At 33.2% G+C, this 57671-nt stretch carries 52 protein-coding genes (1 of these 52 running past the window's edge); 47 read left to right on the forward strand and 5 right to left on the reverse strand.

Features of this window, described 5'->3' with window-relative positions:
- Window positions 1-210: 210 nt before the first annotated feature.
- From SBL16_RS10560 to SBL16_RS10630, 15 genes are all read left to right on the forward strand, one after another.
- Window positions 211-1722, forward strand: a complete 1512-nt coding sequence (locus SBL16_RS10560) for an NAD(P)H-binding protein (RefSeq protein ID WP_107611402.1) — start codon at window positions 211-213, stop codon at window positions 1720-1722.
- Window positions 1723-2142: 420 nt separating this feature from the next.
- On the forward strand, window positions 2143-2937 hold the full coding sequence (locus SBL16_RS10565; protein ID WP_107611403.1) for a VOC family protein: 795 nt from the start codon (window positions 2143-2145) through the stop codon (window positions 2935-2937).
- Window positions 2938-2941: 4 nt separating this feature from the next.
- Window positions 2942-3421: a CHAP domain-containing protein gene (locus SBL16_RS10570; RefSeq protein WP_107611404.1), complete on the forward strand. Its 480-nt coding sequence runs from the start codon at window positions 2942-2944 to the stop codon at window positions 3419-3421.
- Window positions 3422-3536: 115 nt separating this feature from the next.
- The gene (gene lspA / locus SBL16_RS10575; protein WP_107611405.1) at window positions 3537-4013 is read left to right on the forward strand and encodes a signal peptidase II; all 477 of its coding nucleotides are present in this window, start codon (window positions 3537-3539) and stop codon (window positions 4011-4013) included.
- Between the two features lie 11 nt (window positions 4014-4024).
- Window positions 4025-4942, forward strand: coding sequence for an RluA family pseudouridine synthase (locus tag SBL16_RS10580; RefSeq protein WP_107611406.1), 918 nt, complete (start codon window positions 4025-4027; stop codon window positions 4940-4942).
- Window positions 4943-5388: 446 nt separating this feature from the next.
- Window positions 5389-5916 carry a bifunctional pyr operon transcriptional regulator/uracil phosphoribosyltransferase PyrR gene (gene pyrR, locus SBL16_RS10585; protein WP_317954018.1) on the forward strand — a complete coding sequence of 176 codons (528 nt, stop codon included), beginning with the start codon at window positions 5389-5391 and terminating at the stop codon, window positions 5914-5916.
- A gap of 231 nt (window positions 5917-6147) precedes the next feature.
- Window positions 6148-7458: a uracil-xanthine permease family protein gene (locus tag SBL16_RS10590; RefSeq protein ID WP_107611408.1), complete on the forward strand. Its 1311-nt coding sequence runs from the start codon at window positions 6148-6150 to the stop codon at window positions 7456-7458.
- Window positions 7459-7490: 32 nt separating this feature from the next.
- Window positions 7491-8384 (forward strand): aspartate carbamoyltransferase catalytic subunit, encoded by an 894-nt coding sequence (locus tag SBL16_RS10595; RefSeq protein WP_107611409.1) that lies wholly within the window; start codon window positions 7491-7493, stop codon window positions 8382-8384.
- Between the two features lie 3 nt (window positions 8385-8387).
- Window positions 8388-9662: a dihydroorotase gene (locus SBL16_RS10600; RefSeq protein ID WP_107611410.1), complete on the forward strand. Its 1275-nt coding sequence runs from the start codon at window positions 8388-8390 to the stop codon at window positions 9660-9662.
- Entirely contained in the window at window positions 9663-10763 is a 1101-nt protein-coding gene (locus SBL16_RS10605) for a carbamoyl phosphate synthase small subunit (protein WP_107611411.1), read from the forward strand.
- Window positions 10756-13929, forward strand: a complete 3174-nt coding sequence (gene carB / locus SBL16_RS10610) for a carbamoyl-phosphate synthase large subunit (protein WP_107611412.1) — start codon at window positions 10756-10758, stop codon at window positions 13927-13929. Before SBL16_RS10605 ends, carB begins: the two co-directional genes overlap by 8 nt.
- 96 nt (window positions 13930-14025) lie before the next feature.
- Entirely contained in the window at window positions 14026-14718 is a 693-nt protein-coding gene (gene pyrF, locus SBL16_RS10615; protein WP_011275995.1) for an orotidine-5'-phosphate decarboxylase, read from the forward strand.
- Between the two features lies 1 nt (window position 14719).
- Window positions 14720-15328, forward strand: a complete 609-nt coding sequence (pyrE, locus tag SBL16_RS10620) for an orotate phosphoribosyltransferase (protein ID WP_037536306.1) — start codon at window positions 14720-14722, stop codon at window positions 15326-15328.
- A 30-nt stretch (window positions 15329-15358) separates the two neighbouring features.
- Window positions 15359-15586, forward strand: coding sequence for a hypothetical protein (locus SBL16_RS10625; protein ID WP_233641622.1), 228 nt, complete (start codon window positions 15359-15361; stop codon window positions 15584-15586).
- Between the two features lie 336 nt (window positions 15587-15922).
- On the forward strand, window positions 15923-16327 hold the full coding sequence (locus SBL16_RS10630) for a VOC family protein (protein WP_107611414.1): 405 nt from the start codon (window positions 15923-15925) through the stop codon (window positions 16325-16327).
- A 77-nt stretch (window positions 16328-16404) separates the two neighbouring features.
- Here SBL16_RS10630 and SBL16_RS10635 read toward each other — a convergent pair whose 3' ends face one another.
- Window positions 16405-18102: an NFACT family protein gene (locus SBL16_RS10635; RefSeq protein ID WP_053017060.1), complete on the reverse strand. Its 1698-nt coding sequence runs from the start codon at window positions 18100-18102 to the stop codon at window positions 16405-16407.
- A gap of 158 nt (window positions 18103-18260) precedes the next feature.
- Here SBL16_RS10635 and gmk point away from each other — a divergent pair, with 158 nt between their 5' ends.
- The 4 genes from gmk (at window position 18261) to priA (ending at window position 22866) form a co-directional block, all read left to right on the forward strand.
- Entirely contained in the window at window positions 18261-18884 is a 624-nt protein-coding gene (gene gmk / locus SBL16_RS10640) for a guanylate kinase (protein ID WP_016930696.1), read from the forward strand.
- On the forward strand, window positions 18884-19096 hold the full coding sequence (rpoZ, locus tag SBL16_RS10645; RefSeq protein WP_107611415.1) for a DNA-directed RNA polymerase subunit omega: 213 nt from the start codon (window positions 18884-18886) through the stop codon (window positions 19094-19096). The genes gmk and rpoZ overlap by 1 nt, the downstream gene beginning before the upstream one ends.
- 162 nt (window positions 19097-19258) lie before the next feature.
- Window positions 19259-20458: a bifunctional phosphopantothenoylcysteine decarboxylase/phosphopantothenate--cysteine ligase CoaBC gene (coaBC, locus tag SBL16_RS10650; RefSeq protein WP_107611416.1), complete on the forward strand. Its 1200-nt coding sequence runs from the start codon at window positions 19259-19261 to the stop codon at window positions 20456-20458.
- Window positions 20458-22866, forward strand: a complete 2409-nt coding sequence (gene priA, locus SBL16_RS10655) for a primosomal protein N' (RefSeq protein ID WP_107611417.1) — start codon at window positions 20458-20460, stop codon at window positions 22864-22866. Before coaBC ends, priA begins: the two co-directional genes overlap by 1 nt.
- Window positions 22867-22928: 62 nt before the next feature.
- On the opposite strand, the gene SBL16_RS10660 is transcribed toward priA, so the two are convergent.
- The gene (locus SBL16_RS10660; protein ID WP_037537906.1) at window positions 22929-23132 is read right to left on the reverse strand and encodes a TM2 domain-containing protein; all 204 of its coding nucleotides are present in this window, start codon (window positions 23130-23132) and stop codon (window positions 22929-22931) included.
- A 177-nt stretch (window positions 23133-23309) separates the two neighbouring features.
- Here SBL16_RS10660 and SBL16_RS10665 point away from each other — a divergent pair, with 177 nt between their 5' ends.
- From SBL16_RS10665 to SBL16_RS10705, 9 genes are all read left to right on the forward strand, one after another.
- Window positions 23310-23798, forward strand: coding sequence for a peptide deformylase (locus SBL16_RS10665; RefSeq protein WP_037537904.1), 489 nt, complete (start codon window positions 23310-23312; stop codon window positions 23796-23798).
- Window positions 23791-24723 carry a methionyl-tRNA formyltransferase gene (gene fmt, locus SBL16_RS10670; RefSeq protein WP_107611450.1) on the forward strand — a complete coding sequence of 311 codons (933 nt, stop codon included), beginning with the start codon at window positions 23791-23793 and terminating at the stop codon, window positions 24721-24723. Before SBL16_RS10665 ends, fmt begins: the two co-directional genes overlap by 8 nt.
- Window positions 24720-26027 (forward strand): 16S rRNA (cytosine(967)-C(5))-methyltransferase RsmB, encoded by a 1308-nt coding sequence (rsmB, locus tag SBL16_RS10675; RefSeq protein WP_107611418.1) that lies wholly within the window; start codon window positions 24720-24722, stop codon window positions 26025-26027. The genes fmt and rsmB overlap by 4 nt, the downstream gene beginning before the upstream one ends.
- Before the next feature lies 1 nt (window position 26028).
- Window positions 26029-27123, forward strand: a complete 1095-nt coding sequence (rlmN, locus tag SBL16_RS10680; RefSeq protein ID WP_107611419.1) for a 23S rRNA (adenine(2503)-C(2))-methyltransferase RlmN — start codon at window positions 26029-26031, stop codon at window positions 27121-27123.
- Between the two features lie 5 nt (window positions 27124-27128).
- Window positions 27129-27872 carry a Stp1/IreP family PP2C-type Ser/Thr phosphatase gene (locus SBL16_RS10685; protein WP_107611420.1) on the forward strand — a complete coding sequence of 248 codons (744 nt, stop codon included), beginning with the start codon at window positions 27129-27131 and terminating at the stop codon, window positions 27870-27872.
- Complete coding sequence (pknB, locus tag SBL16_RS10690; protein ID WP_317954032.1) at window positions 27869-29896, forward strand: Stk1 family PASTA domain-containing Ser/Thr kinase; 2028 nt, start codon at window positions 27869-27871, stop codon at window positions 29894-29896. Before SBL16_RS10685 ends, pknB begins: the two co-directional genes overlap by 4 nt.
- Before the next feature lie 194 nt (window positions 29897-30090).
- Window positions 30091-30966: a ribosome small subunit-dependent GTPase A gene (gene rsgA / locus SBL16_RS10695; protein WP_107611422.1), complete on the forward strand. Its 876-nt coding sequence runs from the start codon at window positions 30091-30093 to the stop codon at window positions 30964-30966.
- Window positions 30966-31616, forward strand: a complete 651-nt coding sequence (rpe, locus tag SBL16_RS10700) for a ribulose-phosphate 3-epimerase (RefSeq protein ID WP_317954034.1) — start codon at window positions 30966-30968, stop codon at window positions 31614-31616. Before rsgA ends, rpe begins: the two co-directional genes overlap by 1 nt.
- A gap of 1 nt (window position 31617) precedes the next feature.
- Window positions 31618-32259 carry a thiamine diphosphokinase gene (locus SBL16_RS10705; RefSeq protein WP_107611424.1) on the forward strand — a complete coding sequence of 214 codons (642 nt, stop codon included), beginning with the start codon at window positions 31618-31620 and terminating at the stop codon, window positions 32257-32259.
- 61 nt (window positions 32260-32320) lie between these two features.
- Here the strand turns inward: SBL16_RS10705 and rpmB are convergent, their stop codons facing one another.
- A complete protein-coding gene (gene rpmB / locus SBL16_RS10710; RefSeq protein WP_011275976.1) occupies window positions 32321-32509 on the reverse strand; it encodes a 50S ribosomal protein L28 in 189 nt (62 codons plus the stop codon).
- 282 nt (window positions 32510-32791) lie between these two features.
- Here rpmB and SBL16_RS10715 point away from each other — a divergent pair, with 282 nt between their 5' ends.
- The 18 genes from SBL16_RS10715 (at window position 32792) to rplS (ending at window position 51675) form a co-directional block, all read left to right on the forward strand.
- Window positions 32792-33160, forward strand: coding sequence for an Asp23/Gls24 family envelope stress response protein (locus SBL16_RS10715; protein ID WP_011275975.1), 369 nt, complete (start codon window positions 32792-32794; stop codon window positions 33158-33160).
- A 20-nt stretch (window positions 33161-33180) separates the two neighbouring features.
- Window positions 33181-34839 carry a fatty acid kinase catalytic subunit FakA gene (gene fakA / locus SBL16_RS10720; protein ID WP_107611425.1) on the forward strand — a complete coding sequence of 553 codons (1659 nt, stop codon included), beginning with the start codon at window positions 33181-33183 and terminating at the stop codon, window positions 34837-34839.
- Between the two features lie 184 nt (window positions 34840-35023).
- Window positions 35024-35827, forward strand: a complete 804-nt coding sequence (locus SBL16_RS10725) for a thermonuclease family protein (RefSeq protein ID WP_107611426.1) — start codon at window positions 35024-35026, stop codon at window positions 35825-35827.
- 154 nt (window positions 35828-35981) lie between these two features.
- A complete protein-coding gene (gene recG / locus SBL16_RS10730; protein ID WP_107611427.1) occupies window positions 35982-38033 on the forward strand; it encodes an ATP-dependent DNA helicase RecG in 2052 nt (683 codons plus the stop codon).
- Between the two features lie 135 nt (window positions 38034-38168).
- Entirely contained in the window at window positions 38169-38729 is a 561-nt protein-coding gene (gene fapR / locus SBL16_RS10735; protein ID WP_107611428.1) for a transcription factor FapR, read from the forward strand.
- Between the two features lies 1 nt (window position 38730).
- On the forward strand, window positions 38731-39717 hold the full coding sequence (gene plsX / locus SBL16_RS10740) for a phosphate acyltransferase PlsX (RefSeq protein WP_107611429.1): 987 nt from the start codon (window positions 38731-38733) through the stop codon (window positions 39715-39717).
- Window positions 39710-40639: an ACP S-malonyltransferase gene (fabD, locus tag SBL16_RS10745; RefSeq protein ID WP_107611430.1), complete on the forward strand. Its 930-nt coding sequence runs from the start codon at window positions 39710-39712 to the stop codon at window positions 40637-40639. Before plsX ends, fabD begins: the two co-directional genes overlap by 8 nt.
- Window positions 40629-41366, forward strand: coding sequence for a 3-oxoacyl-[acyl-carrier-protein] reductase (gene fabG / locus SBL16_RS10750; protein ID WP_011275968.1), 738 nt, complete (start codon window positions 40629-40631; stop codon window positions 41364-41366). The genes fabD and fabG overlap by 11 nt, the downstream gene beginning before the upstream one ends.
- A gap of 112 nt (window positions 41367-41478) precedes the next feature.
- Window positions 41479-41712: an acyl carrier protein gene (locus tag SBL16_RS10755; protein ID WP_001830184.1), complete on the forward strand. Its 234-nt coding sequence runs from the start codon at window positions 41479-41481 to the stop codon at window positions 41710-41712.
- Between the two features lie 69 nt (window positions 41713-41781).
- Window positions 41782-42534, forward strand: a complete 753-nt coding sequence (gene rnc / locus SBL16_RS10760) for a ribonuclease III (RefSeq protein ID WP_390897054.1) — start codon at window positions 41782-41784, stop codon at window positions 42532-42534.
- A gap of 84 nt (window positions 42535-42618) precedes the next feature.
- Window positions 42619-46188, forward strand: coding sequence for a chromosome segregation protein SMC (gene smc / locus SBL16_RS10765; RefSeq protein WP_107611432.1), 3570 nt, complete (start codon window positions 42619-42621; stop codon window positions 46186-46188).
- Window positions 46185-47408, forward strand: a complete 1224-nt coding sequence (gene ftsY, locus SBL16_RS10770) for a signal recognition particle-docking protein FtsY (RefSeq protein ID WP_037557992.1) — start codon at window positions 46185-46187, stop codon at window positions 47406-47408. Before smc ends, ftsY begins: the two co-directional genes overlap by 4 nt.
- A complete protein-coding gene (locus SBL16_RS10775) occupies window positions 47395-47727 on the forward strand; it encodes a putative DNA-binding protein (RefSeq protein ID WP_037537868.1) in 333 nt (110 codons plus the stop codon). Before ftsY ends, SBL16_RS10775 begins: the two co-directional genes overlap by 14 nt.
- A gap of 25 nt (window positions 47728-47752) precedes the next feature.
- Window positions 47753-49123 carry a signal recognition particle protein gene (gene ffh / locus SBL16_RS10780; RefSeq protein WP_107611433.1) on the forward strand — a complete coding sequence of 457 codons (1371 nt, stop codon included), beginning with the start codon at window positions 47753-47755 and terminating at the stop codon, window positions 49121-49123.
- Between the two features lie 462 nt (window positions 49124-49585).
- Window positions 49586-49861: a 30S ribosomal protein S16 gene (rpsP, locus tag SBL16_RS10785; RefSeq protein WP_011275962.1), complete on the forward strand. Its 276-nt coding sequence runs from the start codon at window positions 49586-49588 to the stop codon at window positions 49859-49861.
- A 118-nt stretch (window positions 49862-49979) separates the two neighbouring features.
- Entirely contained in the window at window positions 49980-50483 is a 504-nt protein-coding gene (rimM, locus tag SBL16_RS10790; protein ID WP_107611434.1) for a ribosome maturation factor RimM, read from the forward strand.
- Window positions 50483-51220: a tRNA (guanosine(37)-N1)-methyltransferase TrmD gene (trmD, locus tag SBL16_RS10795; RefSeq protein ID WP_107611435.1), complete on the forward strand. Its 738-nt coding sequence runs from the start codon at window positions 50483-50485 to the stop codon at window positions 51218-51220. Before rimM ends, trmD begins: the two co-directional genes overlap by 1 nt.
- A gap of 104 nt (window positions 51221-51324) precedes the next feature.
- Window positions 51325-51675: a 50S ribosomal protein L19 gene (gene rplS / locus SBL16_RS10800; protein ID WP_317954051.1), complete on the forward strand. Its 351-nt coding sequence runs from the start codon at window positions 51325-51327 to the stop codon at window positions 51673-51675.
- Between the two features lie 156 nt (window positions 51676-51831).
- Here rplS and SBL16_RS10805 read toward each other — a convergent pair whose 3' ends face one another.
- Together SBL16_RS10805 and SBL16_RS10810 are read right to left on the reverse strand one after the other, a co-directional pair.
- Window positions 51832-54441 carry a YfhO family protein gene (locus tag SBL16_RS10805; protein WP_107638618.1) on the reverse strand — a complete coding sequence of 870 codons (2610 nt, stop codon included), beginning with the start codon at window positions 54439-54441 and terminating at the stop codon, window positions 51832-51834.
- A gap of 1 nt (window position 54442) precedes the next feature.
- Window positions 54443-57037, reverse strand: coding sequence for a YfhO family protein (locus SBL16_RS10810; RefSeq protein WP_107611437.1), 2595 nt, complete (start codon window positions 57035-57037; stop codon window positions 54443-54445).
- A gap of 237 nt (window positions 57038-57274) precedes the next feature.
- Here SBL16_RS10810 and ylqF point away from each other — a divergent pair, with 237 nt between their 5' ends.
- Window positions 57275-57671 carry the 5' portion of a ribosome biogenesis GTPase YlqF gene (ylqF, locus tag SBL16_RS10815; protein ID WP_107611438.1) on the forward strand. It continues 488 nt past the right edge of the window, so the window shows 397 of its 885 coding nt (coding positions 1-397); its start codon is at window positions 57275-57277; the stop codon falls past the right edge of the window.

Here is a 57671-nt window from a genome sequence, read left to right on the forward strand (position 1 = left end):
TCTCTCTACAACTATAAAAAATAGCTGTGAAAAAATCTATCGTCATAGATTTCTTCACAGCTAATCTTAGTATGTTTGTATTTACATTTATAATTTATAAGTAAAAATAATGACGATATGCAATGTTTCACTTTTTAATAAAAGGCTATTTAAATAGATATATTAATTAAATCAAGATTATTCGACTATTTAATAATTAGGGGTGAAATCATGAGTAAAATCTTATTAACAGGTGCATCTGGTTATATTGGAGGACATTTAAAAGATCAATTAAAAATGCATCATGATATTATAGCAATTTCAAGAAATACTAGTAACAAAGAAAATGAAGAGAATGTTACTTGGAAAGCTGCTGATTTATTTGATTTAGATGAGATAACAGAAGTAATGGAAGGAGTAGATACTGCAATTTACCTTGTCCATTCTATGATGCCAAACGCCAAGTTAACGCAAGCAAACTTTGAAGATATGGATGCTTTATTAGCAGATAATTTTGCGAGAGCTGCAAAGAAACAAGGCGTTAAACATATTGTATTTATGAGTGGTTTAATTCCAAATGAAGATAAACTATCTGCTCATTTACGTAGTCGTTTGGAATGTGAAAAAATTCTAGGTGCTTATGGTATACCTGTAAGTACATTAAGAGCTGGTTTAATTATTGGGGCTAAGGGAAGTTCTTATCCTATTTTAAAACGTTTAGTTGAACGATTGCCTGGTATGGTATTACCTACTTGGGCATACAATATGATAGCACCAGTTTCAATTAATGATGTAATTAATAAACTGGCATTACTAGTAGAGCGAACACCACAACATAATGAGGCTTTTGACATTACAGGACCCGAAATTATGAATTATAAAGAATTAATACAACGTACAGCATTAGTGCTAAATAAGCGATTACCAATCGTTGATTTACCAATTATACCTATTTGGGTAAGTAGATATTGGGTACAACTCATTTCACAAGTACCTAAAGAAATGGTTTACCCACTTATGAATAGTTTAGTTCATGATATGATTCCGCAACCAGAGCGCACGCATCCTGATATTTCTATTGGAGAGATGACGTATGAAGAAAGTGTGCAACAAGCGCTAGATGAAGAAAATGAAATAAATGAAAATCAAAACAAATCAAAAAAATCATCTAGTTCTAATAGTAAAGAACAAATTAAAGATGTTAGAGCAATATCACGCTTTAGAATTCCAGAAAATTATTCAATGGAAGATGTCTCAAAAACATATGCGAAGTTTATAAATAATATTACGTTACATTTAATTAATGGAACTATAAATGAAAATGAATTTAATATTAGTTTGCCATTTACTAATCAATTTATTTTAAAAATGGAACGTGATATGCAAGATTCTTCTAAAGATATGATTGTTTATAAAATCGTAGGTGGTAATTTAGCATTATCTAATAATGGTGGTAATGCTAGATTTGAATTTAGACGCATCTTGGATTCAAATGAAGCTATTATTGCATTACAAGAATATGAACCGACGTTACCTTGGTCTGTTTATAAGTTTACACAGGCTAATATCCATAAATCTGTAATGGAATTATTTGTTAATCATATGAATAATCTTGCAGATAAAGATAAAGATAAAGAAGCGACAACACAAAGTGATCAATTGTTTAGTACAATCGCGATGACTGCAGGAGCAGTTATAGGTGCATATGTTGGATCAAAAATTTATCATTTGATTAAAGCCTAAATGACGAAAAATTAGTATTAATTTTAAGCTAAATAAAATACACGACTAATAACTTCATAATTAGTGAGAAAAGACAATTTCTATGAATTATTATAGAAATTGCCTTTTCTTTTTTATGTTTGAATTAAGATGTGTAGCTTTATTAAACTTAAGTGCAACTGCACTTGTGTATGGCGTTCTTAAATAAATAACAAAACATAGTTGTGAAACTTTTAAGCAAGCATCTCGACTTAAGTGAAATAATGAACCCAATTTCTAAGACACTACTTTAGAAGTTAATAAATTGCAATATACATACAAAGACTGATAAAATTTTATATATTTTAAGATAAAATAGTAGGTATTATTTTCATTGAATTGTATTTTTCATCCAGTAAAAGAAGTAAGTTATATTTAGTCATGCAGTATTAGGAGGCCATAATGTTTCATTCAAAACATTCACATTTTGTAAATGGTATAACTTTAAATGTTAGAAATTTAGCAGACTTAAGACCATTTTATGAAACTATATTGGGATTTGAAGTTATTACAGAAACAAATCATTCTGTTCAGTACGAGATAGGTCAGTCAAATCATTTTTTAACATTAAATGAAGTTATAAATGGTAGGGAACCACTTTTATCTGAAGCAGGATTATTTTATGTAGGTATAATGCTTCCTAATATTACAGATTTAGCCGATTTACTTGTACAAATGACAGACTTTGAAATTCCGGTCAATGGTGGAGAACAAAGTGTTTGTACGTCCCTCTTTTTTGAAGATCCAGAGGGGAATGCGTACAAGTTTTATGTCGACCATGATATGGATTACTGGGGCTACGATAATGAAAATGTAAAGTTAGATATTGAAGCAATCAATGTTACACGTTTACTAACAAATGTATCAGAACAAACTTGGCAAGGGATTCCTAAAGGCACTAAAATAGGAAATTTATCACTTAAAACGATACATATGTCAGAGGTTGAATCTTATTATTTAAGATATTTTGGACTTGAACCATCTGCGTTTTTAGATAAGTTTTCACTCTATATGTCTTCAAATCAATACTATCATCATTTAGCTGTTAATCAATGGTTATCAAGTACTAAACGTGTGATGAATAACGTAACATATGGTCTTGCTTTAATTGATTATTATTATCCCGAAACAACGCATATTGATGTTAAAGGTCCAGATGGGCTTTGTTTTAGATTTAATTTTATAGAAGTAGTGTGATTTAATGAAGAAATATATACTTATAATGGTTTTAGGAAGTGCACTTTTCACTGGTGGAGCGATATATGATGGAATTGATAATCAAGATATGACGCAACCGACAATTCATTTTTGGGAAAAGAACCCAATGAAATTAAACTTATATGCTAAAGGCCAATGTACGTATTATGTGTTTGATAGAATTAGACAAGATGGCAATATGATTAGTAATAGATGGGGAGATGCCAAATATTGGGCTAATGAAGCAAGCAAAGAAGGATATAAAGTTAATGATAATCCAAGTGTTGGTTCAATCCTTCAATATCCAAAAGGTCAACATGGTCATGTTGCATATGTAGACAAAGTTAATCATGATGGCTCGTTAACCGTTTTTGATATGAATTATCGTAAACCATATGAAGTTACTAAGCGCACAGTTTACGAATACCAAGTAGATGAATTTAATTATATTCATCCTAAGAAAAATCAAAGTGAAAACGCATAATGAACTACAGTTACTAATATCATCATCTATTTGTAACTGTAGCTTTTTTTATATAGAGGAGTAAGCTATAATGTAGAGTGTTGTCAAAGTGTAGTGTGTGAATGGAGGCACGTGAATGAAAAAGAAATATTATATAACCATATCTTTAATAGTAGCAATCGCTATATTAATTATTGACCAAGTCACAAAACGGATTATTGCTACAGCAATGAATATTGGTGATTCATATGAAGTTATTCCTAATTTTTTAAATATAACATCACATAGAAACAATGGTGCAGCATGGGGAATTCTTAGTGGTAAAATGGGATTCTTTTATATTATTACGATAGTTATTCTCATCGTACTTGTACTATTTTATATTAAAGAAGCAAAGTATAATCTATTTATGCAAGTTGCAATAAGTTTACTATTTGCAGGTGCATTAGGTAACTTTATTGATCGATTAGTTAATGGTGAAGTAGTTGATTTTGTTGATACTAATATTTTTGGATATGATTTCCCAATATTTAATGTTGCGGATTCAAGTTTAACAATAGGTGTATTGTTCATAATCATTGCCTTACTTAAAGATGCGAATTCAAAAGAATAGGAGGCTATAATTTGAAAACACATGAATTTAAAATTGAAAACCAAGAACTTGTTGGACAGCGTATTGATAAATTATTACCTGAATTCAATAATGAATGGTCTAGAAGTCAAATTCAAGATTTGATTAAAGAAGATTTAGTTACAGTTAACGAAAAAGTGATTAAGTCTAATTACAAAGTTAAATTAAATGATCTTATTATCGTTACAGAGAAGGAAGTTGTCGAAGCCGATATTCAGCCAGAGAACCTAAATTTAAATATCTATTATGAAGATGAAGATGTAGCGATAGTTTATAAACCTAAAGGCATGGTAGTACATCCATCACCAGGTCATTATTCTGGTACATTAGTTAATGGCTTAATGTACCAAATTAAAGATTTATCTGGAATTAATGGTGAAATTCGCCCAGGTATAGTTCATCGTATTGATAAAGATACTTCAGGGTTATTAATGGTTGCCAAAAATGATATTGCTCATAGAGGGTTAGTGGAACAATTAATGGATAAATCCGTTAAAAGAAAATATACCGCTTTAGTACATGGAAATATTCCACATGATTATGGCACGATTGATGCGCCTATCGGACGTAACGAGAAAGATCGACAATCAATGGATGTCGTTGATAACGGTAAAGAAGCGGTTACACACTTTAATGTTTTAGAACATTTTAATGATTACACATTAATTGAATGTCAATTAGAGACAGGGCGTACGCACCAAATTCGTGTTCATATGAAATATATTGGTTTCCCACTTGTTGGTGATCCAAAGTATGGTCCACGGAAAACACTTGATATTGGTGGACAAGCATTACATGCAGGTGTTATAGGATTTGAACACCCTGTTACTCATGAATACATTGAACGTCAAGCAGAACTGCCTAAAGAATTTGAAACACTTTTAGAAGATATTCGCTTAAGAGATGCATAAGAAGAGAATAGTTTGGTAGCCCGCAAAGTTTCAACGCTTTGTGGGTATTTTTTCTAATTTCACATTTAATCAATGATTCTTTAATACGTATGTTTCGAAAAGTTAGACTAATTTTTTAGTATTTCTCAAATTCGATTAACTACAGTAAAAGTATTATTTATTTACAATTGATAATTTTAAAAATTGCATTGACTTATAGCTCAAAAAGTTTTAAGCTAGTAACAGTTCAAAAAAGAAATCGGTGTCTTTAAAAGAGAGTCCAGAGAGGCTTCAAAGACAATGAGTATAATTCTATATACTTTCTTAAAATAATTCAGCGAAATATATGAATTATTTTATTAGAATGGCTTTATCATGTAATGTATAACATTACATGTGTGTATATAAATTTGCCCTCATGTCTTTGAAAAAGGCATGAGGGTTTTTTAATTTTAAGAGGTGAGATAATGTCTGAGCAAATCATCATGGATGAAGCTACAATACAACGTACTGTAACGCGTATGGCACATGAAATTCTTGAATATAACAAAGGTACAGAAAATCTTGTGTTACTCGGAATTAAAACGAGAGGCGAATTTTTAGCAAGACGTATACAAGACAAAATCAATCAAATTGAACAAAAAACAGTTCCAACAGGTACAATTGATATTACACATTTTCGAGATGATATTGAAATTGCTAACAAGCAAATTACTCAAGATGCAATAGAAATTGATGCTGAAATTAACGATAAGGTAGTCGTCATCATTGATGATGTACTTTATACAGGAAGAACTGTTAGAGCTTCATTAGATGCAATTCTGCTTCATTCTCGACCGATTAAAATTGGCTTAGCCGCACTTGTAGATCGAGGACATCGAGAATTACCAATAAGAGCAGATTTTGTAGGGAAAAACATACCAACTTCTAAAGAAGAATCTGTTTTAGTGTATTTAAACGAAAAAGATTCACAGAATGCAGTAATAATTGAATAAAGACCTTTTAAATCAGTACGAGAGACTGAAAAAGGTAAAGTATTCAAAAGTGAGTGTAGGTTACGATGATAGAATAGTCAGTACTAATAACCATCTCACTATATTTGAATGCTTTGTCACGTAGATACGGATAACGATAAGTATGAGTGCTTATCTGTATGTTTACTACGATTTTTTAGTCTCTTTACATTTAAATGTAAAGAGACTTTTTTTATGAAAGGAAGAAAAAAGATGGAAAATGAACAAATGTTTGAACGCACCGTCAAACCGGTGTTAGACGTACAAGACAAACCTAAACCAACACAATGGGCGCTACTGAGTTTACAACATTTATTTGCAATGTTTGGTTCTACAGTATTAGTGCCATTCCTAACTGGCTTGCCAATATCAGCTGCTTTACTTGCATCTGGGATAGGAACATTGTTTTATATATTAATTACTAAGGCAAAGATTCCAGCATATTTAGGATCAAGTTTCGCATTTATCACACCAATTATTACTGGATTAAGTACACATAGCTTAGGAGACATGTTAGTAGCACTATTCGCTAGTGGCGTAATGTATGTCATCATCGGTATCCTAATCAAAATCAGTGGTACAGGATGGTTAATGCATTTACTTCCACCGGTAGTTGTAGGTCCAGTAATCATGGTAATTGGATTAAGTTTAGCACCAACGGCAGTTAATATGGCAATGTACGAGAACTCAGGAGATATGAAAGGGTACAATTTAAGCTATCTGGTTGTCGCGCTTATTACATTACTTGTAACAATAATTGTGCAAGGGTTCTTCAAAGGTTTCTTATCACTTATACCGGTACTTTTTGGTATCATTATTGGCTATATTGTTTCAATCTTTATGGGATTAGTTAACTTTTCGAATATTGCTAAAGCAAACTGGATTGATTTCCCACATATCTATTTACCATTCAAAGATTATGTGCCATCGATACACCTTGGTTTAATACTCGTTATGTTACCAATCGTTTTCGTAACCGTTAGTGAGCATATCGGTCACCAAATGGTTATCAACAAAATCGTAGGTAGAAACTTCTTCGAGGATCCAGGTTTACATCGCTCAATAATCGGAGATGGTGTTTCAACAATGTTCGCTAGTATTATTGGTGGTCCACCAAGCACAACATACGGTGAAAACATCGGTGTACTAGCAATAACAAAGATTTACAGTATCTATGTTATTGGCGGTGCAGCGGTTATAGCGATTGTCTTATCATTTATTGGTAAGTTCTCAGCGTTGATTTCTTCAATACCGACACCGGTAATGGGCGGCGTGTCCATCCTATTGTTCGGTATTATAGCAGCAAGTGGACTAAGAATGTTAGTTGAAAGTAACATTGATTTTGCAAGCAACCGCAACCTAGTAATCGCATCAGTCATCTTAGTAGTAGGTATAGGTAACTTACTCATCAATTTAAAAGGTTTAGGTGTAAACCTTCAAATCGAAGGTATGGCACTAGCAGCACTTTCAGGTATTATCTTAAATTTAATTTTGCCAAAAGAAAAACAGGATTCAAAAAACTAATTTAACAAGGATTATTTATCAGGAGGCGCCTTATGAATAACTTATTATCTATGGAACATTTATCTAACGAGGACATTTACGATTTAATTCAAACAGCTTGTGATTACAAATCAGGAAAGCAAACATTACCACAATTCGAAGGGAAGTTTGTTTCTAATTTATTCTTCGAAAATTCAACTCGAACAAAGTGTAGCTTTGAAGTAGCAGAACAAAAATTAGGACTTAAAGAAGTTAATTTTGAAACGAGTACTTCATCAGTACAAAAAGGCGAATCACTGTATGATACATGTAAAACACTTGAAAGTATAGGTGTTGATTTACTAGTAATCAGACATTCTCAAAATGCATACTATGAAGAATTAGAAAATCTTAATATTCCGATTGCTAATGCTGGAGATGGTAGTGGTCAACATCCTACACAAAGTCTGTTAGATATTATGACAATCTATGAGGAATATGGTTCATTTGAAGAATTAAACATTTTAATATGTGGTGATATTAAAAATTCACGTGTAGCGCGAAGTAATTTCATAAGTCTAACTTCATTAGGCGCAAATGTAATGTTCTCAAGTCCAGATGAATGGGTGGACGACTCATTAGATGCACCATATGTTCAAATTGATGATGTCATCGACCAAGTAGATATTGTTATGTTGTTACGTGTTCAACATGAACGTCATGGTATTACTGGAGAAGCTAATTTCGAGGCAAATGATTACCATGAACAATATGGTTTGACAATGGATAGATACAATAAGTTAAAAGATAAAGCAATCGTAATGCACCCTGCACCAGTTAACAGAGGAGTAGAAATCGATAGTGAATTAGTTGAAGCACCAAAGGCACGAATTTTTAAACAAATGACTAATGGCATGTATTTAAGAATGTCAGTAATCAATAAACTATTATCAGGAAAAGAGGCGTAAACATTGAAATTAATTAAAAATGCTCAAATTTTAGATAACGGTGAACTTAAACAAGCATCCATTTTAATAGATGGTCAGCACATCAAAGAAATTAACAATAACATTGAAGTAGATGAAAATGTTGAAGTAATTGATGCACAAGGTCATTTTGTAGCACCAGGTTTAATCGATGTTCATGTTCATTTACGTGAGCCTGGTGGGGAACATAAGGAGACAATTGAAACAGGTACAAAAGCTGCAGCACGTGGAGGATTCACAACTGTATGTCCAATGCCTAATACACGTCCAGTACCAGACTCAGTTGAACATATGGATCGATTACAACAATTAATTCAAGATAATGCGCAAGTCCGTGTATTACCATATGCTTCAATAACTGTGCGTCAAGCTGGAAAAGAACATGTTGACTTTGATGCATTAGCAAAGCAAGGTGCGTTTGCTTTCACTGACGACGGCGTTGGTGTGCAGGAATCAGCAATGATGTATGAAGCAATGCAACAAGCTGCAAAGGTCAACAAAGCAGTTGTAGCACATTGTGAAGATAATAGTTTAATTTATGGCGGTGCTATGCATCAAGGTAAACGTAGTGAAGAACTTGGTATACCTGGTATTCCAAATATTTGTGAAGCGGTACAAATAGCAAGAGATGTATTATTAGCTGAAGCAGCTAACTGTCATTATCATGTATGTCACGTATCGACAAAAGAAAGTGTCAGAGCTATTCGTGATGCTAAAGCAGCAGGTATTCATGTGACGGCTGAAGTTACACCACATCATTTACTGTTAACTGAAGATGATGTTCCAGGGGATAATGCAATCTATAAAATGAACCCTCCTTTAAGAAGTAAAGAAGATAGAGACGCATTATTAGAAGGATTATTAGATGGCACAATTGATTGTATCGCAACAGACCATGCACCACATGCTAAAGAAAAGAAAGCACAGCCAATGACTAAAGCACCATTTGGCATAGTAGGAAGTGAAACAGCTTTCCCATTACTTTACACGCATTTTGTAAAAAATGGTGACTGGTCATTACAACAATTAGTTGACTACCTAACAATTAAACCAGCACAAACATTTGATTTACCTTATGGCAAATTGGAAGAAGGTTGCTTTGCTGACTTAACGATTATCAATTTAGATGAAGAACGTGAAATCAAAGGTGAAGATTTCTTATCTAAAGCAGACAACACACCATTCATTGGTTACAAAGTTTATGGTAATCCAATTTTAACAATGGTAGAAGGCGAAGTTAAATTTAAGGAGGATAAATAAATGCTTGAGCGACGTTATCTTGTATTAGAGGATGGGACTTATTTTGAAGGGTATCAATTAGGATCTAATGATTTATCTGTGGGAGAAATCGTATTTAACACAGCGATGACTGGATACCAAGAGACGATATCAGACCCTTCATATACTGGTCAAATCATTACATTCACATACCCATTAATCGGTAATTACGGTATCAATAGAGATGACTTCGAGGCACTAACACCAACTTTGAATGGTGTAGTAGTGAAAGAAGCAAGCACACATCCTAGTAACTTTAGAAACCAAAAGACGTTACATGATGTGCTTGTTCAATACAAGATACCTGGCATTTCAGGTGTAGATACACGTAGCATCACACGTAAAATTAGACAACACGGTGTTTTAAAAGCTGGGTTTACTGATAACCGAGATGACATTGATTCATTAATTAACACATTAAAAAGTACTGAATTACCTCGCGATGAGGTGGAAACAGTATCTACTAAAACACCTTATGTTTCAACAGGTTCAGATTTGAGTGTAGTCTTATTAGACTTTGGTAAAAAACAAAATATTGTCAGAGAATTAAATATGCGTGGCTGTAACGTAACTGTAGTACCATATAACACCACTGCTGAAGAAATATTAGCCATGTCACCAGATGGTGTCATGTTATCAAATGGTCCTGGTGATCCAGATGTTGTAGAGGTTGCAATAGAAATGATTAAAGGTATTTTAGGTAAAATTCCATTCTTTGGAATTTGCTTAGGACATCAATTATTTGCATTATCTCAAGGTGCAACATCATTTAAAATGAAATTCGGTCATCGTGGCGCTAATCATCCCGTAAAAGACTTACGTAGTGGGAAAGTTGATATTACAAGTCAAAACCATGGTTATGCTATCGATAAAAATTCATTGGTAAATACTGACTTAGAAGTAACTCATATTGCACTTAATGATGGTACTGTTGAAGGATTAAGACATAAAAGCTTGCCAGCATTCTCTGTACAATATCATCCTGAAGCAAGACCAGGTCCAAGTGACTCAAATTATTTATTCGATGAATTTATGACTATGATGAAAGAATTTAAAGAAAAGGAGCAAACAGCAAATGCCTAAACGTGACGATATACAAACGATTCTAGTGATTGGATCAGGTCCAATTATCATCGGACAAGCTGCAGAATTTGATTACGCAGGTACACAAGCGTGTCTTGCCTTAAAAGAAGAAGGCTACCGTGTCATATTAGTAAATTCTAATCCAGCAACAATTATGACGGATAAAGAAATTGCAGATAAAGTTTATATCGAACCGTTAACACACGACTTTATTGCACGTATCATACGTAAAGAACAACCTGATGCATTGCTACCAACTTTAGGTGGTCAAACAGGATTAAATATGGCTATTCAATTACATGATAGTGGTGTATTAGAGGCTAATAATGTGAAATTACTTGGTACAGAATTAAAGTCAATTCAACAAGCAGAAGATAGAGAGCTATTTAGATCATTAATGAATGATTTGAATGTACCTGTTCCTGAAAGCGATATTGTGAATAATGTTGAACAAGCATTTGCATTCAAAGATGAAGTAGGTTATCCACTCATCGTTCGTCCAGCATTTACTATGGGCGGTACAGGTGGTGGCATATGCTACAATGATGAAGAATTAAAAGAAGTAGTGAGTAATGGATTGCATTACAGCCCAGCTACACAATGCTTAATTGAAAAGTCAATTGCTGGTTTCAAAGAAATCGAGTATGAAGTAATGCGCGATAAAAATGACAATGCTATTGTGGTTTGTAATATGGAGAATATAGATCCTGTAGGTATTCATACAGGTGACTCTATCGTAGTTGCGCCAAGTCAAACATTATCAGATGTTGAATATCAAATGTTACGTGATGTATCTTTAAAAGTAATTAGAGCATTAGGTATTGAAGGAGGATGTAATGTTCAACTTGCATTAGATCCACATTCATTTAATTACTACATTATTGAAGTGAATCCACGTGTATCTCGTTCATCAGCGCTTGCATCTAAAGCAACTGGATATCCAATAGCGAAATTAGCTGCGAAGATTGCAGTGGGCTTAACATTGGATGAAATGCTAAACCCAGTTACAGGCACATCATATGCAGCCTTTGAACCAACACTAGATTATGTTATTTCCAAAATTCCAAGATTCCCATTTGATAAATTTGAAAAGGGTGAACGTGAATTAGGTACTCAAATGAAAGCCACTGGTGAAGTAATGGCTATAGGACGTACATATGAAGAATCTTTATTAAAAGCGATACGTTCACTTGAATACGGTGTACATCATTTAGGTTTACCAAATGGAGAGAGTTTTGACTTAGATTATATTAAGGAACGCATCAGTCATCAAGATGATGAAAGACTCTTCTTTATAGGTGAAGCAATTAGACGTGGTACAACACTTAAAGAAATACACAATATGACGCAAATCGATTATTTCTTCTTAAATAAATTCCAAAATATCATTAATATTGAACATGAATTAAAAAATCACCCAGGAGATTTGGAATATCTTAAATATGCTAAAGATTATGGATTTAGTGATAGAGTAATAGCACATCGGTTCGGCATGACAGAATCAGAAGTATATCAATTACGCCAAGATAATAATATTAAACCAGTTTACAAAATGGTTGATACTTGTGCTGCAGAGTTTGAATCAACAACGCCATACTACTATGGCACATATGAAACTGAAAATGAGTCAATTGTAACTGATAAAGAGAAAATCTTAGTGCTTGGTTCAGGTCCTATTCGTATTGGACAAGGGGTAGAATTTGACTATGCTACTGTACACGCTGTATGGGCAATCCAAAATGCTGGGTATGAGGCAATTATCGTGAATAATAACCCTGAAACAGTATCTACTGACTTTTCAATTTCAGATAAGTTATACTTTGAGCCGCTAACTGAAGAAGATGTGATGAACATTATTAATTTAGAACAACCTAAAGGTGTTGTAGTTCAATTTGGTGGTCAAACAGCAATTAACTTAGCAGATAAACTAGCTAAACATGGTGTCAAAATATTAGGTACGTCTTTAGAAGATTTAAATCGTGCTGAGGATAGAAAAGAATTCGAAGCGTTATTGCATACGATTGATGTACCTCAACCTAAAGGTAAGACTGCAACTTCTCCAAGTGAGGCACTAACGAATGCACGTGAAATTGGTTATCCTGTAGTTGTAAGACCATCTTATGTGCTCGGTGGTCGCGCAATGGAAATTGTGAATAGCGATGCAGAATTAGAAAATTATATGGAGCAAGCTGTTAAAGCTAGCCCTGAGCACCCAGTGTTAGTTGATAGATACTTAACAGGTAAAGAGATAGAAGTCGATGCAATTTCAGATGGAGAAACAGTTATCATTCCAGGTATTATGGAACATATAGAACGTGCTGGTGTGCATAGTGGTGACTCTATAGCTGTATATCCGCCTCAAACGTTAAGTCAAGAAGATATCGATACGCTAGAGGATTATACTATCAAATTAGCAAAAGGGTTGAACATCGTTGGTCTAATTAATATTCAGTTTGTTATTGCACATGACGGTGTTTACGTATTAGAAGTAAACCCTCGTGCAAGTCGTACCGTACCTTTCTTAAGTAAAATTACCGATATTCAAATGGCACAACTAGCGATGCAAGCTATTATGGGTACTCGTCTTAAAGACTTAGGCTATAAACAAGGTGTACAACCTTATTCAGAGGGTGTGTTTGTTAAAGCACCAGTATTTAGTTTTAATAAACTAAAAAATGTTGATGTGACATTGGGACCAGAAATGAAATCTACCGGTGAAGTTATGGGTAAAAATTTAACTTTAGAAAAAGCACTTTACAAAGGATTAACAGGTAGTGGTGTAGAAGTTAAAGATCACGGTACTGTTCTTATGACAGTAAGTGATAAAGATAAAGATGAAATTGTTAAAATAGCACACCGTTTAAATGAAGTAGGCTATAAAATTTTAGCAACTCAAGGTACTGCGGAAAAATTAAAAGAAGACAACATTCCAGTTGAAGTTGTAGGCAAAATTGGTGGCGACGATGATTTACTAACACGTATACAAAATGGCGAAGTACAAATTGTCATTAATACGATGACTAAGGGTAAAGAAGTAGAAAGAGACGGGTTCCAAATTCGTCGTACAACAGTTGAGAATGGTGTGCCTTGTCTAACTTCATTAGATACGGCTAATGCTTTAACAAATGTAATTGAAAGTATGACATTTTCAATGAGAACTATGTAGATTTACAACTTGAGAACGACAAGGGCGTTATAAGTCAGTGGATATTTTTAAACTGATTATGGCGACCAAGTCGTTCATTTTCAAAGGAGCTATAATATGAAAGATTTACCTATCATAGCATTAGATTTCGAATCGGCAACTAAAGTTAATACATTCTTGGACCAATTTGATGAACCACTTTTCGTGAAAATTGGAATGGAACTTTTCTATCAAGCGGGCCCCGATTTGATTAAATCGATTAAATCTCGTGGCCATGACATATTCTTAGATTTGAAGCTACATGATATTCCAAACACAGTTGAAAAAGCAATGGAAGGCTTAGGAAAGTTAGATGTAGACTTAGTTAATGTGCATGCAGCTGGAGGTACAGACATGATGAAAGCTGCAGTAAGGGGTTTGCACAAATATAGTAATGATACAAAGATCATTGCTGTGACGCAATTAACATCTACAACAGAAGAAATGCTACGTAATGAACAAAACATTCAGACGACGATTGAAGAAGCAGTGTTAAACTATGCTACTTTAACACAACAAGCTGGTCTAGATGGTGTGGTTTGTTCTCCACTTGAAGCAGAATTGCTAACAAACAAATTAGGTTCTAATTTCTTAAAAGTCACACCAGGTATTAGACCACAAGGGGCTGCTGTAGATGATCAAAAACGTATTACTACACCTGAAGATGCTAAACAATTAGGGGCAACACATATCGTAGTTGGGCGACCAATAACCCAAAGCGAGAATCCTGTGGAAAGTTATCATACTATTAAAGAAAGTTGGTTAGGTTAATATGGCTAAAGAAATAGCAAAATCTTTGTTAGATATTGAAGCAGTAACATTATCTCCGAATGACTTATATACGTGGAGTTCAGGTATCAAATCTCCTATCTACTGTGATAACCGCGTAACATTAGGTTATCCTGAAGTGCGACGTGCCATTCGTGATGGTTTAAGTCAAATGATTATTGAACAATTTGGTGACGTAGATATTGTTTCTGGTACAGCCACAGCAGGTATTCCTCATGCCGCTTACATCTCTGAAAAGTTAAATTTACCTATGAATTATGTTCGTTCTAAAAGTAAAAGTCATGGTAAACAAAATCAAATTGAAGGAGCAGTAAGTAAAGGGAAGAAAGTGGTAGTAGTAGAAGATTTAATTTCTACAGGTGGATCTTCAATTACAGCAGTTGAAGCTTTAAAGGAAGCTGGTGCTGATGTTTTAGGTGTCGTTGCCATTTTCACTTATGGCTTAAAGAAGGCAGATGATATGTTTAATGAAATTAATGTTCCATTTTATACATTAAGTAATTATAATGAGTTAATTGAAGTGGCTCGTGAAGAAGGAAAAATTTCTGAGAATGATATACAGACTTTAGTTGAATGGAGAGATAACTTGTAATATGCTATGTCAAAAGGGGGATTGATTGTGATGACTGATAGTGAGGCCAACCGTTTCTATAACAATATGAAACATGTTAACGAATTCTTATATAGAGAAGAAGATTTTAAATCCCCGGATAACACAATGTCGATTGACAATAGTATTAGAGAAATGAGTGGAACTCAGCCAAAAGTGAGTATGGATTCATTTGTGCATACGAGTGATTTCTTTAAAAAAGCTAAAGAAACGTTAAGGCAAAAAGGTAAAATAGATTAAAAACGTGGTATATATGACAAATACTTTTTCATAAATAGTTAAAAAGTAGTCATATATTCCACGTTTTTGTTTATAAAAAGAAAATATAAAACAATAAATTAGCGAATAAAAATTTTAATTAATACCCATCCGATAAGTAAGACAATAAGCATAGATAAAATCGGTATAATAAGATGCATCATATTAGAAAGCCTCCAATTGAACTTTAGTTTAATTTTAACTTGAAAATAGTATAAGTCAAAAATTTAGATTAAAAGAATCAAATATTCAAATTTTTTCAAAATAATTAAAATTAGTCTAAAATAAGTATTAAAGATATAGAGAGGGGGAATTATTGTGGAAATGCCGAAAATAACAACATTTCTAATGTTTAATAATCAAGCAGAAGAAGCTATAAATTTATATACGAGTCTATTTGAAAACAGTGAAATTTTAACTATGGTGAAGTATGGTGAAGAGGGACCAGGCGTTCCTGGAACAGTACAACATTCTATATTTACGTTGAATGGAGAAGTATTTATGGCAATCGATGCTGATAATGGAGAAGATTTACCGATGAATCCATCCATTTCTTTATATATAACTGTTGATAATGCCATGGAAATGGAACGACTATTTAATGGTTTGAAGAAAGAAGGCGCTATATTGATGCCTAAAACTGCAATGCCACCATTCCGCGAATTCGCATGGGTGCAAGATAAATTTGGCGTTAGTTTTCAACTCGCGTTGCCTGAAAAATAAAAAATAGGATTAGAACCGAATGTATAAATGCATTTGGTTCTAATCCTATTATTTATTATATATTTTTTTTGTCATTCTTATTTGACTTTCATACTTTGAATTTTGTCATAATCTGGAGTTGCAAATAATGTTTTTTGATTGTCATAAGTTACAAACCCAGGTTTAGCGCCTGATGGTTTATGAACATTTCTTATTTCCGTATAGTCCACGGGAATTTGACCAGAATTACCCGCTTTTGAGAAATAACCAGCTAACATAGCTGCCTCTTTAATCGTTTCTTCACTTGGTGCATCATTCAAAATGACAACGTGTGAACCTGGAATATCTTTTGTATGGAACCATATATGGGTCTTTTGAGCTTTGCGATTAGTTAAATAATCATTTTGTTTATTATTTTTACCTACTAATATAGTATCGCCATCCGTAGAGATATATGTTTGAAGTTGAATTTTATCATGCTTCTTCTTTTTGATGTTTTTACGTTGCTTCATAAATCCCTGTTCTGCTAATTCATCGCGAATATCATCAATTTCATCAACTGTAATATGATCTAATTGTTGTTCAATATTTGCAAAATAGTCTATGTTTTCACGTGTTAAATGAATTTGATGATCTAATTCACGTTCACGTGTTTTCATACGATTATATTGCTTGTAGTAATATTGCGCATTAACTGATGGTGATTTAGTAGGATTCAAAGGTATCGTTATTTCCTCATTGGTGTAGTAATTTAATACAGTTACAGCGTCATCACCTTGATTAATACGATAAATATTAGCGGTAATTAATTCACCGTAAAGTTGTTGCTTATCTTTATCTTTAGCACTTTCATATTCATCAATTAGTTTACTTAATTTATGCTGATATTTTTGAGATTGTTGTTGCACAAATCGAACTAAATCATTTGCGCGTTGTTTAACGCGTTCTCTTTCACCACGTGCATCATAGTAGCGATCTAATAATTCATGTAAGGACGCATATTCAACCATGTCATCATGAAATTGATTTAATTTCATAAAATAAAAATCTTCTTTTCCAGTTTCATGATTTTTATGGAAAATAGGGACGGGTGTTTTCAATGTCTGGTTGATAACTTCGTCATATGCTTTAGGTAGCGTTTCCGTTGTCATAAATTGATAGCGATTAACGATTTCATTAGTAATGAGAGGACTAAAGCCTTCGAAAGTGTTTAATAATTGTTTCGCAATTTTACCACTATTGAAATCTATATATTTTAAAGCTTCTTCGCCTGTTATATTAAAAGGGTTCAATTTGTTTTGAGTAGGTGGCGCTTCATATTTGAATCCTGGCATAACAGTACGATATTGATTGGTATTAGGGGTTAAATGTTTAAACCCTTCAATTATTTTGTAATTGTCATCAACAAGTAACAAGTTACTATGTTTACCCATGATTTCTAAGATAACCGTGCGATAAATGGTATCACCAATTTCATCTTTACTTTCAATATCGATTTCAATACGACGGTCATTGCCAATCTGACGTATAGCTTTAATAATGCCACCTTCTAGATGCTTTCTAAAAACACGAGCAAACATTGGCGGTTCGAATGGATTATCATATTTTTTAGTCGTAATATGCATTCTTGAAAAACTAGGGTGTATGGATAGTAATAGTTGATGATTTTTGCGATTTTGACGTATAACCATAAGGATAGTGTCATTTTCAGGTTGGTTGATTTTATGAATTCGTCCTGATACTAAAAACTGTATTGATTCAACTATTTTTTTAGTGAATAAGCCATCATATGCCATAAATAATTTCCACCTTCAATTTAATCATTCAGTATATTGTAACATGGTAGAATGATAGCGTCATGATTTAAGTTTATGTTGCATACTCTATACAATTTTAACTACAATATGATATTATATTTAAATAATAGAAGAATAGCTTAGAGAGGTCGTAAGGCATGGATAATGAAAAAGGATTACTAATTGTTCTTTCAGGTCCTTCAGGAGTAGGCAAAGGAACTGTTCGCAAAGAGATATTTGATGATCCAACTACATCATATAAGTACTCTATTTCAATGACGACACGAAATATGCGTGAAGGTGAAGTTGATGGTGTAGATTACTTTTTTAAGACGAAAGAAGAATTTGAAGCTTTAATTCAGGAAGATCAATTTATTGAATATGCTGAATACGTTGGAAATTACTATGGTACACCTGTTCAATATGTTAAGGATACGATGGCTGCTGGACATGATGTGTTCTTAGAAATCGAAGTAGAGGGTGCCAAACAAGTAAGAAAGAAATTTCCAGATGCATTATTTATCTTCCTTGCACCACCTAGCTTAGATCATTTGAAAGAGCGTTTAGTTGGACGTGGCACTGAATCAGACGAGAAGATACAATCCAGAGTAAATGAAGCACGTAAAGAAGTAGAGATGATGAATCTTTATGACTATGTTGTGGTAAACGATGAAGTCCATTTAGCGAAAGAACGTATTCAATCAATTGTTGAAGCAGAACACTTAAAACGCGAACGTGTTGAAGCTATATATAGAAAAATGTTATTGGAGGCCAAAAAATAATGTTAAACCCACCATTGAACCAGTTACAATCTAAAATTAATTCTAAATATTTAATTGCTACGACTGCAGCTAAGCGTGCACGTGAATTAGATGAAAGACCTGAAACGGCTTTATTAAGTGGATATCATTCAGCTAAACCTGTTGGTGAAGCGTTAGAAGAAATTGCTAGCGGTAAAATTACACCAGTAGTTGCTGATGAGTTCACAATGTAGAAAATGAATTAAATATAATTTTTTGTATGCACATCTTATTGATTTAAGTATAACCACTTTTCAATAAGATGTGTCTTTTTAATTAAACGTTTAATTTGTGTATAATAAATTTAATATAAATTATGATTAATAATCGAGATAGTAAAAGGGAGAAATACGATTATGAAACACATTTTACTAGCTGTTACAGGTGGTATTGCAGCATATAAAGCAATAGATTTAGCGAGCAAATTAACACAAGCCGGTTACGATGTACGTGTGATGTTATCAGAACATGCTCAAGAATTTGTTACTCCACTCGCTTTCCAAGCTATTAGTAGAAATCCAGTATATACTAATACGTTTAAGGAAGAGAATCCACAAGAAATTCAACATATCGCACTAGGTGATTGGGCAGATGCGATTGTAGTTGCCCCAGCTACTGCCAATGTGATAGCTAAATTAAGTGTGGGAATAGCAGATGATATTCTGACATCAACCTTGATAGCTACTGAGACGCCAAAGTTTATTGCCCCAGCAATGAATGTACATATGTATGAGAACAACCGCACGCAACATAATATTAACGTTTTAATGGAAGATGGATATCACTTTATTGAACCTGGGGATGGTTATTTAGCATGTGGTTATGTTGCTAAAGGACGAATGGAAGAACCTTTGCAGATTGTCAAAGTTCTGAATGATTTTTTCAATTCTCAAAAGATAAAAGAAGAGAGTTCATTTAAAGGTAAACATGCTTTAGTGACAGCTGGACCAACAGTCGAGGTGATTGACCCAGTTCGTTTTGTATCAAATCGTTCTTCTGGAAAAATGGGTTACGCATTAGCTGAGGCATTAAGAAATAGAGGCGCACATGTTACATTAGTAACTGGACCAACACAACTAGCTGATCCGATTGGTGTAGATGTTGTTCATATTGAAAGTGCAGAGGAAATGTTTGAAGCGGTGACGACACGTTTTGATAAGCAAGATATAGTTATTAAAGCAGCAGCTGTTTCAGATTATACACCAATGGAAGTATTAGATCATAAAATGAAAAAGCAAGATGGCGATTTAGCTGTGACGTTTAAACGTACTAAAGATATTCTTAAATATTTAGGTGAACATAAAGGACAACAATACTTAGTTGGGTTCGCTGCTGAAACGCAAAATATAGAAGCATATGCACAAGATAAGTTAAAACGAAAAAATGCAGATGTCATTATTTCAAATAATGTAGGTGACAAGACGATTGGTTTTAAATCAGATGATAATGAATTGACAATGCATTTTAAAAATAAAGAAATGATTAATATTAAGAGAGGCAAAAAAGTTCAATTAGCTGAACAAATTTTAGATGAATTAGAAACTAGGTGGCAATAATGATTGCAAAGGTAATAGTAGATATTCCTTCTAAGAGCGTTGACTTCAAATTTGATTATCTTATACCTAAAAATTTAGAAGCGTTTATTCAAGTTGGCGTCAGAGTTGTAGTTCCATTTGGTCCTCGTACAATTCAAGGATACGTGATGAATATTGAAACCGAACCAAGTGATGATATTAATCTTGAAAAACTTAAAGAAATCAAAGAAGTCCAAGATATAAAACCTGAATTAACTTCTGAATTAATTCAATTAAGTGAATGGATTAGCCATTATCATGTATCAAAAAGTATCTCTGTATTAGAGGTCATGTTACCGAGTGCTATCAAAGCTAAATATACTAAAGTCTTTGAAGTTGTGAAACATAATGATATGGATGAGCAGTTGCTGAAATTTTTTGATTCCGACGGTCAATATAAGTATAAAGATGCTCAAAAAAATGACCATCTTCCTATTTTAAATAAACTCTTAAAGGCTGGGACTGTAAAAGAAGTAACCCTATTATCTCAAAACATTAAAAAGAAAACACAGAAAGCTGTACGTATTATAGATGGATATCATCCAGATGAAGTCCTTGCTAAACTTGAGAAAAAAATCAAACAATATGATGTATATGCTTACCTTCTCGATGAGCGCCATAAAACTGTCTTTTTAAAAGATATGGAAGAAATGGGTTTTTCTAAATCAAGTATTGATGGATTAGTTAAAAAAGGTTTCATCGAAAAATATAATGCTGAAGTAGAGCGTGATCCTTTTGCTAATCGAGTGTTTGAACAAGAAGAGAAACGAGAACTGACTTCAGAACAACGTATTGCTTATGAAAATATTAAAGAGAAAATTAATAATAGTGAACAACGAACATTCTTACTACATGGCGTGACAGGTTCAGGTAAAACTGAAGTCTACTTGCAAACAATTGAAGAAGTACTTAATAAAGGTAAAGAAGCAATGATGTTAGTCCCTGAAATTGCATTAACACCTCAAATGGTTTTACGATTTAAGCGTCGTTTTGGTGATGATGTAGCAGTATTACATTCTGGCTTATCTAATGGTGAACGGTATGATGAATGGCAAAAGATTAGAGATGGTAGAGCCCGTGTAAGTGTTGGAGCTCGTTCAAGTATTTTTGCCCCTTTTAAAAATTTAGGAATTATCATTATAGATGAAGAGCATGAATCAACGTATAAACAAGAGGATTATCCCCGTTATCACGCGAGAGATATTGCTGAATGGAGAAGTCAATTTCATCAATGTCCTCTAGTCTTAGGAAGTGCAACACCAAGTTTAGAATCATATGCGCGTGCTGAAAAAGGTGTGTATCAGCTACTAACGTTACCTACAAGGGTTAATCAACAGGCTTTACCATCAATAGATATTGTTGACATGCGAGAAGAATTAAGCGCTGGCAATCGTTCGATGTTTTCTAATGAATTACGAGAGGCTATTGAAGAACGATTACGTAAAAATGAGCAAATCGTATTATTTCTTAATCGTCGAGGATATGCATCATTTATGTTGTGTCGAGATTGTGGTTATGTACCACAATGTCCACACTGTGATATTTCATTAACCTATCATAAGTCTACGGACCAATTAAAATGTCATTATTGTGGTTATCATGAGGTGCCTCCGAATAAGTGTCCTAATTGTGAGAGTTCGCATATACGCCAAGTAGGGACTGGTACACAACGCGTAGAAGAAATCTTGCAACAAGAATTTGAAGAAGCACGTATTATACGAATGGATGTTGACACAACTTCTAGAAAAGGTGCTCACGAGAAATTACTTAATGAATTTGAAGAAGGTAAGGGCGATATTTTATTAGGTACACAAATGATTGCTAAAGGGTTGGACTATCCCAATATTACACTAGTAGGTGTTTTGAACGCAGATACAATGTTAAATCTACCTGATTTCCGTGCTAGTGAACGGACGTATCAACTATTAACGCAGGTAGCTGGAAGAGCGGGACGTCATGATAAACCGGGTAGAGTTATTATTCAAACATATAATCCAGAACACTATGCTATTGAAGATGTTCAAAAGAATGATTATCTAACCTTTTATCAAAAAGAAATGGAATACAGAAAGATAGGTAAATACCCACCATACTATTTCTTAATTAATTTTACGATATCTCATAAAAATATGAAAAGAGTGATGGAGGCCTCCAAACATATTCATCAAATTTTATTGCAACATCTAACGGATCGTGCGTTAGTTTTAGGGCCATCTCCAGCAGCCATCGCACGAATTAACAATGAACATCGTTTTCAAATTTTAGTTAAATATAAGAGCGAACCAGAATTACTGAAAGCACTTCAATTTTTAGATGATTATTATCATGAAGCTTATTTAAAAGATAAGCTAGCATTAAAAATAGACATTAATCCGCAAATATTAATGTAAAAAATAAGAGTTACGCAATTATTAAGGATGGGTTCCTAAATTGCGTAACTCTTTTACTTTAATTACATTACAACATTTCCGTTTTCATCTGCTGGTCTTAATAATGTTAGGACGCCACTTATAATTGCAATAATGTGAGGAATTCCTGTCCAGAAAAAGGCCAAGTGTAAAAGTCCTGACATTGTTTTACCTGCATAAAATTTATGAACGCCGAAACCACCTAAAAAGAATGCGAGCACAATGTATATAATTTTATTTACTTCCATATTTACACCTCCACTGTTAAATATTGTATTTATTGGTATCTTTAATATATATTTTAAAGGTATAAAAAATAAAAGCAATTAAAACAGATTGAAGTGCCTAAATTTAAGACTAAGGTCGCATTTCAAAGTGAATTAAGTTATAATTATATGATGAATTTTTCAAGAGGAGCATATTTAATGGCGATACAAAAATTAGTCCAGTCAACGCATCCTGTATTAACTAAAAAAGCACAACCTATTAAAGCGTATGATGCTACATTAAAAGATTTATTATTAGATTTGGAAGACACATTATATGCAGAAGAGGCCTCAGCTTTATGTGCGCCTCAAATCGGCATAAGTAAACAAGTAGCTATCATTGATATGGAAGTTGAAGGATTATTGCAACTAATCAATCCTAAAATTAAATCAGAATCTAATGATAAAATAATCGATCTTGAAGGCTCTGTAAATTTACCGGGTATATATGGAGAAGTCGAACGTAGTAAAATGATCACAATTGAAGCGAATGATTTAGAAGGTAATACGATTGAACTAACTGCATATGACGATGTAGCTAGAATGATACTGCATATAATCGATCAAATGAATGGTATACCATTTACAAAACGTGCACAGCATTTATTAACTGATGAAGAAGTGGAGGCGTATTTTGAAAATGACTAAAGTGATATTTATGGGGACACCTGATTTTTCAACTAAAGTATTGGAAATGTTAATCGAAGAGCAAGACGTTATAGCAGTCGTGACTCAACCCGACAGACCAGTTGGACGTAAACGGGTATTAACGCCACCACCTGTTAAACGAGTGGCTGAAGAACACAATTTACCTGTGTTTCAACCAGAAAAATTAAATCAATCTGATGAATTGGAGCAACTATTACAGTTAGAGCCCGATTTAATCGTTACTGCAGCGTTCGGACAGTTATTGCCTGAACAGTTATTACAATTACCTAAGTTAGGTGCAATTAATGTTCATGCATCATTATTACCAAAGTATCGCGGTGGCGCACCAATACATCAAGCGATAATAGATGGTGAAGCTCAAACAGGAATCACGATCATGTATATGGTTAAAAAGCTAGATGCAGGAAATATTATTTCACAAAAAGCTATTAATATTGAAGATAATGACGATGTAGGTACGATGCATGATAAGCTTAGTGTACTCGGTGCTAAACTACTAAAAGAAACGCTACCTTCAATCGTAAATCGCACGAATGATAGTATTGCACAAGATGATGCACAAGCAACATTCGCTTCAAATATTAGCAGAGAAGATGAAAGAATTGATTGGACTATGAATGCAAAAGATATTCATAATCATATTCGTGGCTTATCTCCATGGCCAGTTGGCTATACAACTATGGATGATACAAATTTAAAATTATATGCAGCACATATCGTCAGTAATAAAAAAGGTCAACCTGGTGAGATCATAGAGACGACTAAAAAGTCAATTGTTGTTGCTACAGGATCAGATGATGCAATTGCTTTAACAGATATTCAATTAGCTGGCAAGAAACGTATGCTGGCATCAAATTATTTAAGCGGTGTACAAGAATCGCTAGTTGGGAAAATATTAAAATGACACAATCAGTGAGAGAATTAGCGTTTCAAACAATTCAAGAAATATTGAATGACTATGCATACAGTAATCTGAGAATTAATGAAGTTTTATCTGCTGGTAATGTTTCTAATATCGATAAACCTTTATATACTGAACTCGTATATGGGACAGTAAAGAGAAAAATGACATTGGATTTCTATCTTAGACCTTTTGTGAAGACAAAAATAAAAAGTTGGGTCAGACAACTGTTATGGATGAGTTTATATCAATATATTTATCTAGATAAAGTACCGAATCATGCCATTATCAACGAAGCAGTAAATATTGCAAAGCATCGTGGGGGCCCTCATAACGGTAATGTTGTAAACGCAATATTGAGAACAATCTTTAGAAGTGAATTGCCAAGTTTAGAATCTATTAAGAATGATAAGCAGCGTATGGCCATTGAATATAGTATTCCAAAGTGGATTATTGAACATTGGATTACGCACTATGGTGTTGAAACGACACGAAAGATGGCATCATCATTTTTTGATCAAACTGCGGGTACAGTTCGTGTTAATACAAGTAAAAATAAAGTTGAAGACGTTGTGTCAAGTTTGCAAGGTGAAGGATATGAAGTTAAAGTCGATGAATTGATTCCATATTGTTTACATCTAAAAGGGCGTCCAATTATTGAATCTTCAAATTTTAAGAATGGAAATATTTCTATTCAAGATAAAAGCTCAATGTTTGTAGGATATTTGATGGGTGTTGAAGAAAATGACGTTATTTTAGATGCTTGTAGTGCACCTGGAGGTAAAGCGTGTCACATAGCTGAGTTATTGGCGCCAAGTGGTCACGTGGATGCTACAGATATCCATAAGCATAAAATTGGTTTAATAAAAGAAAATATTGTAAAGTTACAACTTAATAACATTAAAGCTTTTGATCATGATGCAACAAAACCATACAAAGATGTATATGACAAAATTCTTGTCGATGCACCGTGTAGTGGTTTAGGTGTGCTTAGACACAAGCCAGAAATTAAATATGTTCAAACTCAACAAGATATTCAAGACCTAGTTGAATTACAGTTAGAGATATTAGACAATGTAAAAGATAACTTGAAACCTGATGGTACACTAGTTTATTCAACATGCACTATTGAACAACTTGAAAATGAAAATGTTATTTATACATTTTTAAAAAATAATAAAGACTTTGAATTTGAACTTATGACTCACCCAGTTACCGGTGAACAAGTGAAGACAATACAAATTCTACCCCAAGACTTTAATTCGGATGGCTTTTTCATCACTAAAATAAAAAGAAAGGAAAGTTAAGATGATAACTACTGAAAAAAAGAAGAAAAATAAATTCTTGCCTGATTTTGAAAAACAGTCGATTTATTCATTAAGATATGATGAACTGCAAGAATGGTTAGTAGAACACGGCCAACAAAAATTTAGAGCCAAACAAATATTTGAATGGCTATATCAAAAGCGCATAGATAGCATTGATGACATGACAAATTTATCCAAAGATTTGCGTCAAGTTTTAAAAGATAATTTTGCAATGACAACATTAACTACTGTTGTTAAACAAGAAAGTAAAGATGGAACAATTAAATTCCTATTTGAACTACAAGATGGCTATACTATTGAAACCGTATTAATGCGTCATGACTATGGAAATTCAGTTTGTGTGACAACTCAAGTTGGTTGTCGTATCGGTTGTACATTCTGTGCCTCAACATTAGGAGGCTTAAAACGTAATTTAGAAGCAGGAGAAATTGTTTCACAAGTCTTAACAGTTCAAAAAGCATTAGATGCAACTGATGAACGTGTATCCCAAATTGTTATAATGGGTATTGGTGAACCTTTTGAGAATTATGATGAAATGATGGATTTCTTACGTATCGTTAATGATGACAACAGTTTAAACATCGGTGCACGCCATATTACAGTTTCAACATCAGGTATAATTCCACGTATTTATGATTTTGCCGAAGAAGACATTCAAATTAACTTTGCCGTAAGTTTGCATGCAGCTAAAGATGAAATTCGATCTAAATTAATGCCAATTAACAGAGCATATCATGTAGATAAATTAATGGAAGCAATCAAATATTATCAAGAAAAAACAAATCGCCGTGTGACATTTGAATATGGATTGTTCGGTGGCGTAAATGATCAACTAGAGCACGCACGTGATTTAGCACATCTTATTAAAGATTTAAATTGTCATGTTAACTTAATCCCAGTTAATCATGTTCCAGAACGAAATTACGTCAAAACACCTAAAGACGATATTTTTAAATTTGAAAAAGAACTAAAACGATTAGGTATTAATGCTACAATTAGAAGAGAACAAGGATCAGATATTGACGCAGCATGTGGACAATTAAGAGCGAAGGAACGACAAGTAGAAACGAGGTAATCACAATGCTAAACGCACAATTTTTCACAGATACTGGACAACATAGAAATAAAAATGAAGATGCAGGAGGTATTTTTTATGACCAAACCCAACAACAGTTATTAGTATTATGCGATGGTATGGGTGGTCATAAAGCGGGGGAAATTGCAAGTCAGTTTGTTACTTATGAACTTCAAAAACGTTTTGAAGATGAGAATTTTATTGAGTATGAACAAGCCGAAACTTGGTTGCGTTTTAATTTAAAAGAGATTAATCGTGAACTATTTGAATATGCTCAAACTAATGAAGAATACAAAGGTATGGGTACAACATGCGTTTGTGCCCTGGTATTCGATAAACAATTGGTAGTGGCCAATATAGGGGATTCTAGAGCCTATCTAATTAACTCTAGAGAAATTGAACAAATTACTTACGATCATTCGTTTGTAAATCACTTAGTGATGACAGGTCAAATAACTGAAGAAGAAGCTTTTACACACCCGCAACGTAATATTATTACTAAAGTAATGGGGACAGATAAACGCGTGAGTCCAGATATATTTACAAAACGTTTTAATCATTATGACTTTATAATGTTAAATTCTGATGGTTTAACGGACTATGTTAGAGGTGAAAGTATTCATGAGTCTTTTAATGAATCATTATCATTAGAAGAACATGGGGAGCAACTAATTCAATTAGCATTAAATCATGATTCAAAAGATAACATCAGTGTCTTAATAGCAGCTATTGAAGGTGATCGTCTATGATTGGAAAGATAGTTAGTGAACGTTACAAAATAGTAGATAAGCTTGGTGGCGGGGGTATGAGTACCGTTTACTTAGCAGAAGATACCATTTTAAATCGTGAAGTAGCGATTAAAGCAATCTCTATTCCTCAGAATGAAAAAGAAGAAACGATGAAGCGTTTCGAACGAGAAGTTAACAATGCGACACAACTTTCACATGAAAACATTGTTGAAGTATATGATGTTCAAGAAGATGAAGAGTGCTTCTTTCTAATTATGGAATATATAGATGGACCTACTTTATCAGAATACATACATAGCCATGGACCTTTAAGTGTAGATATAGCTATTGATTTCACGAATCAGATTTTAAAAGGTGTGGCACAAGCGCATGAAAAACTTATCATACATAGAGATATAAAACCTCAGAACATTTTAATTGATAAGAACAAAACACTAAAAATCTTTGACTTTGGAATTGCAAAGGCGTTAAGTGAAACATCTATGACACAGACGAATCATGTATTAGGTACAGTTCAGTATCTCTCACCAGAACAAGCTAAAGGTGAAACTACGAATGAAGCAACTGATATCTATTCCATCGGTATCGTTCTATACGAAATGTTAGTTGGTGAACCGCCATTTAATGGTGAGACAGCCGTTAGTATCGCAATAAAACATATTCAAGATTCAATTCCAAATGTAACGGAGTTAAGATCTGAAATACCTCAATCACTAAGTAATGTCGTACTTAAAGCAACGGAGAAAAAAGCCTCTGATCGCTATCAAAGTGTTAAAGATATGAAAGAAGATTTAAGTAGCGTGCTTGTATCTAGTCGTGCTAATGAAAAGAAGCATTCTATTGAAGAAGATGAGACAAATACAGTATCGATTGATAGACAAGATATTAAAAGTAAAATAAAAGAAGAAAATGAACAAAAACAAATTGCACAAACGATGCAAATACCGATTGTTAATGAGCATCATTTTCAAACTAGTGAAGCACAAATTTATGAACCACCTAAGAAAAAACGTTCAAAAAAGAAGAAATTCGCTATTGCGCTTATTTTACTATTATTAGTCGCAAGTTTATTTGGTTTTATAGCGATGGGCATGTTTGGTAGTAAATATGCGGAAATGCCTGATCTTAAAGGTAAAACTGAAAAAGAAGCGGAAAAAATACTGAGACAATCTCATTTAGAAATTGGTAATATCTCTAGAGATTACAGTGATGATTATCCGGAAAATAAAATAATAAAGACTAAACCAAAACAAGGTGAAAGAGTTAATCAGCATGAAAAGGTAGATATTGTGCTTTCAAAAGGGCCTGAACGTGCTAAAATGCCTAATGTTATAGGCATGAAAAAAGCAGATGCATTAGATAAATTGAAACAATCTAAACTTGATCATGTGACAGTCAATCAAGAATATAATAATCAAGTACCTAAAGGTGCTATAGCTAAGCAAAGTGTTAATCCTGATAGTTATGTTCGTATAAACGATCATCAAATTACTTTAACCGAATCATTAGGTGTTAAAAAGGTATATGTTAAAAATTATGAAAATAAAAATTATCAAATTGCAAAGAAAGAACTTGAAAAAAGTGGTCTGAAAGTACAAATGACGACAGAATCAAGTAATAATGTTAAAAAGGATAATATTATTTCACAAAGCCCTAAAAATACAGAGGTTGAAGAGGGAAGTACAGTACAATTCATTGTTTCAAAAGGAAAAGCATCTTCAAAAGATGAAGACAAAGATTCAGAGAAATCTAAATCTTCTAGTGAAGACAAGTCTGATGATAAACAAAAAGTTAAGAATTATACAGAAACATATCACAACCCATATACGGGAGATGACGAAAGTCAAAAAGTTCAAGTTTACATTAGAGATAAGGACAATAGTGGCACATCTGCTAGCCAAACGTTTAGTATAAAAGATGACAAAACGATAACGATTCCGCTTAAAATTGAGCAAGGCTCAGATGCGGGCTATACGATTAGAGTTGATGGCGATGTAATTGCAGATAAAGATATAGAATATTAAATTTAACCCTTTTAGTGAATGGAATAACGCACATTCCCTAAAAGGGTTTCTTAGTAAATAAATCGTAAAATTATTATGTAAACTAAAAATAAATATATAATGATAAATCATTTCTTCAATTCACTTCTGGATATAATAATCTTCAAGCATTTGCTATAATAATTTAATATAAATAATGATTAAGAGGTGTCATTTTGGAAACTGGACGAATTATCAAACTAATTAGTGGTGTCTATCAAGTAGATGTTGATGGAACTTTATATGATACTAAACCACGCGGTCTTTTTAGAAAGAAGAAATTTTCACCAATTGTGGGGGATATCGTTGATTTTGAAATTCAAAACACAAGTGAAGGCTATATTCATCACGTTCACGAGCGTCATAATGAATTGAAACGACCACCAGTTAGTAATATTGATGGCTTAATCATCGTGATGAGCGCTGTTGAACCAGATTTCTCAACGCAATTGTTAGATCGCTTCTTAGTTATTGCGCATTCGTATGATTTAGAGCCGAGTATTCTAGTGACTAAAAAGGATTTAGCCTCTGAAAATGAAATTGAACAAATTAATGCGTGGTTAAAAGTTTATGAAGCAATTGGTTACAATACGCAATTTGTAGGCAAGCATACGAGTCAACAAGAAGTTGTGGCTACATGGCCTAAAGGGCTCATTGTATTAAGTGGTCAATCAGGTGTAGGTAAATCGACGTTTATCAATGCGTTTAAACCAGAACTAAATTTAGAAACTAATCATATCTCTAAATCGCTTAATCGTGGTAAACATACAACTAGACATGTAGAGTTGTTTGAAAGAGAATCTGGTTTTATCGCAGATACACCTGGATTTAGTGCGCTAGATTTCGATCATATTGATAAAGATGAATTGAAGCATTATTTTATAGAAATGAATCGCTTTAGTGAGGAATGTAAATTTCGAAATTGCAACCACATTAAGGAACCAAAGTGTCATGTCAAACAGCAATTAGAAAATGGTGAATTAGCACAATTTCGCTATGATCACTATATTCAATTATATAATGAAATTTCAAATAGAAAGGTCAGATATTAATGAAGAAAATCTACCCATCACTTTTATCAGCCGATTTTTTAAATTTAGAGAATGAAATTAAAGCTTTAGAAGAAGCACAAATTGATGGTCTGCACTTTGATGTAATGGATGGTCAATTTGTACCTAATATTTCTATTGGTATTCCTATTCTTGATTCAGTTAGAGCAACTACTCAATTACCGATTGATGTTCACTTAATGATTGAACAACCTGAACAATATATTAATACCTTTGCTGAACACGGTGCTGACATGATATCAGTACATGTTGAGGCTACACAGCATATTCATAGAGCATTACAAATGATAAAAAATGCCGGAAAGAAGGCTGGCGTTGTAATTAATCCTGGTACACCAGTTGAGTCAATATTACCAGTACTTGAAATTGTTGATTATGTACTTGTTATGACTGTAAATCCAGGATTTGGTGGTCAATCATTTATAGAAGCATGTGCAGCAAAAGTGAAAATCTTAAGAGATTTAAGACAATCATTAAATTTAAATTTTAATATCGAAGTTGATGGTGGTATCAACAATGAAACTATTAAAATATGTGCTGATAATGGGGCAGATATGTTTGTTACCGGTTCTTATTTCTTTAAACAGGAAGATTATGGTAAGGTAACACAATTATTGAAAGGCAGATATTGATATGCGAATCAATTTATTATGTAGTGACCGTCATTTGCCATCAGATGTATTAACCGCGTTGAAGCAGGACTCTTGGGGCGGGATTGACAGAGGTGCACTTATTCTTATAAATCATTCTATTATTCCAGTTTTCTCAGTTGGAGATTTTGATTCTGTTTCAGAAGAAGAACGTCATCAATTGAAACACGAATTAAATATCAAACCAGTTAAGGCTGAAAAAGATGATACTGATTTGGCATTAGGTGTAGAGGAAGCTGTTAATAGAGGATTTACAGAAATACACATTTATGGCGCAACAGGTGGTAGATTAGATCATTTTATGGGTGTTTTGCAAATACTACAAAAGCCAAAATATGTAGAACAAAACATCTTAATTATTGTTGAAGATCTACAAAATGAAATTAAGTTATTGAAGCAAGGTAGTCATGAAATTCGTAAATTACAAAATTATCCATACGTTTCATATATTCCAGTTAGTGATATGGTTGCTTTGTCATTAGTTGGATTTAAATACAATTTGAATCAGCAACCTCTTGAAAAAGGATCTACACTTACATTATCGAATGAGGTTAAAGAGAATATTGCACAAATCGAAGTACATGAGGGACAAGTCTTACAAATTAGAAGTAGAGATGCAAATTAAAATTAAGCATAAAAAAATGCCTTCACCACATATGAAGGCATTTTTTAGTGCATTATATTTATTAAACTCTAGTAACTTTACCAGATTTTAAAGCACGAGCAGAAACCCAAACTTTTTTAGGTTTTCCGTCAACTAAAATTCTAACTTTTTGAAGGTTAGCATTAAATCTGCGTTTATTCGCATTTAAAGCGTGTGAACGATTATTACCAGTCGATGCTTTACGACCTGTTACGTAACATTGTTTACCCATCAAAGTACCTCCTTTAATAAATATAAATACACTTGACTACTTATATACTTAAATAAGATACCATATATGAAATTTTAAAGCAATGAAATTAAAGTCGTTTTCTTTAAAAATGTTTTGAAATTTATAATTTATGGTATAATTGTAAGCTGAGGAGTTATGTAATATATTTAATTAAGTTATTAAGACTTATTTATGGAAGAATCGGTTATTTTCAATTATGAATTTAATTGTAAATTTTTATAGTTTCGTCATTTTTAAACAAATTTCAGGAGGAATATAAAGATGACAATAGAAATCTCAAATGATTATGGTAAAATCGATATCTCAAATGAAGTCATTGCTTCAGTAGTAGGCAGCAAAGCTGTTGAAAGCTATGGTATTGTAGGTATGGCATCAAGACAACAAGTTAGAGATGGCATTGCCGAAATTTTAGGACATGAAAATTATGCTAGAGGCATTGAAGTAAAAGAAAACAATGGTGTCATTGATATAGATATGTATATTATTGTAAGCTATGGTGTAAAAATTTCAGAAGTAGCAAACAACGTACAATCATCAGTAAAATATACACTTGAAAACTCACTAAATGTTAAAGTGAATTCAATTAATATATTTGTACAAGGTGTAAGACTTAATAATAAGGGCAAGTAGGTATAGGAGGACTTAGCAGGATGATTAGCAAAATTAATGGTAAATTATTTGCCGATATGATAATACAAGGGGCACAAAATTTATCTAATAATGCAGATTTAGTGGATTCATTAAATGTATACCCTGTGCCAGATGGCGACACAGGAACTAATATGAATCTTACGATTACTTCTGGACGTGAAGAAGTTGAAAATAATTTATCTCAAAGCATTGGTGAATTAGGGAAGACATTCTCTAAAGGATTACTTATGGGTGCACGTGGCAACTCAGGTGTTATTCTATCTCAATTATTTAGAGGTTTCTGTAAAAATATCGAAACTGAAAATGAAATAAATGCGCAACAACTTGCAAGTAGTTTTCAAGCGGGAGTTGATACAGCTTATAAAGCAGTGATGAAACCGGTTGAAGGTACGATCTTAACTGTTGCTAAAGATGCTGCAAAAGCTGCGGTTAATAAAGCCGAAGAAACAGATGATTGCGTTGAAGTTATGGAATATACAATTGCGGAAGCTGAAAAATCATTAAATAATACGCCAAATCTACTTGCCGTATTAAAAGAAGTTGGTGTAGTAGATAGTGGCGGTAAAGGATTACTATGTGTGTATGAAGGCTTCTTAAAAGGATTGACAGGTCAAACTATTGAAGCTAAAAAAGAAAAGTTAAACACAGAAGAATTAGTACATGAAGAACATGATTTCCACGGTGTGATAAATACAGAAGATATCAAATACGGCTATTGTACTGAAATGATGGTTCGCTTTGGAAAAGATAAAAGAGCATTTGATGAACAAACATTTAGAACAGATATGAGTCAATTCGGTGATTCTTTACTTGTGATTAATGATGATGAAATTGTTAAAGTGCACGTACATACTGAAACGCCTGGTGAAGTGTTCAACTATGGTCAAGAGTATGGTGAACTTATTAAATTAAAAGTTGAAAATATGCGTGAACAGCATCGTGAAGTGATTAGAAAAGAGAAACTAAATCATCATTCTGAAGAGCAAGAAGAATCAAAAACAGTTGAGACTGCGATTATCGCGATTTCAATGGGTGATGGTATTTCTGAATTGTTTACATCTATGGGTGCGACACATATCATAAGTGGTGGGCAAACAATGAATCCTTCAACAGAAGATATTGTGAAAGTAATTGAGCAATCGCAATGCAAACGCGCTATTATTCTACCAAATAATAAAAATATTAGAATGTCGAGTGATCAAGCTGCAACTTTAGTTGAAGCGGATACAGTTGTTATCCCTACAACATCAATACCACAAGGTATTGCGGCATTGTTCCAATACGATCCTTCATCATCGCTTGAAGATAATCACTCTCATATGACAACAGCATTAGAATCAGTGAAATCTGGTTCAGTAACATTTGCTGTTCGTGACACTAAAATTGATGGTGTAGAAATTAAAAAAGGCGAATTCATGGGATTATCAGAAAGCAAAATTGTTACAAGCAATGATGATGAATTTGCTACAGTCACTGGTTTGCTTAAAGCTATGCTTAATGAAGATAGTGAAATTTTAACTATCATTGCTGGTGAGGATGCAAATGATGAAATCTCTGGCAAATTAGTAGAATGGGTTGAAAGTGAATACCCGGATGTTGAAGTAGAAGAACATAATGGTGGACAACCGATTTATCAATATTTATTCTCAGTTGAATAACTAATTTCTAAAATAGCTATGAAGTAATCTATGACTATAGAATGCTTCATAGCTATTTTTTATATAGAGCTAAACTTTCATTTTCTTATAAATGATTTAAATGATAAAAATATTAAAATTTTAATAGTATTTTTTATGATATTTAGTATAAAATAAAGGTATATTAATTATTAGGAGAATACTTATGGGGAACATATATTTAGTATTTATTTGTCTTTTTATTATTATAAGTCTTATGTTACTTCTTTTTAAAAAGAAGGTTGCTATTGCAAGTTTTTCGATTTTAATAGCATTTACCTCAATATTAGTAGTAATGCCACAGCACATCGTTAATGCGCAAAGTAATGTATTAACAAAAGAGAAAGTTAAATTTGTGAAGGGCATCGACGGAGATACTGTTCAACTTCTTTACAAAGGAAAGAAATCAACTTTTAGATTGTTGCTTATCGATACACCTGAAACTAAAGATCCACGTAAACCTGTTCAAAAATATGGTCCAGAAGCTAGTCGTTTCACGACAAATATGTTAGCGAATGCTCGCACTATTCAAGTGCAGTTTGATAGAGGGCAACGCACAGATAAATATGGTCGTTATTTAGCGTATGTTTATGCTGATGGTAGAATGGTTAACGAAGCCGTTGTAAGACAAGGTTTAGCACGCGTAACATACATTTATCCACCTAATAATACGTTCGAACAGATGTTGAAGGTGAGTCAATCGAAAGCTCAAGCTGAAAAGCTAAATATTTGGAGTACGACAACATCGAACTCTAAAACCAAGACAGGTCAGACATCTACCGCCAAGTCTACTGTGAAGCCAACAACACCAAAGACCTCGCCTTCAAAAACAACAAAAAAGCAATCTAAAGAAAATTATAAAAATTGTACTTTGATGAGAAAGAAATATCCCAATGGAGTTAAAAAAGGACATCCTGCTTATCAATCTAAGTTAGACCGTGATAAAGATGGATGGGCATGTGAAAGATAAGCATTAATCATATAGTGAATTAGGGTGCGGAACAATGAATTCGTAATGAATATTGTTTCGTACCTTTTTTATAGTGCAAAAGGCGTAACAATCAATTAATCAGCCTAATCATGATAAAATAAAAATTAATATTACAAATACTAGGTGAGAAGTTATGACTAAAGTCAATTTAATAGAAAGTCCGTATCCGCTTCAAAGTATCAAAGGACTAGGACCAAAAAGAATTGCTTTATTGCAAGAACTGAATATTAATACGGTTGAAGACTTAGTACTCTATCTACCGACTCGATACGAAGATAATACAGTTGTAGATTTAAATATGGCTGAAGATCAATCTACAGTTACAATTGTCGGAGAAGTTTATTCGATGCCAACTGTCGCATTTTTCGGCAGAAATAAATCAAAGTTAACAGTGCACTTGATGGTAGATAACATCGCGGTCAAGTGTATCTTCTTTAATCAACCATACTTGAAAAAGAAAATTGAACTTCATGGGACGGTAACTGTTAAAGGAAAATGGAATCGTGCAAAACAAGAAATAAATGGAAACAGGATGTTTTTTAATGAAAAATCACAAGATACAAGTGAAATTAAGTTAGAACCTGTTTATCGCATTAAAGAGGGCATTAAACAAAAACAAATGCGGGATATGATTTATCAAACTTTAGATGATGTTACAATTCATGAATGGCTTACAGAAGAACTTAAACAAAAATATAAATTAGAATCCTTAGAGGATACACTACATGCCTTACATCGACCCAAGGATCGACAGGACTTATTACGTGCTAGAAGAACATATGCCTTTACTGAGTTATTTATGTTTGAATTAAGAATGCAGTGGTTAAATCGTTTAGAAAAGTCATCTGACGAAGCTATTGAGATAAATTACGATATTCAAAAAGTGAAAGATTTTATAGAAACTTTACCTTTTGAATTAACTGATGCACAAAAAAAGAGTGTAAATGAAATCTTTAGAGATCTAAAAGCACCGATACGTATGCACCGATTACTACAAGGTGATGTAGGGTCAGGTAAAACAGTTGTTGCAGCAATATGTATGTATGCGTTGAAAACAGCGGGCTATCAATCAGCATTAATGGTCCCAACGGAAATTTTAGCTGAACAACATGCAAACAGTTTAACTGAACTGTTCGGTGAGTACATGAATGTAGCATTGCTGACAGGTTCTGTTAAAGGTAAAAAAAGAAAAGTTCTATTAGAGCAATTAGAAAATGGTACTATTGATTGTTTAATAGGTACACATGCGCTTATTCAAGATGATGTAACATTTCAAAATGTAGGACTTGTCATAACAGATGAACAACATCGCTTCGGAGTCAATCAACGTCAACTCTTAAGAGAAAAGGGTGCAATGACGAATGTACTCTTTATGACAGCAACACCGATTCCTAGAACACTTGCTATATCTGTATTTGGTGAAATGGATGTGTCATCAATTAAGCAACTACCTAAAGGGCGCAAGCCAATTATTACAAATTGGGCAAAGCATGAACAATATGAGCAAGTGCTATCGCAAATGACGTCTGAACTTAAGAAAGGACGTCAAGCCTATGTAATATGTCCATTGATAGAGAGTTCAGAGCATCTTGAAGATGTGCAAAATGTAGTCGAGTTGTATGAATCACTTAAACTGCATTATGGCGAGGAAAAAGTAGGATTATTACATGGTAAAATGCCAGCTGAAGAAAAAGATGAGGTTATGACGCGATTCAGTCAACATGATATAGATATACTAGTTTCAACAACTGTAGTTGAAGTTGGCGTCAATGTACCAAACGCGACATTTATGATGATATATGATGCAGACCGCTTTGGTTTATCAACGTTGCATCAATTAAGAGGCCGTGTAGGACGTAGTGAACACCAAAGTTACTGTGTCCTTATCGCGTCTCCCAAGACAGAAACTGGCATAGAACGCATGACTATTATGACGCAAACAACGGACGGTTTTGAATTGAGTGAGCGTGATTTAGAAATGCGTGGTCCTGGTGACTTCTTTGGAGTTAAACAAAGTGGTTTGCCTGACTTTATGGTAGCGAACATTGTTGAAGATTATCGAATGCTTGAAGTAGCTCGAGACGAAGCGGCAGAGTTGATACAATCAGGTGAATTTTTTACAGAAACATATCAGCACTTACGAGAATTCATTGATCAGAACTTGCTACATATGAGTTTTGATTGATGCTCGAAAGTCACTATTGTCAAAAAGTAAAATATACCACTATGATATTTGTTGAGCTTATCAAACGGAAAGTGTTATGATATGTGAGGAATGTTTAAGACTTGGTACTAATTTCACTTTTAAGGAGGGATTTAATTGAAATTGAAAAAAGCAGAACGTCGTCAGGCGATTCAAAAAGCAATTGAATTAAATCCCTTTATTACGGATAGTGAATTATGTGAACAGTTTGAAGTTAGTATTCAAACCATACGGTTAGATAGAACTAACCTAAGTATTCCAGAACTACGAAAGCGTATTAAATTAGTAGCTGAGCAAAATTATGAACAAATTCGTGCCCTAGAGGCAAATGAAGTGGTTGGAGATTTAATTCAAGTTGAACCAGATATATCCGCTCAATCTCTCATTGAAATTACTGAAGAATCCGTTTTTACGAAGACTCAGATAGCACGAGGTCATGTGTTATTTGCTCAAGCAAATTCGCTTTGTGTAGCTTTAATACATAAATCAACAGTGTTAACACAGGAAAGTAATGTAGCATTCATTGAGAAAGTTAAACTTAATGATACAGTAAGGGCAGAAGCACACGTTGTAAATAAAACTTCGCACCATTATGTTATAGAAGTAAACTCATACGTAAGAGACACAATAGTGTTTAAAGGAACGTTTAAAATGTTTTATATAAGCGAGGATGAATGACATGGTTAAAATTGCTATTGATATGATGGGTGGAGATGACGCACCCGGTATCGTCTTAGAAGCGGTTGAGAAAGCAGTTAATGATTTTAAAGATTTAGAGATTATTTTATTTGGTGATAAAAATCAATACACACTCAATCATGAACGTATAGAATTTAGACATTGTTCTGAGAAAATAGAAATGGAAGACGAACCTGTTAGAGCTATTAAACGTAAGAAAGACAGTTCAATGGTAAGAATGGCAGAAGCAGTGAAAAAAGGTGAAGCGGATGGATGTGTGTCTGCAGGTAATACCGGAGCGCTTATGTCAGCAGGTTTATTCATTGTTGGTCGTATTAAAGGCGTGGCAAGACCAGCACTTGTAGTCACTTTACCAACAATTGATGGTAAAGGATTTGTATTTTTAGATGTGGGTGCCAATGCAGATGCGAAACCTGAACATTTATTGCAATATGCACAACTTGGTAATATTTATGCTAAAAAAATACGTGGCATTCAAAATCCTAAAGTATCATTATTGAATATCGGTACAGAACCAGCTAAAGGTAATACATTGACTAAGAAATCTTACCAACTACTTAAAGACGATCAAAGCTTTAACTTTGATGGTAATATTGAAGCTAAAACGTTAATGGAAGGTAATACTGATGTAGTGGTAACTGATGGATATACGGGTAACATGGTACTTAAAAATATTGAAGGTACTGCAAAATCAATAGGTAAAATGTTGAAAGAAACATTTTTAGGAAGTTTAAAAAACAAACTAGCAGCTTTAGTATTAAAAAAAGACTTAGATACATTTACTAAGAAGATGGATTATGCAGAATACGGTGGATCAGTATTATTAGGTCTTGACGGAACGGTTGTTAAAGCGCATGGTGGATCTAATGCTCGCGCGTTTTATTCTGCAATTCGACAAGCTAAAATTGCTGGCGATGAAAAGATTGTCGATATTATGAGAGAGACGGTAGGTGGTAAGGATGAGTAAGGTAGCAATTATTTTCCCAGGTCAAGGTGCACAAAAAGTTGGCATGGCAAGTGATTTGTTTAATGAGGATGCGAAAGCGACAAATATTCTAAATACAGCTCAAGAAGCAATGGACTTTGATTTATTGGAAACGATGTTTACAGATAATGAGAACAAACTAGGTGAAACTGAACATACACAACCAGCTTTATTGACGCATAGTATAGCGTTATATAGTGCATTAGATAATATTAATGCTGATTATACTATGGGACACAGCTTAGGTGAATATTCTAGTTTAGTTGCTGCAGGAGTATTAAAATTTGAAGATGCAGTTAAGATTGTTCGCAAACGTGGTCAATTAATGGCTCAAGCTTTTCCAAATGGTGTTGGTAGTATGGCAGCAGTATTAGGTTTGAGTTATGAAGAAGTAGACCGAATTTGTAAAGAATTATCTACAAATGATGAATTGGTCGAACCAGCAAACATTAATTGTCCAGGCCAAATTGTAGTGTCAGGTCACAAATCACTTATTGATAAATTTGTTGAAGAAGGTAAATCGTTAGGTGCTAAACGTGTCTTACCTTTAGCGGTTTCTGGACCTTTTCATTCTTCAATGATGCAAGTAATTGAAAAAGACTTTGAGTCTTTCATTAATCAATTTGAGTGGCATGATGCATCGTTCCCGATTGTTCAAAATGTTAATGCACAGGGTGAAACTGATGCAGCAACAATTAAGTCCAATATGATTAAACAATTATATTCACCTGTTGAATTTATCGAATCAGCAGAATGGTTAATTGCGCAAGGTGTAGATCATTTTATAGAAATTGGTCCTGGTAAGGTCTTATCTGGTTTAATTAAGAAAATAAATCGCGATGTTAAATTGACATCAATTCAAACATTAGAAGATGTGAAAGGATGGAATAATCATGACGAATAAAAATGCATTAGTGACTGGTGCTTCAAGAGGTATAGGTCGTAGTATCGCATTACAATTGGCTGAAGATGGTTTCAATGTAGCCGTAAACTATGCAGGTAATAAAGAAAAAGCTGAAGCAGTTGTTTCTGAAATTAAAGCTAAAGGTGTTGAAAGTTTTGCGATTCAAGCAAATGTAGCTGAAGGTGACGAAGTTAAAGCTATGATTAAAGAAGTCGTTAGTCAATTTGGTTCGTTAGATGTACTTGTGAATAACGCTGGTATCACTCGTGATAACTTATTAATGCGCATGAAAGAACATGAATGGGATGATGTTATCAATACTAACCTTAAAGGTACATTTAATTGCATTCAAAAAGCTACACCTCAAATGCTTCGTCAACGTGGTGGTGCAATCATTAACTTATCAAGTATTGTAGGTGCCATGGGTAATCCAGGACAAGCTAACTATGTTGCTACTAAAGCAGGTATAGAAGGTTTAACGAAATCAAGCGCACGTGAACTTGCATCACGTGGTATTACAGTCAATGCGGTAGCACCTGGTTTCATTGTTTCAGATATGACAGACGCACTGAGTGATGATTTAAAATCACAAATGTTAGAACAAATACCTTTATCTCGATTTGGTGAAGATACAGATATAGCGAATACAGTAGCATTTTTAGCATCTGATAGAGCAAAATATATTACTGGCCAAACAATCCATGTCAATGGTGGCATGTACATGTAATTGAAGTACTTGAATTTTATTATCAGTGTTTAAGAAATGCTTGTATTTTACCCATTAAAATGGGAAAATATAGTAGTCTATGGATAGACACTTTTAAAGGAGGTGAATCGACGTGGAAAACTTCGATAAAGTAAAAGATATCATCGTTGACCGTTTAGGTGTAGATGCTGATAAAGTAACTGAAGACGCATCTTTCAAAGATGATTTAGGCGCTGACTCACTTGATATCGCTGAATTAGTGATGGAATTAGAAGATGAATTTGGTACTGAAATTCCTGATGAAGAAGCTGAAAAAATCAATACTGTTGGTGATGCAGTTAAATACATCAATAGTCTTGAAAAATAAAAACTTACATCTGAGTCGTCTACAAGATGGCTCAGATTTTTTCTTAAGAATCAAACAAAGAATAAACATATGGGAGGTTCTAATGTGACTAATCCAAAAAAAATAGAAATGGTTAATGACTTTCAACAACAGTTTGCGAAGAAAATGAATGAGTTGGGATTTACATATTCAAATATTGACTTGTATCAACAAGCTTTCTCTCATTCAAGTTTTATCAATGACTTTAATATGGATCGTTTGGCGCATAATGAGCGACTCGAATTTCTAGGCGATGCGGTATTAGAATTGACGGTATCACGCTACCTTTTTGATAAACATCAGGATCTACCAGAAGGTAATTTAACAAAAATGCGTGCAACAATTGTATGTGAGCCCTCACTTGTAATATTTGCTAACAAAATCGAGTTAAATCAACTTATCTTATTAGGTAAAGGTGAAGAAAAAACGGGTGGGAGAACACGCCCTTCATTAGTGTCCGATGCCTTTGAAGCTTTTGTCGGGGCTTTATATCTTGATCAAGGATTAGATGTAGTTTGGCAATTTGCTGAGAAAGTGATTTTTCCATATGTTGAGGATGATGAATTGGTTGGTGTTGTTGATTTTAAAACACAATTTCAAGAGTATGTTCATAGTCAAAATCGTGGAGATGTGACTTATCGTTTAATTAAAGAAGAAGGTCCAGCGCATCATCGATTGTTTACGTCGGAAGTCATTTTAGAGAATGAAGCAGTAGCAACAGGTCAAGGTAAAACTAAAAAAGAATCAGAACAAAAAGCGGCAGAGAGCGCTTATTCAAAATTAAAAAGCAATAATAATCTTTAACATATATTAAAGAAAACCATTAAACGGTAAAATATTGTCCTCCTCTCAACTAGAATGAGTGGAATGATTAACAAGGAGAATAGTATGGTGTATTTAAAATCAATTGATGCCATAGGTTTTAAATCATTTGCAGATCACACAGATGTTCAATTTGACAAGGGTGTAACTGCAATTGTTGGGCCTAATGGTAGCGGAAAAAGTAATATCACTGATGCCATTAAATGGGTATTAGGTGAACAGTCCGCCAAATCATTACGTGGCTCTAAAATGGAAGATATTATTTTTTCAGGAGCAGAACATCGAAACGCTCAGAATTATGCAGAAGTACAATTGAAACTTGACAATAAAGCTAGAAAGTTACAAGTTGATTCAGATGATATCGTCGTGACACGTCGTTTATATCGTAGTGGTGAGAGCGAATACTATCTTAATAATGATAAAGCGCGTTTAAGGGATATCACTGAACTATTCCTGGATTCTGGTTTAGGAAAAGAAGCATTTAGTATTATATCTCAAGGTAGAGTAGATGAAATTTTAAATGCTAAACCTATTGATAGACGACAAATACTTGAAGAATCAGCTGGTGTATTAAAATATAAGAAGCGAAAAGCTGAATCATTACAAAAGTTAGACCACACTGAAGATAATCTTACGCGCGTAGAAGATATTTTATATGATTTAGAAGGACGCGTTGAACCATTAAAAGCTGAAGCATCAATTGCAAAAGAGTATTTAAAATTATCTGAAGAGATGAAACAAAGTGATGTTATTGTTACTGTACATGATATCGACCAATATTCAGAGGATAATCGTCAACTGGATCAAAAATTAAATGATTTAAAAAGCCAACAAGCGGATAAAGAAGCAAAACAAGCTCAGATTAATAAATATATTCAAAAGCAAAAGTCTCAACGTCAACAAATTGATAATGACATTGAACAATTAAACTATAATTTAATCAAAGCTACTGAAGAATATGAAAAGTTCACAGGTCGATTGAATGTTTTAGAAGAAAGAAAACGAAATCAATCAGAAACGAATGCTCGTTTTGAAGAAGAGTTAGATAATTTACATCAAGAATTAAAAAAAGCTCAAAATGAAAAAGCTGATATTACTCAACAAATTACTACTTTAAAAGAAAAACAAAAAGAGTTGAATAATAGTATTCATCAATTAGAATCACAACTGTATGTTTCTGATGAACAACATGACGAAAAATTGGAATCAATCAAAAATGAATACTATGAATTAATGTCTGAACAATCAGATGTAAATAATGATATTCGCTTTTTAGAGCATACGATTAAAGAGAATGAAGCGAAAAAATCACGCTTAGATTCTCGCTTGGTTGAAGCGTTCAATCAACTTAAAGCGTTGCAAAGTGAAATTTCTAATACAAAACGCAACCATCAAGCTACTGTTAAACAATTGAGCGATATTGAGACTCAAATAAGTCAACTAGAACAGCAGTTATCAAAAGCTAAACAAACTCAAACTGAATATGAAGATAAACTTTATCAGGCTTATCGATACACTGATAAAATGAGAGCTAGAATAGAGAGTTTAGAAACTCAAGAAGAGGATTATACTTATTTCTTTAATGGTGTTAAACATGTGTTAAAAGCTAAAAATGATAACCTACAAGGTATTCATGGTGCTGTTGCAGAAGTGATAAATGTGCCATCTGAATTGACTCAAGCGATTGAGACCGCATTAGGTGCTTCATTACAACATATCATAGTTGATACTGAAAAAGATGGACGCCAGGCAATACAATTTTTAAAACAAAAGGGTCTTGGTAGAGCCACATTCTTACCATTAAATGTTATAAAATCTAGACAATTATCTAATAATATTAGGCACATCGCTGAAAATACAAATGGATTTATCAATGTAGCTTCAGATGCGATTAAAGTTAATTCACAATATCAAGCTGTAGTTGAAAATTTAATAGGTACTACTATTATCGTAGACAATTTGAAACATGCTAATGAACTGGCAAGAGCTATCCAATATAAAACACGCATTGTAACTTTAGAAGGAGATATTGTTAATCCTGGTGGTTCTATGACCGGTGGTGGTGCGCGCAAGACGAAGAGTATTCTTTCACAAAAAGATGAACTGACAACTATGCGTAATCAATTAAAAGATTATGAATCGCAAACACAAGATTTCGAGAAACAGTTACAAAAACAAAAAAATGAAGTTGAACATCTCAGCGAAACTTATTTTAAAATGAGTCAGCAATATAACGAAGTAAAAGAACAATCTCATAACGAAGCGTTAGAATTTGATCGACTTAAAACACAAGAAGCGCACATTAAAGATGAACATGAGGAATTTGAATTCGAGAAAAATGATGGCTACCAAAGTGAAAATAGTCGCATTACTTTAACTGAAAAACAAGAGCGATTAACTATTATTCAAGGTAAGTTAAAACAACTTGAAACAGATATTGAACGTTATACTCAATTATCTAAAGAAGGTAAAGAGAATACCACTCAAGTGCAACAACAATTAAACCAAAAACGCTCTGACTTAGCTGTAATTAAAGAACGAATAAATGCTCAAAAAGCGTCATTAGAACGTACAGATAAACAGATAGAGACGATTAACAAACAATTAACAAATGTTGACGATAAAATTAAACTCTTCAATTCTGACGAAATGATGGGGGAACAAGCATTTGAAAAATTACAACAACAGATAAAATCTAAAGAAAATGACCGACAATCCATCACTGATCAGTTAAAACAATTGAAAAAAGAACGTATTGATGTCAATGAAGATGTTGAGTCACATGAAGCTACATTGCAAGAATGTCATCAAGATTTATTGTCAATTGAAAGTTTTTATCAAGATATAAAAGCACAACAATCGAAATTAGATGTATTGATTAACCATGCAATTGATCATTTGAATGATGAATATCAACTAACTGTTGAGCGGGCTAGAAGTGAATTCTCTTCAGAAACGCCAATTGATGCGCTGAGAAAGAAAGTCAAACTAACTAAAATGTCAATTGAAGAACTAGGGCCAGTAAATATTAATGCTATTGAGCAATTTGAAGAATTAAATGAGCGTTATACTTTCCTAGATGAACAACGTACAGACTTGCGTGAAGCGAAACAAACACTTGAACAAATTATAAGTGAGATGGACCAAGAAGTGAAAGGTCGTTTTAAAGAAACGTTTTTACAAGTGCAATCTCATTTTACGACAGTATTTCAGTCGTTATTTGGAGGTGGACATGCTAAATTAGAGTTAACAGATGATGATTATTTATCAGCTGGTGTCGATATTATTGTTCAACCACCTGGTAAGAAATTGCAACACTTATCTTTATTAAGTGGTGGTGAGCGTGCATTAAGTGCTATTGCACTACTATTTGCTATCTTGAAAGTAAGATCTGCTCCATTTGTTATACTAGATGAAGTAGAGGCTGCACTCGATGAAGCGAATGTAATTCGATACGCTCAATTTTTAAAAGAATTATCTATTCAAACTCAATTTATTGTTATTACACATCGAAAAGGAACTATGGAATATTCAGACCGTTTATATGGTGTGACGATGCAAGAGTCAGGTGTTTCAAAATTAGTAAGTGTCAACTTAAATACAATTGATGAGGTTATGAAGGAGGAACAAGCATGAGTTTCTTTAAACGATTAAAAGACAAATTTTCAACGAAATCTACTGAAGATATAGAACAAGAATTATCAGAAGAAGAAGGTAATCAGAGTAGCGCAACTCATGATGACAATGATGAAGCACAGATAGAACCGAAGAAAAAACCACGTAAATTAAGTGAAGCGGACTTTGATGACGATGGATTAATTTCAATTGAAGATTTTGAAGAAATTGAAGCACAAAAAATGGGTGCTAAATTTAAAGCAGGACTTGAAAAATCACGTCAGAACTTCCAAGAACAACTTAATAATTTGATCGCACGTTATAGAACAGTAGATGAAGATTTCTTCGAAGCACTTGAAGAAATGTTAATCACTGCAGATGTCGGTTTCAACACAGTGATGCAATTAACAGAAGAATTACGTACTGAAGCACAACGTCGAAATATACAAGAAACTGAAGATTTACGTGAAGTTATTGTTGAAAAGATTGTTGAAATCTATCATCAAGAAGATGACCAATCAGAAGCAATGAATCTTGAAGACGGCCGTTTGAATGTCATTTTAATGGTTGGCGTAAATGGTGTTGGTAAAACAACTACAATCGGTAAATTAGCACACAGATATAAAATGGAAGGCAAAAAAGTAATGCTTGCCGCTGGAGATACATTTAGAGCTGGTGCAATTGATCAACTACAAGTTTGGGGAGACCGTGTAGGTGTTGAAGTAATTCGTCAAAGTGAGGGTTCAGATCCTGCTGCAGTTGTATATGATGCAATTAATGCCGCTAAAAATAAAGGTGTCGATATATTAATTTGTGATACTGCAGGACGTTTACAAAATAAATCTAATTTAATGCAAGAATTGGATAAAATGAAACGTGTCATTAGCCGAGCTGTACCAGATGCGCCACATGAAGCTTTATTATGCTTAGATGCAACAACAGGTCAAAACGCATTATCTCAAGCACGTTCATTTAAAGAAGTTACAAACGTATCAGGTATAGTATTAACTAAATTAGATGGTACTGCTAAAGGTGGTATTGTACTTGCGATTAGAAATGAACTTCACATACCTGTGAAATATGTAGGATTAGGTGAGAAACTTGATGACTTACAACCATTTAACCCAGAAAGTTATGTATATGGCTTATTTGCAGATATGATTGAACAAAATGAAGATATTCCAGATGAAGTTGCTGAATTAGATTTTAATAATGAGGATAATCCAAATGGGGAAAAATGATTTAGTTAAAACTTTGCGAATGAATTATTTGTTTGATTTTTATCAAACATTATTAACTGAAAAACAAAGAAATTATTTGGAATTGTTTTATTTGAGAGACTATTCACTAAGTGAAATTGCAGAGACATTTGATGTGAGTAGACAAGCAGTTTATGATAATATAAGAAGAACTGGCGATTTAGTAGAAGATTATGAAGCTAAATTGAATTTGTATGAAAAATTTGAACAACGTCGTAAAATTTATGACGATATGAAACAAACATTAAATGATTCTAAGAAGTTAGAACAATACATTAATCAATTAGAAGAATTAGAATAAATAGAGATAAAGGAGGGCAATTGATATGGCATTTGAAGGATTATCCGATCGTTTGCAAGCTACGATGCAGAGAATGCGTGGTAAAGGTAAAGTTACTGAAGCGGATATTAAAGCAATGATGCGTGAAGTACGATTAGCATTATTAGAAGCCGATGTAAACTTTAAAGTAGTTAAAGAATTTGTTAAGACAGTGTCAGATCGTGCCTTAGGATCAGATGTAATGCAATCATTAACACCTGGTCAACAAGTCATTAAAATTGTACAAGATGAATTAACTCAATTAATGGGTGGCGAAAACTCAACGATTAAAATGGCAAACAAGCCACCAACTGTTGTTATGATGGTTGGCTTACAAGGCGCAGGTAAAACAACAACAGCCGGTAAACTAGCATTATTAATGCGTAAAAAATATAATAAAAAGCCAATGTTAGTTGCAGCGGATATTTATCGTCCAGCCGCAATTAATCAATTACAAACGGTAGGTAAACAACTTGATGTTCCTGTTTATAGTGAAGGGGACCAAGTTAAACCTCAACAAATCGTTGAAAATGCATTAAAACATGCCAAAGAAGAACATTTAGATTTTGTAATCATTGATACAGCAGGTCGTTTGCATATTGATGAAGCGTTAATGAATGAACTTCAAGAAGTTAAAGAAATTTCTAAACCTAATGAAATCATGTTAGTTGTAGATGCTATGACTGGGCAAGACGCTGTTAACGTTGCTCAATCATTTGATGACCAGTTAGATGTTTCTTGTGTTACGTTGACTAAATTAGATGGGGACACTCGTGGTGGTGCTGCTTTATCGATTCGTTCAGTAACTCAAAAGCCAATTAAATTTGTTGGTATGAGTGAGAAGATGGATGGACTTGAACTGTTCCACCCAGAGCGAATGGCTTCTCGTATACTTGGTATGGGAGATGTTTTAAGTCTTATTGAAAAGGCACAACAAGATGTTGACCAAGAAAAAGCTAAAGATTTAGAACAAAAAATGCGTAATTCTACGTTCACTTTGGACGATTTCCTTGAACAATTGGATCAAGTTAAAAACCTTGGCCCACTTGATGACATCATGAAAATGATTCCAGGAATGAATAAGATGAAAGGCATGGATAAGTTAAATATGGATGAAAAGCAAATTGACCATATTAAAGCGATTATCCAGTCTATGACACCAAGTGAAAGAGAAAATCCAGCAGTACTAAATGTATCTAGAAAAAAACGTATCGCCAAAGGTTCCGGTCGTTCACTACAAGAAGTGAATCGCTTGATGAAACAATTTAATGATATGAAGAAAATGATGAAACAATTCAGTGGTGTTGGCCGAAAAGGTAAAAAAGGTAAACGTAGTCAAATGGAAAATATGTTAAAAGGTATGAACTTACCATTTTAATTAAGTGAAAATATCGAACGCTCCTCAAATAGCGTTCGATATTTTGATGTTTATTGAAAAATAAATGTACTACCAAACATTTAGGTAATAAGGTTCGGCCTAGCTAAAGCATAAACGCAGTGGTTGATTGGACTTGAAATAAAATATTTCAAGCACCTAATCAACTATGCGGGGGTGACGGGGCCCCAACACAAAGAATTTCATTAAGAAATTCTACAAGCAATGAAAGTGGGGTACGAATTCAAAGAATTCTATCTCACTCCCATAACCAAATCTACGGTTTTAAAAAAACCTAGTAAAAGGAACACCCTAGCTAAAGCTAGTGCGTAAGTCCCACTAACTAAATAAATTTAGAAGTGGGGCTTTAGGTAAAGAAAAAAGTCTTTACAAAATATCAAGTTACTGTTAATATTATTTCTTGTAGAAAATAAAAAGTAAAAGATTTAAAGGAGAGTTTTATATATGGCAGTTAAAATTCGTTTAACTCGTTTAGGTTCAAAAAGAAATCCATTTTATCGTATCGTTGTAGCAGACGCACGTTCACCACGTGATGGTCGTATTATCGAACAAATCGGTACTTACAACCCAGCTAGTGTTAATGCTCCAGAAGTTAAAATTGATGAAGAATTAGCATTAAAATGGTTAAAAGACGGTGCTAAACCAACTGATACAGTTCATAATATCTTATCTAAACAAGGTATTTTAAAAACTTTTGATGAACAAAAACACGCTAAATAATTAGCTTAAACTTTATAAGTAAAGTAATAGAGGCGCCAACTGATGGCGCCTTTTTAAATACTGAAAAATCATGATATGATAAACAAAATGACATTAATGGATTAAATGAGGTGCAAATATGCAAGTTGAAGTTGGTCAAATCGTAAATACACATGGAATTAAAGGTGAAGTTAAAGTGAAATCTAATTCCGATTTTACCGATACCCGTTTCCAACCAGGTGAAGTATTGACGGTAAATCATCAAAATCATGAAGAACAATTGACTGTCTTATCTTACCGTGTTCATAAAGGATTTCATATGTTGAAATTTGAGGGAATAAATAACATTAATGACGTCGAACAATATAAAGGTGACTATTTGTACCAAGAACGCGATCATGAAGATATTGAACTAGCTGAAAATGAATATTACTACTCTGACATCATTGGAAGTACTGTATTTGATGATGACAATCAACCTATCGGCAGAGTTATCAATATTTTTGAAACAGGTGCAAACGATGTTTGGGTTGTTAAAGGAGAAAAGGAATATCTCATTCCTTATATAGCTGATGTAGTTAAAGAAATTGATATTGAAAATAAAACGATTCGTATAACACCTATGGAAGGGTTGTTAGATTAATGAAAATTGATTATTTAACTTTATTTCCTGAGATGTTTGATGGCGTGCTCAATCACTCCATTTTAAAAAGGGCACAGGATAAAGAAATCATTAGTGTGAATACTGTAAATTTTAGAGATTACGCCATTAATAAACATAATCAAGTGGATGATTACCCATTTGGTGGTGGACAGGGTATGGTGCTAAAACCTGAACCAGTCTTCAATGCTATGAAAGATTTACAACGAACTGATCAAACGCGTGTCATTTTAATGTGTCCTCAAGGTAGACCTTTTTCACAAGGAATTGCACAAGAATTAAGCGAAGCTGAGCATATCGTATTTATTTGTGGACATTATGAAGGTTATGATGAACGTATAAGAACGCACCTAGTGACGGATGAAATTTCAATGGGGGATTATGTATTAACTGGAGGAGAATTGCCAGCGATGACGATGACAGATGCGATTGTGCGATTAATACCAGGTGTATTAGGAAATCAACAATCACATCAAGATGATTCGTTCTCAGATGGTCTATTAGAATTTCCTCAATATACGCGTCCAAGAGAATTTGAAGGTATGACCGTTCCAGATGTATTATTATCAGGTAATCATGCAAATATTGAACAATGGCGACATGAACAAAAATTAATCCGTACTTATCATAAGCGACCGGACTTACTTGATCGATATCCTTTAACAGAAGACGATGAAAAATTTATAGAAAGCTATAAAAAGCAATTGAAAAACAATTAGTATTATGCTAATATATATCAAGTGTGAAAAGACACTAATTATCACTATGATCCGCTGCTATATGAATGTCTAGGCAAGAACATAGGTTGAAGGAGAGTATATCAATGAGTAATCATAAGTTAATCGAAGCAGTTACAAAATCACAATTACGCACAGACTTACCAGCATTCCGTACTGGTGATACTTTACGTGTACACGTACGTATCGTAGAGGGTTCACGTGAACGTATCCAAGTATTCGAAGGTGTTGTAATCAAATGTCGTGGTGGAGGAATTTCTGAAACTTTCACAGTTCGTAAAATTTCTTCAGGTGTAGGTGTGGAACGTACATTCCCATTACACACTCCAAAAATCGAAAAAATCGAACTTAAACGTCGTGGTAAAGTACGTCGTGCTAAATTATACTACTTACGTAGTTTACGTGGTAAAGCTGCTAGAATCCAAGAAATTCGTTAATCAGCAAACTGAGTATAATAATAAGACAGAGGTTAGATACAACGTTTGTCTTACAAATAAAGCTTCCAATCTTCTTCTTTCAAGTTGAGATTGGAAGCTTTATTATTTTTATTCACATTTTAAATAATAAAAGTTTAAGTTATTAATTATCTTAATTTAGCGTTTTTTCTTAACCCATAAACTAAATAATATACTACCGATAATACCAATGAAACTCATAATAGCAAGTAGATAGAAGTGAGGAGGGGTGTATGTGAGTTTAATCACTTTATCTCCTTTATTAACTGGTATTGCTGTCATGATACCATTAGCTTGGTGAACAGGTACTTCTTTCCCATCGACTTTCGCATGCATACCATTTGCATATACAGTTGGTAAAATGACATAGCCTGTTGCGTTCTTTGGTTTCTTGACGACATAACCATTTCTCATATCTTTAACTTTCACAGGTGTTAATTCTTTTGAAGCTTTTTTAAGTGTGCTGTAGTCCTCACCATAAATACCTTTCACAGATAAACGATAATTCCCTTTAGATAGATGAATATTTAGCTTATCAGACGCTTTAACACGCATTGTAACTGGTGTAACTAAGCGACGATATTTGTAGCTCAGTTCATTTCGATTTTGCGAATATTCATTAACACCTACTGAATGCGCTTTGTCAGGCGAAAGTAGTTCAACATCCATTTCTACGTACATATCTTTATACTGATTAGCGATAGATTCAGGTAATTTTAATGTAACCCCACCATTGTCCTTGTGTACTTTAAGATGATTTTGATTTTTCCAAGTCGCATCTTTTGTAAACATTTTTGACTCGTTTAAAAGATTTTTATTAGGTTTAAATGAAGTATTTGCTTTTTCTGAATTGTCGTTTAATACGATCCCTTTTAACATAGTTTGTTCACGATCTAAAGGTGACTTTAAATCATCACTATTATATATATGATTAGTTACATGAGCAGATGGATAGTCAATCATGTTTTTAGAATGGATAAGCGTATTTTTACCATTCAATATCGTATATTTCTTTTCAAAACCGTAAGTCATATTTTGATCTTCAGGATGACGTAGTCGATCTTGAACATTCCATAAAGCAGTTAAGTTTGCACGATTTCCTAAAAAGCGATACGTACTATTTTTATCAACGGGCATATTAATTTGCATTAATTTATCATAATATTTCAAAATTCCTCCATCAAAAATGCTTGAGTATAGCGAAATACCATTGTAGTGATAAAGAAAAGGAGAATTTAATGCATATGCGGACATATAATCAATACGATGAAATGGATCATCATGATGTTCTTTGATAGAATCAATTTTTTTAGCAATAGTATCATTATAGTATGAAGGATCGCTCAATGTATTGATTGTCGTTGAATATGGGTCTATCGTTCTTTGTCTTGAATCATGTGTCATTATAATTTGTTGACCGAAAAATAGCACTATCAACGATAACATAATAATTGGTTGTTTCAGTAAAGATTTGCGATAGATAAATATTCCTAGCACAACGATGATAATTAAAGCAATTACCATCCAATCCACAAAGTTGTCAGCTATGATATATCTACACAAACCAGCAATAAATACGGGCACACCTGCAAATAGAAACTGTTTCATAGTCAACTCTGATAAGTGATGAATATATAAAGCAATCAGTCCACTTGTAGATAACACTAAGAAGTAAACCCAACGTCGTTGTGGTAATGAGAATCCATTAAAAGCACTGTCAAAGTACTGTGATAATGAACCAATAAGTAAGAACCACGTTATAATAGCGAAAATTTTATAGTAATAGTGTTTATATAACTTTGGCGTTAATAAAGCTACCAATGCAATAAGTGATATTGTTACATAAAAGCCATTTGAAAATATATAATAATTATTTTTAGTTAAATCAGTAAATAGAGAGATGTTGAAATCAGAATTTTGTTGGCGATCATTATTTAGGAAAGATGATACACCAGTGTAAAAACCTAATATGCTTGATAGGAGCGCAAACATAGCTCCTATAATTAGTAAATAACATTTTTGCCAACGAGATACGATGTCATGGCGATATTGGAATACGACACGTAATATAAAATAAATACCTAACACAATGGCTTGATAATAAGTAAAGTAAAAATTTGAAAATAGCGTGATTGCCACTGCAAAGATGAACAAACCTATCTTTCTACGTTGAAAGAAACGTTCCATTCCCCATAATGATAATGGCAATATAATTAATAAATCTCCATAAAATGACCAAGTAAAATTGTAATATAACACTACTGTTGATGCCCCATATAAAATTGTTGCTATCAACAGAGGTGTAGAACTTAACTTTAAGTATCTAAAATAATAAAATGCACAAATAAAAGTAATTATTGTTCGTACATATGCAACAATTAATTGATTTGTTGGCCAAAAGCGAATGTTTTGCGGTTGCCAATGGAATATATGTTCACCGATCCATACAATAATAAAATTGACCCACATGATTGGTGAAAGGGAATAATAATAGGCTAACCCTTTAACATAATCTCCGCCTAGTCCAAATGAATGATCATAAAATCCTTTTAATTGTGTGAAGTGTTCATATAAATATAATTGGAACGGCATCATTTGTCTAAAACCATCACCAGAGCCACTAAATACCACGCCATCTTTTATGTAATCCCGGATAAATGGATAATAAATGGTTAGTGTTACGATATTAGCTATGATGAAAATGAAACCAAACGTCCATAAGGGTTTTGACCATATTTTTTTAATCAATTTACTTCCTCATCTTTCGTTTTTTTGAATTAAAAATTTTTACAAAAACAGCACTAAGAATCATACTCATTAATGAAATGAATATCATAGTATTCCAGTAAGGAGGTTGATATTTAATGACAATTTGTTTTGCATTTTTGTCGACTGGAACACCGGTCATCATATAATTCACTTTTTGGATTTTTGCAGGTTGACCATCAACATACGCACGCATTCCTTTTCGATAAGGAATGTTTATTGAAGCTATACCACTCTCATGGTGACTGAGTTGGGCTTGTATACCATTTTTAATATCATGATAACTTGTATCAAAATCAGCATTATCATGCGCCTTTTTAAGCGTATCATAATTTTCGCCATTTAATTGTTGTAAATCGACATAAAATTCACCATCAGGCGAAAGGGTAATAGTGATATCACCATTTTTATCTGGTTGAGTGCGATAAAGTTGAGTGTCTACACCTGTTCGATAGGTAGAATTATTAAACAATCGATGATTAGCGTAATTATTAATAGCGACTGTGTAATTACTATCTGGATTACCTCTCTTAATCTTCATTGTTAAATAAAAATCATCATATTTATCACGTATTTGTTTTGGAAGATGTAATTTTATAGTACCACCTTTGCCACCAATGACTTTATAGCGATTTTTTCCAATTCGCTTAATATTTTGTTGTTGCATATCAACATTTGATAGTAAATTAGATGTTGGTTGTTTGAAAGATTTTCCTGCATTATTCATGATCACACCATTTAACATCGCATGCTCACGATCTATAGGTTTTTTTAAAGATTTATTATTATAAACATTTTTCGTAACTTTAACACTCGGCAAGTTAAGTGTATTTTCATAGATAGAATATTGTCCACTTGTTTTAACCTTTTTAAAATAGGCGGGTAAATTTCCCTGATAATCTTTAAGCATCATATAACGTACTGAGAAAAGACTCGCTATATTTTGTCGACCATTTATTGATTGATATCGACTTAGTGACTCCTCGGCAAGATTAATTTTTAGTGCATCATAATAGTAATCGAGAATATTATGATGGAAGATACTTGAATATAAACTTAGTCCCTTAAAGTGTTGGTACATAGGTGTGTTATCTTGCTCATTCACTCGCCAATCGATACGTTCATCTTCTCGTTTACTATTCTTCATTATATTAACTAATGAACGCTGTAAGTCTGAACTATATAAACTTGAATTAATATAAAATGTATTAGCTCGTTCTTGATGATCTTTAAAATAAATTTGATTTTTAATAAAGACGAAAGAAACCATTAAATTGAGTAAGATTATAGAAATGCCGAATATATAGCTTAGATTAATGCGATAACGTCTATCTTTTAAAATTAAAATAAGTAACCCTATTAAAGAAACAATTGGTACAAGTACAAGCCAAGCTACAAATTTATGATAGGTAATAGCACTAGCGAAAATGACAATTTCAGCAATAATATTACTAATTAAATATGATTTGATTTTTAGTGTCCTAAAATATTTTAGAAATAGACCAATTAATATTGCTGAATTAAAAGACAATATAAAATGCCAACGTTTTTGTGGTGCAGAAAATCCATTAAACAATTGATCGATAAATGGTACAAAGCTTAATAGAATAAATGCGAAAGTTAAAATCGCGAATAAGCGATAATAAAAGTGTTTATAAAGTTTAATAAATAATAATGCTTGAATAGTTAGAAATAGCAATACGATTAAATAATTATCAAAGAAGATATTTGTGTTAATATCTAGCTTTTCGAAGGTATTTACTGTTCCTGAAAAAGGGACACGACGATTATTTAAAAAACTTTGAACACCGTGGAAGAACATAAATAAACTATTACCTAACCCTAAAATGGCACTGATAGCAAATAATAGTAAAGCTTTGCCACGTGTAATAATATCTTTAGAGTGTCTAAAAATTATACGAAGAAGTATGTAACCTGCACCTATAAGACAAAGATAATATGCAAAGTAGAAATTATTTATCATTATTAGTGTAATTGTGACAATAAATAGACCAAATTTTTGTTTTTGAAGTGTGCGTTCTATAGAAAATAGTAACAATGGCATCCAAATAAATACATCACTAAAGAATGGCCAATAAACAGTAAAGCGATAATAAAGCGGCGACATAACAAATAGAAATGCCATAATAATACTAATCCAAGTATTACGTGAAATAAATTTACTATAGAGATAGGTACAATACATCGCTAATGCAGCTTTAATAATGGAAATAACTAGCGCATTTACCATCCAAAATAGTAATCCCTGAGTATTTATATGAATAATTGTTTTTAATAGAATGATACATAGTACATTAACAATAAATAGTATGTTTGTTGAGAAATAATAGCTTAAATCCGTAAAAAAATCTCCACCTAGACCAAAATCAGTAGCATAAAAAAGATTGCCATCGCTCCATTTATCAAATAGAAACATTTGAATAGGTATCATCTGTTCGATACCATCGTTGGGTCCTGTGAATAATACGCCATCGTGAATAAAGCGAAAAATTATATAGCTATGTCCTATGAAAGACAGTGTTAAGAATATACCTATATATATTAATATTTTCTTCATAATTTACCTCTAAGCGATAGGATTATAATTGTAACAGTATATTTAAATTGTAGGGGATAGATTGTGCGATTAAAAGTAATTATGCTTTTCTAACATTATAAACTTATTGTACTTTATCGTTTTATTTAATGAATGATAAAATAAATGATGAACTTAGAAAAAAAGTGGCTCTCAAATAAAAATTCAATTATAATCAACAGGTTGAATTAAAATATATCGAAAGTAAGGTGACAATTAATGGCAATTCAATGGTATCCAGGACATATGGCAAAAGCTAAACGAGAGGTAACAGAACAATTAAAAAAAGTAGATGTTGTATTTGAATTAGTTGATGCACGTATTCCATATAGTTCTCGTAACCCAATGATTGATGAAGTAATTAAACAAAAACCACGCGTAGTTATTCTTAATAAAAAAGATATGTCCAATTTAAATGAAATGCAGAAATGGGAACGCTTCTTTATAGATAAAGGATATTATCCTGTGTCAGTAGATGCTAAGCATGGCAAAAATTTAAAAGGTGTAGAAACAGCAGCTATAGCAGCAACAAAAGAAAAATTTGAACGTGAGAAAGCTAAAGGACTTAAACCTAGAGCAATTAGAGCAATGATTGTTGGCATACCTAACGTTGGTA

This window comes from Staphylococcus sp. NWU MK-U1 (assembly GCF_033283505.1).
GTDB classification, from domain to species: Bacteria; Bacillota; Bacilli; order Staphylococcales; family Staphylococcaceae; genus Staphylococcus; species Staphylococcus haemolyticus.

Coding starts and splice junctions, on each gene's coding strand:
- fabD (WP_107611430.1), top strand. CDS start 39,710: ATGAGTAAGGTAGCAATTATTTTCCCAGGTCAAGGTGCACAAAAAGTT.
- coaBC (WP_107611416.1), top strand. CDS start 19,259: ATGAAACACATTTTACTAGCTGTTACAGGTGGTATTGCAGCATATAAA.
- SBL16_RS10660 (WP_037537906.1), bottom strand. CDS start 23,132: ATGGAAGTAAATAAAATTATATACATTGTGCTCGCATTCTTTTTAGGT.
- priA (WP_107611417.1), top strand. CDS start 20,458: ATGATTGCAAAGGTAATAGTAGATATTCCTTCTAAGAGCGTTGACTTC.
- SBL16_RS10725 (WP_107611426.1), top strand. CDS start 35,024: ATGGGGAACATATATTTAGTATTTATTTGTCTTTTTATTATTATAAGT.
- rpsP (WP_011275962.1), top strand. CDS start 49,586: ATGGCAGTTAAAATTCGTTTAACTCGTTTAGGTTCAAAAAGAAATCCA.
- SBL16_RS10665 (WP_037537904.1), top strand. CDS start 23,310: ATGGCGATACAAAAATTAGTCCAGTCAACGCATCCTGTATTAACTAAA.
- SBL16_RS10635 (WP_053017060.1), bottom strand. CDS start 18,102: ATGGCATATGATGGCTTATTCACTAAAAAAATAGTTGAATCAATACAG.
- lspA (WP_107611405.1), top strand. CDS start 3,537: ATGAAAAAGAAATATTATATAACCATATCTTTAATAGTAGCAATCGCT.
- SBL16_RS10570 (WP_107611404.1), top strand. CDS start 2,942: ATGAAGAAATATATACTTATAATGGTTTTAGGAAGTGCACTTTTCACT.
- fakA (WP_107611425.1), top strand. CDS start 33,181: ATGATTAGCAAAATTAATGGTAAATTATTTGCCGATATGATAATACAA.
- rlmN (WP_107611419.1), top strand. CDS start 26,029: ATGATAACTACTGAAAAAAAGAAGAAAAATAAATTCTTGCCTGATTTT.
- pyrE (WP_037536306.1), top strand. CDS start 14,720: ATGGCTAAAGAAATAGCAAAATCTTTGTTAGATATTGAAGCAGTAACA.
- rimM (WP_107611434.1), top strand. CDS start 49,980: ATGCAAGTTGAAGTTGGTCAAATCGTAAATACACATGGAATTAAAGGT.
- rplS (WP_317954051.1), top strand. CDS start 51,325: ATGAGTAATCATAAGTTAATCGAAGCAGTTACAAAATCACAATTACGC.
- rpmB (WP_011275976.1), bottom strand. CDS start 32,509: ATGGGTAAACAATGTTACGTAACAGGTCGTAAAGCATCGACTGGTAAT.
- carB (WP_107611412.1), top strand. CDS start 10,756: ATGCCTAAACGTGACGATATACAAACGATTCTAGTGATTGGATCAGGT.
- rpoZ (WP_107611415.1), top strand. CDS start 18,884: ATGTTAAACCCACCATTGAACCAGTTACAATCTAAAATTAATTCTAAA.
- SBL16_RS10595 (WP_107611409.1), top strand. CDS start 7,491: ATGAATAACTTATTATCTATGGAACATTTATCTAACGAGGACATTTAC.
- gmk (WP_016930696.1), top strand. CDS start 18,261: ATGGATAATGAAAAAGGATTACTAATTGTTCTTTCAGGTCCTTCAGGA.
- SBL16_RS10605 (WP_107611411.1), top strand. CDS start 9,663: ATGCTTGAGCGACGTTATCTTGTATTAGAGGATGGGACTTATTTTGAA.
- pknB (WP_317954032.1), top strand. CDS start 27,869: ATGATTGGAAAGATAGTTAGTGAACGTTACAAAATAGTAGATAAGCTT.
- pyrR (WP_317954018.1), top strand. CDS start 5,389: ATGTCTGAGCAAATCATCATGGATGAAGCTACAATACAACGTACTGTA.
- SBL16_RS10775 (WP_037537868.1), top strand. CDS start 47,395: ATGGGGAAAAATGATTTAGTTAAAACTTTGCGAATGAATTATTTGTTT.
- trmD (WP_107611435.1), top strand. CDS start 50,483: ATGAAAATTGATTATTTAACTTTATTTCCTGAGATGTTTGATGGCGTG.
- fabG (WP_011275968.1), top strand. CDS start 40,629: ATGACGAATAAAAATGCATTAGTGACTGGTGCTTCAAGAGGTATAGGT.
- recG (WP_107611427.1), top strand. CDS start 35,982: ATGACTAAAGTCAATTTAATAGAAAGTCCGTATCCGCTTCAAAGTATC.
- plsX (WP_107611429.1), top strand. CDS start 38,731: ATGGTTAAAATTGCTATTGATATGATGGGTGGAGATGACGCACCCGGT.
- SBL16_RS10560 (WP_107611402.1), top strand. CDS start 211: ATGAGTAAAATCTTATTAACAGGTGCATCTGGTTATATTGGAGGACAT.
- SBL16_RS10565 (WP_107611403.1), top strand. CDS start 2,143: ATGTTTCATTCAAAACATTCACATTTTGTAAATGGTATAACTTTAAAT.
- rpe (WP_317954034.1), top strand. CDS start 30,966: ATGAAGAAAATCTACCCATCACTTTTATCAGCCGATTTTTTAAATTTA.
- SBL16_RS10590 (WP_107611408.1), top strand. CDS start 6,148: ATGGAAAATGAACAAATGTTTGAACGCACCGTCAAACCGGTGTTAGAC.
- rsmB (WP_107611418.1), top strand. CDS start 24,720: ATGACACAATCAGTGAGAGAATTAGCGTTTCAAACAATTCAAGAAATA.
- ftsY (WP_037557992.1), top strand. CDS start 46,185: ATGAGTTTCTTTAAACGATTAAAAGACAAATTTTCAACGAAATCTACT.
- smc (WP_107611432.1), top strand. CDS start 42,619: ATGGTGTATTTAAAATCAATTGATGCCATAGGTTTTAAATCATTTGCA.
- SBL16_RS10705 (WP_107611424.1), top strand. CDS start 31,618: ATGCGAATCAATTTATTATGTAGTGACCGTCATTTGCCATCAGATGTA.
- ffh (WP_107611433.1), top strand. CDS start 47,753: ATGGCATTTGAAGGATTATCCGATCGTTTGCAAGCTACGATGCAGAGA.
- pyrF (WP_011275995.1), top strand. CDS start 14,026: ATGAAAGATTTACCTATCATAGCATTAGATTTCGAATCGGCAACTAAA.
- SBL16_RS10810 (WP_107611437.1), bottom strand. CDS start 57,037: ATGAAGAAAATATTAATATATATAGGTATATTCTTAACACTGTCTTTC.
- rnc (WP_390897054.1), top strand. CDS start 41,782: ATGGGAGGTTCTAATGTGACTAATCCAAAAAAAATAGAAATGGTTAAT.
- SBL16_RS10685 (WP_107611420.1), top strand. CDS start 27,129: ATGCTAAACGCACAATTTTTCACAGATACTGGACAACATAGAAATAAA.
- fmt (WP_107611450.1), top strand. CDS start 23,791: ATGACTAAAGTGATATTTATGGGGACACCTGATTTTTCAACTAAAGTA.
- SBL16_RS10715 (WP_011275975.1), top strand. CDS start 32,792: ATGACAATAGAAATCTCAAATGATTATGGTAAAATCGATATCTCAAAT.
- SBL16_RS10625 (WP_233641622.1), top strand. CDS start 15,359: ATGACTGATAGTGAGGCCAACCGTTTCTATAACAATATGAAACATGTT.